At 46.8% G+C, this 57,671-nt stretch carries 52 protein-coding genes (1 of these 52 running past the window's edge); 19 read left to right on the top strand and 33 right to left on the bottom strand.

Going from position 1 to position 57,671, the window contains the following annotated elements; genetic code table 11:
* Positions 1 to 263, top strand: the end of a protein-coding gene (gene minD / locus A3GA_RS0107460) for a septum site-determining protein MinD (RefSeq protein ID WP_018026774.1). Its footprint begins 553 nt before the window's first position; the window shows 263 of its 816 coding nt (coding positions 554-816); its start codon lies off the left edge, out of view; the stop codon is at positions 261 to 263.
* Between the two features lie 3 nt (positions 264 to 266).
* The gene (gene minE / locus A3GA_RS0107455) at positions 267 to 551 is read left to right on the top strand and encodes a cell division topological specificity factor MinE (RefSeq protein ID WP_018026773.1); all 285 of its coding nucleotides are present in this window, start codon (positions 267 to 269) and stop codon (positions 549 to 551) included.
* A gap of 67 nt (positions 552 to 618) precedes the next feature.
* Here minE and A3GA_RS0107450 read toward each other — a convergent pair whose 3' ends face one another.
* Together A3GA_RS0107450 and ettA are read right to left on the bottom strand one after the other, a co-directional pair.
* The gene (locus A3GA_RS0107450) at positions 619 to 828 is read right to left on the bottom strand and encodes a glycine zipper 2TM domain-containing protein (protein ID WP_018026772.1); all 210 of its coding nucleotides are present in this window, start codon (positions 826 to 828) and stop codon (positions 619 to 621) included.
* A 243-nt stretch (positions 829 to 1,071) separates the two neighbouring features.
* Positions 1,072 to 2,745, bottom strand: coding sequence for an energy-dependent translational throttle protein EttA (ettA, locus tag A3GA_RS0107440; RefSeq protein WP_026156873.1), 1,674 nt, complete (start codon positions 2,743 to 2,745; stop codon positions 1,072 to 1,074).
* Between the two features lie 188 nt (positions 2,746 to 2,933).
* Here ettA and A3GA_RS0107435 point away from each other — a divergent pair, with 188 nt between their 5' ends.
* Positions 2,934 to 3,494: a hypothetical protein gene (locus tag A3GA_RS0107435; RefSeq protein ID WP_018026769.1), complete on the top strand. Its 561-nt coding sequence runs from the start codon at positions 2,934 to 2,936 to the stop codon at positions 3,492 to 3,494.
* Between the two features lie 51 nt (positions 3,495 to 3,545).
* Here A3GA_RS0107435 and A3GA_RS0107430 read toward each other — a convergent pair whose 3' ends face one another.
* Both A3GA_RS0107430 and A3GA_RS12270 read right to left on the bottom strand, forming a co-directional pair.
* Positions 3,546 to 4,469 (bottom strand): glycosyltransferase family 2 protein, encoded by a 924-nt coding sequence (locus A3GA_RS0107430; RefSeq protein ID WP_018026768.1) that lies wholly within the window; start codon positions 4,467 to 4,469, stop codon positions 3,546 to 3,548.
* 272 nt (positions 4,470 to 4,741) lie between these two features.
* Positions 4,742 to 4,882, bottom strand: coding sequence for a hypothetical protein (locus A3GA_RS12270; RefSeq protein WP_018026767.1), 141 nt, complete (start codon positions 4,880 to 4,882; stop codon positions 4,742 to 4,744).
* Positions 4,883 to 5,172: 290 nt separating this feature from the next.
* On the opposite strand from A3GA_RS12270, the gene uvrA reads away from it, so the two are divergent.
* Complete coding sequence (uvrA, locus tag A3GA_RS0107420) at positions 5,173 to 10,908, top strand: excinuclease ABC subunit UvrA (protein WP_018026766.1); 5,736 nt, start codon at positions 5,173 to 5,175, stop codon at positions 10,906 to 10,908.
* An 18-nt stretch (positions 10,909 to 10,926) separates the two neighbouring features.
* Positions 10,927 to 11,625, top strand: a complete 699-nt coding sequence (locus tag A3GA_RS0107415) for an SIR2 family NAD-dependent protein deacylase (RefSeq protein WP_018026765.1) — start codon at positions 10,927 to 10,929, stop codon at positions 11,623 to 11,625.
* Here A3GA_RS0107415 and A3GA_RS0107410 read toward each other — a convergent pair.
* Complete coding sequence (locus A3GA_RS0107410) at positions 11,616 to 12,461, bottom strand: tRNA threonylcarbamoyladenosine dehydratase (protein WP_026156872.1); 846 nt, start codon at positions 12,459 to 12,461, stop codon at positions 11,616 to 11,618. The two genes, A3GA_RS0107415 and A3GA_RS0107410, sit on opposite strands and share 10 nt — an antisense overlap.
* An 81-nt stretch (positions 12,462 to 12,542) precedes the next feature.
* Here A3GA_RS0107410 and A3GA_RS0107405 point away from each other — a divergent pair, with 81 nt between their 5' ends.
* From A3GA_RS0107405 to purU, 5 genes are all read left to right on the top strand, one after another.
* Entirely contained in the window at positions 12,543 to 13,205 is a 663-nt protein-coding gene (locus A3GA_RS0107405; RefSeq protein ID WP_018026763.1) for a gamma-glutamylcyclotransferase, read from the top strand.
* A gap of 145 nt (positions 13,206 to 13,350) precedes the next feature.
* On the top strand, positions 13,351 to 13,983 hold the full coding sequence (pdxH, locus tag A3GA_RS0107400) for a pyridoxamine 5'-phosphate oxidase (protein ID WP_018026762.1): 633 nt from the start codon (positions 13,351 to 13,353) through the stop codon (positions 13,981 to 13,983).
* Between the two features lie 33 nt (positions 13,984 to 14,016).
* The gene (locus A3GA_RS0107395; protein WP_018026761.1) at positions 14,017 to 14,538 is read left to right on the top strand and encodes a flavin reductase family protein; all 522 of its coding nucleotides are present in this window, start codon (positions 14,017 to 14,019) and stop codon (positions 14,536 to 14,538) included.
* A complete protein-coding gene (locus A3GA_RS0107390; protein WP_018026760.1) occupies positions 14,535 to 15,647 on the top strand; it encodes an NAD(P)/FAD-dependent oxidoreductase in 1,113 nt (370 codons plus the stop codon). Before A3GA_RS0107395 ends, A3GA_RS0107390 begins: the two co-directional genes overlap by 4 nt.
* A gap of 35 nt (positions 15,648 to 15,682) precedes the next feature.
* Entirely contained in the window at positions 15,683 to 16,540 is an 858-nt protein-coding gene (gene purU / locus A3GA_RS0107385) for a formyltetrahydrofolate deformylase (protein ID WP_018026759.1), read from the top strand.
* A gap of 2 nt (positions 16,541 to 16,542) precedes the next feature.
* Here purU and A3GA_RS0107380 read toward each other — a convergent pair whose 3' ends face one another.
* On the bottom strand, positions 16,543 to 17,439 hold the full coding sequence (locus A3GA_RS0107380; protein WP_026156871.1) for a LysR family transcriptional regulator: 897 nt from the start codon (positions 17,437 to 17,439) through the stop codon (positions 16,543 to 16,545).
* 116 nt (positions 17,440 to 17,555) lie between these two features.
* Here A3GA_RS0107380 and A3GA_RS0107375 point away from each other — a divergent pair, with 116 nt between their 5' ends.
* A complete protein-coding gene (locus A3GA_RS0107375; protein WP_018026757.1) occupies positions 17,556 to 19,049 on the top strand; it encodes a CoA-acylating methylmalonate-semialdehyde dehydrogenase in 1,494 nt (497 codons plus the stop codon).
* 73 nt (positions 19,050 to 19,122) lie between these two features.
* Here the strand turns inward: A3GA_RS0107375 and A3GA_RS0107370 are convergent, their stop codons facing one another.
* The 6 genes from A3GA_RS0107370 to A3GA_RS0107345 form a co-directional block, all read right to left on the bottom strand.
* Entirely contained in the window at positions 19,123 to 20,172 is a 1,050-nt protein-coding gene (locus tag A3GA_RS0107370; protein WP_018026756.1) for a cytochrome-c peroxidase, read from the bottom strand.
* Positions 20,173 to 20,340: 168 nt separating this feature from the next.
* Entirely contained in the window at positions 20,341 to 20,922 is a 582-nt protein-coding gene (phaR, locus tag A3GA_RS0107365) for a polyhydroxyalkanoate synthesis repressor PhaR (RefSeq protein WP_018026755.1), read from the bottom strand.
* Positions 20,923 to 20,952: 30 nt separating this feature from the next.
* A complete protein-coding gene (gene phbB, locus A3GA_RS0107360; RefSeq protein WP_018026754.1) occupies positions 20,953 to 21,696 on the bottom strand; it encodes an acetoacetyl-CoA reductase in 744 nt (247 codons plus the stop codon).
* 164 nt (positions 21,697 to 21,860) lie between these two features.
* Complete coding sequence (locus A3GA_RS0107355) at positions 21,861 to 23,510, bottom strand: PHA/PHB synthase family protein (protein WP_018026753.1); 1,650 nt, start codon at positions 23,508 to 23,510, stop codon at positions 21,861 to 21,863.
* 211 nt (positions 23,511 to 23,721) lie between these two features.
* Positions 23,722 to 24,573, bottom strand: coding sequence for a purine nucleoside phosphorylase YfiH/LACC1 family protein (locus tag A3GA_RS0107350; RefSeq protein ID WP_018026752.1), 852 nt, complete (start codon positions 24,571 to 24,573; stop codon positions 23,722 to 23,724).
* 20 nt (positions 24,574 to 24,593) lie between these two features.
* A complete protein-coding gene (locus tag A3GA_RS0107345; protein ID WP_018026751.1) occupies positions 24,594 to 25,571 on the bottom strand; it encodes an RluA family pseudouridine synthase in 978 nt (325 codons plus the stop codon).
* Between the two features lie 169 nt (positions 25,572 to 25,740).
* Between A3GA_RS0107345 and A3GA_RS0107340 the strand changes: the two genes are divergently transcribed.
* Positions 25,741 to 26,565, top strand: a complete 825-nt coding sequence (locus A3GA_RS0107340; protein WP_018026750.1) for an outer membrane protein assembly factor BamD — start codon at positions 25,741 to 25,743, stop codon at positions 26,563 to 26,565.
* A 47-nt stretch (positions 26,566 to 26,612) separates the two neighbouring features.
* On the opposite strand, the gene A3GA_RS0107335 is transcribed toward A3GA_RS0107340, so the two are convergent.
* Positions 26,613 to 28,682 carry a DNA repair helicase YoaA gene (locus tag A3GA_RS0107335; protein ID WP_018026749.1) on the bottom strand — a complete coding sequence of 690 codons (2,070 nt, stop codon included), beginning with the start codon at positions 28,680 to 28,682 and terminating at the stop codon, positions 26,613 to 26,615.
* Between the two features lie 140 nt (positions 28,683 to 28,822).
* Here A3GA_RS0107335 and A3GA_RS0107330 point away from each other — a divergent pair, with 140 nt between their 5' ends.
* A complete protein-coding gene (locus tag A3GA_RS0107330) occupies positions 28,823 to 31,225 on the top strand; it encodes a Tex family protein (protein ID WP_040614168.1) in 2,403 nt (800 codons plus the stop codon).
* Between the two features lie 67 nt (positions 31,226 to 31,292).
* Here the strand turns inward: A3GA_RS0107330 and A3GA_RS0107325 are convergent, their stop codons facing one another.
* Together A3GA_RS0107325 and A3GA_RS0107320 are read right to left on the bottom strand one after the other, a co-directional pair.
* Positions 31,293 to 31,550, bottom strand: coding sequence for a hypothetical protein (locus A3GA_RS0107325; protein ID WP_018026747.1), 258 nt, complete (start codon positions 31,548 to 31,550; stop codon positions 31,293 to 31,295).
* A 16-nt stretch (positions 31,551 to 31,566) separates the two neighbouring features.
* The gene (locus A3GA_RS0107320) at positions 31,567 to 32,259 is read right to left on the bottom strand and encodes a M48 family metallopeptidase (protein ID WP_018026746.1); all 693 of its coding nucleotides are present in this window, start codon (positions 32,257 to 32,259) and stop codon (positions 31,567 to 31,569) included.
* Between the two features lie 186 nt (positions 32,260 to 32,445).
* Between A3GA_RS0107320 and A3GA_RS0107315 the strand changes: the two genes are divergently transcribed.
* Entirely contained in the window at positions 32,446 to 32,724 is a 279-nt protein-coding gene (locus A3GA_RS0107315) for a DUF4282 domain-containing protein (protein WP_018026745.1), read from the top strand.
* A 79-nt stretch (positions 32,725 to 32,803) separates the two neighbouring features.
* On the opposite strand, the gene A3GA_RS0107310 is transcribed toward A3GA_RS0107315, so the two are convergent.
* The 9 genes from A3GA_RS0107310 to A3GA_RS0107270 all read right to left on the bottom strand — a co-directional run bounded on the left by A3GA_RS0107310 (position 32,804) and on the right by A3GA_RS0107270 (position 43,932).
* Positions 32,804 to 34,009 carry a benzoate/H(+) symporter BenE family transporter gene (locus tag A3GA_RS0107310; protein ID WP_018026744.1) on the bottom strand — a complete coding sequence of 402 codons (1,206 nt, stop codon included), beginning with the start codon at positions 34,007 to 34,009 and terminating at the stop codon, positions 32,804 to 32,806.
* Between the two features lie 118 nt (positions 34,010 to 34,127).
* Positions 34,128 to 34,328 carry a CsbD family protein gene (locus A3GA_RS0107305; protein WP_018026743.1) on the bottom strand — a complete coding sequence of 67 codons (201 nt, stop codon included), beginning with the start codon at positions 34,326 to 34,328 and terminating at the stop codon, positions 34,128 to 34,130.
* 244 nt (positions 34,329 to 34,572) lie between these two features.
* Positions 34,573 to 34,887 carry an AzlD family protein gene (locus tag A3GA_RS0107300; RefSeq protein WP_018026742.1) on the bottom strand — a complete coding sequence of 105 codons (315 nt, stop codon included), beginning with the start codon at positions 34,885 to 34,887 and terminating at the stop codon, positions 34,573 to 34,575.
* Positions 34,884 to 35,588: an AzlC family ABC transporter permease gene (locus A3GA_RS0107295; RefSeq protein ID WP_018026741.1), complete on the bottom strand. Its 705-nt coding sequence runs from the start codon at positions 35,586 to 35,588 to the stop codon at positions 34,884 to 34,886. Before A3GA_RS0107295 ends, A3GA_RS0107300 begins: the two co-directional genes overlap by 4 nt.
* Positions 35,589 to 35,605: 17 nt before the next feature.
* Positions 35,606 to 37,000, bottom strand: coding sequence for a tryptophan--tRNA ligase (locus tag A3GA_RS0107290; protein WP_018026740.1), 1,395 nt, complete (start codon positions 36,998 to 37,000; stop codon positions 35,606 to 35,608).
* A gap of 30 nt (positions 37,001 to 37,030) precedes the next feature.
* Positions 37,031 to 38,122 (bottom strand): cell division protein ZapE, encoded by a 1,092-nt coding sequence (gene zapE / locus A3GA_RS0107285; RefSeq protein ID WP_018026739.1) that lies wholly within the window; start codon positions 38,120 to 38,122, stop codon positions 37,031 to 37,033.
* Between the two features lie 117 nt (positions 38,123 to 38,239).
* Positions 38,240 to 39,670, bottom strand: a complete 1,431-nt coding sequence (gene lpdA, locus A3GA_RS0107280; protein WP_018026738.1) for a dihydrolipoyl dehydrogenase — start codon at positions 39,668 to 39,670, stop codon at positions 38,240 to 38,242.
* An 80-nt stretch (positions 39,671 to 39,750) separates the two neighbouring features.
* Positions 39,751 to 40,944, bottom strand: a complete 1,194-nt coding sequence (odhB, locus tag A3GA_RS0107275; RefSeq protein ID WP_018026737.1) for a 2-oxoglutarate dehydrogenase complex dihydrolipoyllysine-residue succinyltransferase — start codon at positions 40,942 to 40,944, stop codon at positions 39,751 to 39,753.
* Between the two features lie 117 nt (positions 40,945 to 41,061).
* Complete coding sequence (locus A3GA_RS0107270) at positions 41,062 to 43,932, bottom strand: 2-oxoglutarate dehydrogenase E1 component (protein WP_018026736.1); 2,871 nt, start codon at positions 43,930 to 43,932, stop codon at positions 41,062 to 41,064.
* A gap of 466 nt (positions 43,933 to 44,398) precedes the next feature.
* Between A3GA_RS0107270 and A3GA_RS0107265 the strand changes: the two genes are divergently transcribed.
* Both A3GA_RS0107265 and A3GA_RS0107260 read left to right on the top strand, forming a co-directional pair.
* Positions 44,399 to 46,741, top strand: coding sequence for an NADP-dependent malic enzyme (locus tag A3GA_RS0107265; protein WP_018026735.1), 2,343 nt, complete (start codon positions 44,399 to 44,401; stop codon positions 46,739 to 46,741).
* A 103-nt stretch (positions 46,742 to 46,844) separates the two neighbouring features.
* Positions 46,845 to 47,234: a DoxX family protein gene (locus tag A3GA_RS0107260; RefSeq protein WP_018026734.1), complete on the top strand. Its 390-nt coding sequence runs from the start codon at positions 46,845 to 46,847 to the stop codon at positions 47,232 to 47,234.
* Here the strand turns inward: A3GA_RS0107260 and A3GA_RS11485 are convergent.
* Positions 47,231 to 47,608 carry a barstar family protein gene (locus tag A3GA_RS11485; protein WP_018026733.1) on the bottom strand — a complete coding sequence of 126 codons (378 nt, stop codon included), beginning with the start codon at positions 47,606 to 47,608 and terminating at the stop codon, positions 47,231 to 47,233. The two genes, A3GA_RS0107260 and A3GA_RS11485, sit on opposite strands and share 4 nt — an antisense overlap.
* Positions 47,599 to 48,165: a ribonuclease domain-containing protein gene (locus tag A3GA_RS11480; protein ID WP_018026732.1), complete on the bottom strand. Its 567-nt coding sequence runs from the start codon at positions 48,163 to 48,165 to the stop codon at positions 47,599 to 47,601. The genes A3GA_RS11485 and A3GA_RS11480 overlap by 10 nt, the downstream gene beginning before the upstream one ends.
* 131 nt (positions 48,166 to 48,296) lie before the next feature.
* Between A3GA_RS11480 and A3GA_RS0107245 the strand changes: the two genes are divergently transcribed.
* Positions 48,297 to 48,773: a hypothetical protein gene (locus A3GA_RS0107245; RefSeq protein ID WP_018026731.1), complete on the top strand. Its 477-nt coding sequence runs from the start codon at positions 48,297 to 48,299 to the stop codon at positions 48,771 to 48,773.
* Between the two features lie 63 nt (positions 48,774 to 48,836).
* On the opposite strand, the gene A3GA_RS0107240 is transcribed toward A3GA_RS0107245, so the two are convergent.
* From A3GA_RS0107240 to A3GA_RS0107215, 6 genes are all read right to left on the bottom strand, one after another.
* On the bottom strand, positions 48,837 to 49,346 hold the full coding sequence (locus A3GA_RS0107240) for a hypothetical protein (RefSeq protein ID WP_018026730.1): 510 nt from the start codon (positions 49,344 to 49,346) through the stop codon (positions 48,837 to 48,839).
* Positions 49,347 to 49,545: 199 nt separating this feature from the next.
* Entirely contained in the window at positions 49,546 to 50,085 is a 540-nt protein-coding gene (locus tag A3GA_RS0107235) for a hypothetical protein (RefSeq protein WP_018026729.1), read from the bottom strand.
* A 173-nt stretch (positions 50,086 to 50,258) separates the two neighbouring features.
* Positions 50,259 to 50,900 carry a prealbumin-like fold domain-containing protein gene (locus A3GA_RS0107230; protein WP_018026728.1) on the bottom strand — a complete coding sequence of 214 codons (642 nt, stop codon included), beginning with the start codon at positions 50,898 to 50,900 and terminating at the stop codon, positions 50,259 to 50,261.
* A gap of 19 nt (positions 50,901 to 50,919) precedes the next feature.
* Positions 50,920 to 52,230, bottom strand: a complete 1,311-nt coding sequence (locus tag A3GA_RS0107225; protein WP_048766950.1) for a replication-associated recombination protein A — start codon at positions 52,228 to 52,230, stop codon at positions 50,920 to 50,922.
* 73 nt (positions 52,231 to 52,303) lie between these two features.
* Positions 52,304 to 53,032, bottom strand: coding sequence for an outer membrane lipoprotein periplasmic chaperone LolA (lolA, locus tag A3GA_RS0107220; protein ID WP_018026726.1), 729 nt, complete (start codon positions 53,030 to 53,032; stop codon positions 52,304 to 52,306).
* An 87-nt stretch (positions 53,033 to 53,119) separates the two neighbouring features.
* Complete coding sequence (locus A3GA_RS0107215; protein ID WP_018026725.1) at positions 53,120 to 55,612, bottom strand: DNA translocase FtsK; 2,493 nt, start codon at positions 55,610 to 55,612, stop codon at positions 53,120 to 53,122.
* 63 nt (positions 55,613 to 55,675) lie between these two features.
* On the opposite strand from A3GA_RS0107215, the gene trxB reads away from it, so the two are divergent.
* Complete coding sequence (gene trxB, locus A3GA_RS0107210) at positions 55,676 to 56,644, top strand: thioredoxin-disulfide reductase (protein ID WP_026156867.1); 969 nt, start codon at positions 55,676 to 55,678, stop codon at positions 56,642 to 56,644.
* Entirely contained in the window at positions 56,628 to 57,362 is a 735-nt protein-coding gene (locus A3GA_RS0107205; protein ID WP_018026723.1) for a Smr/MutS family protein, read from the top strand. Before trxB ends, A3GA_RS0107205 begins: the two co-directional genes overlap by 17 nt.
* 122 nt (positions 57,363 to 57,484) lie before the next feature.
* Here the strand turns inward: A3GA_RS0107205 and A3GA_RS12300 are convergent.
* Positions 57,485 to 57,671, bottom strand: a 187-nt coding sequence (locus A3GA_RS12300; protein ID WP_040614164.1) for a hypothetical protein, incomplete at its 5' end; no start/stop codon positions are given.

The raw sequence follows: 57,671 nt of genomic DNA, 5'->3' as shown, positions 1-57,671 counted from the left end.
CTAAGCGCGTTGAAGAGGGTGATATGCTTTCAATTCAAGACATTGAGGATATCTTACGCATCGGCTTAATCGGTGTGATTCCTGAGTCTGACGATGTTATACAAGCATCCAATACGGGCTCACCAGTGATTCACCTGAAAGACAGCAAGGTTGCTCAAGCCTATGAGGATGTGGTTGATCGCTATTTAGGCGCTGATAAACCGATGCGCTTCACTACCCCCGAAAAGACGGGTTTACTCAAACGTATTTTCGGAGGGAAGTAGTTCATGTCTTTACTTAAATTACTATTAGGTGAAAGAAAAAAGTCCGACTCAGCCAAAATTGCTAAGGAGCGTATCAGCTTTGTTTTAGTACGCGATGCCAATGACGGTCCTGACTTCTTGCCTGAGCTACAAAAAGAGCTGATTGAGGTGATTTCCAAATACGTTAAAGTCAATCCTGACGATATTAAGGTATCGCTCGACAAGCAAGACAGCTTAGAGGTACTTGAAGTCAAGATTGAAATGAGCCAAGAAGAGATTAATGCTGCCAAAGAAGCAAAAAAGGCCTAAATTAATCTCACGCGCCCAATAAAAAACCGAAGAGTGTATCTTCGGTTTTTTTGCCTGAAAGTATTAATTACTTACCGACCTGGTTACCAATGACGCCGCCCACTGCTGCACCACCCACAGTACCTAAGGCACTACCACCCGTCATCAAGGCACCCGCACCACCACCGATAGCTGCACCGGCGATCGTACTCTTATCACGCGTAGACAGGTTTTGGCACGCAGTTAAACTACCCACTAGGGCCACCAACACAAAATACTTGCCGATTGTAGTTTTCATAATTCACCTCATTTTGCTTTAAAAACTCAGTCAATGGCAGGTTTAACTGAGGAACTTAAAACTGGTATGCGTTGTAAACTAATAAAATCCACCACGCACTCAGCACTACTAACATAACCTATATCAATCGCAAATGCTATTGGAATACTTATTTAAATGTATCCATTTGAAAAGCATTATAAATTAGATATTACCTTAACTAGTCTTTTTAAGTTCCTGTTACTAAATAATAAATTTAAAATTTTATTTTAAGGATTTATAGCGAATGCGTTTAGGCTGAGCAGCTTCCTCGCCAAGACGACGCTTCTTATCCTCTTCGTATTCCTGATAGTTACCCTCAAAGAAATAAACCTGCGAATCACCTTCAAAAGCAAGAATATGGGTTGCAATACGGTCTAAGAACCAGCGGTCATGACTAATCACCATCACCGTACCGGCAAACTCCAATAAGGCATCCTCAAGTGCACGTAATGTCTCTACATCTAAATCGTTAGACGGTTCATCAAGCAACAAGACATTACCACCACTAATTAAGGTTTTAGCTAAATGCAATCGACCGCGTTCACCGCCTGACAACTCACCAGTGATTTTGCTTTGATCGGAGCCTTTAAAGTTAAAACGACCCAAATAAGCACGCGCAGGCATTTCAAAACGGCCTACGGTGAGTACATCTTGACCATCAGCAATCACATCAAAAACCGTTTTTTTATCGTCTAAACTAGCCCGTGATTGATCCACATAGGCTAGATTTACCGTTTGCCCTAGCTTCACCTCACCGCTATCGGGCTGTTCTTGACCCGCAATCATACGAAATAAGGTCGATTTACCGGCGCCGTTCGGACCGATAATACCGACAATGGCACCAGCCGGCACCCGGAAGCTTAAATCATCAATTAAGACCCGATCACCAAAGGACTTCGTAACATTCACAAATTCGATCACTTCCTGACCTAAACGCTCAGCCACAGGGATAAAGATTTCCTGGGTTTCATTGCGGCGTTGATACTCATGCGATGAAAGCTCCTCAAAACGTGCTAGACGGGCTTTAGACTTGGCCTGACGCGCTTTAGGATTTTGTCGCACCCACTCCAACTCACGACTGATGGTGCGTTGACGAGCACTCTCTGCAGCCTCTTCCTGCTTTAAGCGATTTTCCTTTTGCTCTAACCAAGAAGAATAATTGCCCTTCCAAGGAATACCGTGGCCGCGGTCTAATTCTAGAATCCATTCGGCAGCATTATCTAAAAAGTAACGGTCGTGAGTCACAGCAACCACGGTACCGCGGAACTTTTGCAAGAAAATCTCTAACCACTCCACACTTTCGGCATCCAAATGGTTGGTCGGTTCATCAAGCAACAGCATATCCGGCTTAGATAAAAGTAAACGACACAAGGCGACACGACGCTTCTCACCCCCGGATAAATGCTCAACCTTGGCGTCCCACGGCGGTAAACGTAAAGCATCAGCAGCAATTTCCAACTGATGTTCAATATCATCACTACCACCAGTGGCGGCAGCAGCAATAATCGCTTCCAACTCTGCCTGCTCGGCAGCTAAGGCGTCAAAATCAGCATCTGGTTCAGCATATTCGGCATATACTTCATCTAAGCGCTTACGCGCCGCAAAGACCTCACCCAAGCCCTCTTCAACCGCTTGCCGCACCGTATGCTCCGGATTAAGCTGTGGCTCTTGCGGTAAATAGCCAATGCTGATGCCGGGCATCGGAATGGCCTCACCCTCGATTTCTTTATCCACCCCAGCCATAATTTTTAATAAAGTCGATTTACCCGAGCCATTAAGACCGAGCACACCGATTTTGGCACCGGGGAAAAAGGATAGGGAAATATCTCTAAGAATTTGACGCTTGGGTGGGACAATTTTGCCCACACGGTTCATTGTATAAACGAATTGAGCCATAAATAATCAGTAGTAAAATAAGATGTAAGAAACAGGCTAATTGTAATCAAAAGCGGGATAAACTGTTGTAACCACCGCCATTTATCAACTTATTGTTTAGAAAATAGCTATGACTGATGCCTAAGCACCATGACATAGATTAAGATCGATTGTTTTGATTCAGTGTATATAAATCAAGCAAATTTATCATGAAAAAAGTATTTACAGACGAAGAACTCGAAATTTTAGCCAAAACGGCCGATGCCTTAAGCGCCTGGACCGGTAAATGTGTGCTTTGTGAAAAAAACATCACCGATGAGGGCGTTGAAGTGGCCATTTTTGCACAGGTCCTTGACGCCAATGCTAGCCCACAACAAGCCGCTGATGCAGATGAGGTCGAAGAGCCTCATGCGGTCAAGGATGAAGACGAAGGTCAATTTCTACTGCTAGGCGGTGCCGATTCAACGATTATCGGTAGTGCTGGTGGCTTAGAGGATATCAGCAGCCAGGTCTACGAGTGCCGTCTATTATTTAGCATTATGTTTAATGCGGATGAGGGACAATTTGCCGAGCGCTTTATTTTGATTAATGATGAGTTCGAGCTGGTTACCACGGCCGATGAAATCGAGGAGCTAGTGCCTTTTAGCCTACGTGAAGTGGATGATATTGACGACTGGCTCGATACCGAGGATTGGGACAGCGATGATAATGATGAGGATTGGGTTGAGCAGCAGCGCCTACCCTCTTCTCATAAAGATAGTGAGCACTAAGCTATAGTAAAAGGCCTCCGAGTAGCTCAAAGGAAGCGGAGGCATTTGCTTTTAAGGTAGCGCTTTATCTCTTAAAAAAAGGGCCAAACCAAGCGGATAGCCTAAGGCCACCAATACGCAAGCGGCTGGGTTGCGCAATCGTGTTGCCTCCGGTCGTGCAATCCCCTTGGCCTTAAGGTGCAATCGAAAACGGGTATAGCGCACAGCCGCTTTAAAAAACTCGAGTGGATTTTTAAAAAACCAAGCAATGCTTTTTTCAACCGTATCATGGGCTAGCAGCAACAAACCCAAGGCATGCTGAGAAGCGTTGCTGGCGCCTTGTCGGCTGAGCGAATCGCCAGAGTCATAATACACTCGATAAACATCGTTAACAAAACGTGTTAAATAACCAGCACGCGCTATTTCACGCCAAACAATACTCTCAGGCACAAAGCCATCATACGCCTCAGGAAAGGGAAAGCAGCGCAAAATCTCAGTATTGAGACAGCCGAACTTCTCACCCCGAGGATGGTGCTTAAAGTACATATCGATAGAGCTCATATCGACCTCATCACGAAAGAACTTATCACCAACAATTGAACCATCCGGTCGCTGACAAAGCCCGGTCACGGCAATAAAGCCTGCACGCTTAATGGCCGGAATACGATGCCACGTCTCCCACATCGACGATAAGGCATTTGGCAAGAGCGTATCGTCCGAATCTAGGGCAACAATTAACTCGCCTTGTGCAATCGAGACCCCGTGATTAAATGCAGTTTTTTTATGTTGATTTGGTTGCCAGGCGTAGCGAATGGGAATAATACCTTCATTTGCCCAGGCTAAGACTAAGTCGGCGGTATTGTCGGTTGAACCATCATCGATCACTAGCCACTCAAAATCCCCAAAATCTTGGGCTTTGAGTGATTCATACACGCGTGGCAAGGTGTCAGCCCGATTATAGGTCGGCGTGAGCACGGTAAAACCGTATTGATTCATAATAAGATGATCTTAGAAAAAGCTAAACTAAAAGGTAGTGTAACCCTAATTCACATCGCAAGATAGCACGATTGTTTACAAAACATTTCATGCCTGCTAGCGATACGATGCTTTAGCATCAACGATCCTATGTGAGTAAAAACTAAAAAGCCACCGTGAAAGAACGGTGGCCATGCCTGCTTGAATACCGCTTAGGCTTGATTTCTAAGCTACTTAGAAACTAATGCCTAAAAGCTAAACTGATAAGCTAGGTATACCCAAGCTAAAAAGTACTACTTAAGCTTATTCGCTTGGCTGACTTTTTCTAACATCTTCCAAACGCCTTTTGGCGAAGTTGAATATAAACGCTTCAACTCTTTGCTGATGCAACGACGCTCTAACGTGTTACGGCGCGTACGTTTAATTTCTGCCATGACTGCCTCTGATTAAAAACTAATTAAAATATGAAACTGCTAAAAACTTTGGTAATCGATAATCTTAGCATATTTTCTGCTGATACGCTAGCTAAGCCTATGTTTTTATGCAGCTAACTTTAAAATGTCGTCTTTAGGCTATATTACGGGCGATAATAGAAGCCATCGTTTACACAGTAAAGTCGCTTGAAAAGCGGTAATTTGCCGCCATCTGTTTAAGTCGTATACCCACAGCATTCTATCTTCGCCATAGGCCATCAGCCCTACGGGCATAGTGAGTTAATTAGCATATGTCATCACACATTCGTATTTTCGGTGCTCAACAAAATAATCTTAAGAACCTTGATCTCAGTATAAAGACCGGCGAGATTACCGTGCTGACGGGGGTATCGGGTTCTGGCAAAAGTTCCTTAGCCTTTGATACGCTCTATGCCGAGGGGCAACGCAAATACGTAGAGACTTTCTCACCCTATGCGCGTCAGTTCTTAGACCGGATGGACAAGCCTCAGGTAAAGCGTATTGAGGGCATCTTGCCAGCCATTGCCATTGATCAGACCAATCCAGTACGCACCTCCCGCAGTTCGGTTGGGACCATGACAGAGCTTAATGATCATATTAAATTACTGTATGCGCATGCAGCGAAATTATTTTGTCGCCAATGTGCCGCCCCCGTGCAGCAAGACACCATTCAATCAATCCAGGCACAACTAGCTGAACTCAGCCAAGCACATGGCGATCCTAGACTGTATGTGACCTTCCCTATTGTAGTGCCAAGCAATTTCAGCGCAGAGGAGGTCAAGCGCTTTTTAGAGCAGCAAGGTTATACACGCATTCACAGCGAGGAGGAAGTGACTCGTGAAGTGAGCGATAAGAAAAGTAAAAAAACTAAGCTGCAAGTAATGAAAAAACAATATGTGATACAGGATCGATTCCGCTTTTCCAAAGCGGAAAGTGAGCGTGTGAGTGAGGCTTTGGAGCATGCCTTAACGCATGGCCAAGGCTTTTGCCGTGTGTTTGCAGAAACGGATAGTGGCGATCAACTCGTGTGGCCTTTTAGTCAGCATTTACATTGCGCCCACTGTGATATTTCCTACCATAAGCCGCTCGCAAGTACCTTCTCTTTTAACTCGCCTATCGGTGCCTGTGAGCATTGTCGCGGCTTTGGTCGCAGCATGGGCATTGATTACGGGCTCGTAATACCCGATGAAAGTCTGAGCTTGGCCGAGGGTGCGGTTCGACCTTGGCAGACACCTAGTTTTAAAGAGCAGCAAGATGATCTGATGAAATACGCCAAGCACGTGGGCATTCGTACCGACGTCCCTTGGCGTGAGTTAAATGCCGCTGAAAAGCAATGGGTCATCGAAGGCGACCCCGAATGGAGCGGCAAGCGTAACGCATGGGATCATCAATGGTACGGCATACAGCGCTTTTTTGACTGGTTAGAGACGAAGTCCTATCGCATGCATGTGCGTATACTGTTATCCAAATTCAGAAGCTACACCCCCTGCCCGGTTTGTCACGGCTCGCGCCTAAAAGCAGAGGCCAATTTATGGCGTTTAGGCGACGGCCAACAAGATGATTATGCCGAAGGCCGTTATAAGCGTTTTATGCCAGTCGGCGCCAGCTGGTCTGACGAAACCCTAGCACAGCTACCTGGTCTAGCAATTCATGATCTCATGCAATTGCCCATCGGTCATTTAAGAGATTATTTTCATAGCTCGTATTTTGATAAAGAAGTCAATAAAGCGAGTGATTTGGTGCTGCAAGAAATACGGCATCGACTGCAATATCTGTGTGATGTTGGCCTGGATTATTTATCCTTAGATCGCCAAAGTCGGACCCTTTCTGGGGGTGAGGTGCAGCGTATTAATCTGACGACTGCGCTTGGCACCTCCTTGGTCAATACCCTCTTTGTCTTAGATGAGCCTTCGATCGGTCTACACCCCCACGATATGAGTCGAATTGTGGAAGTCATGCAGCGCCTGCGCGATGTTGGTAATACCTTAGTCGTGGTTGAGCATGATCCCCAAGTCATGGTGGCGGCCGATCGTATCCTGGAAATTGGTCCGGGGCCAGGTGAGCGCGGTGGTGAAATCGTATTTGACGGCACGCCGGCGCAATTACGTCAGGCCGACACCATTACCGGTAAGTATTTAGGTGATGTACTGCGAGTGGAATCGCCCTTAGCCATGAAGGTCAGTGCCAATACACCACGACTGCTGCTTGAGGGCGTTAAGGCCAATAATTTGGATAATATCGATGTATCCTTTCCTTTAGGGCGTTTAGTCTGTGTCACCGGCGTATCCGGTTCCGGCAAATCGACCCTGATTCAGGATGTACTCTACCCCGCCCTATTAAAGCATTTTGCTCAACCCACAGAAGCGCCGGGCGAATACCGTCATCTCTTAGGTGCGGAACAAATCGCCTCGGTGGTGATGGTCGATCAAAGCCCCATCGGTAAAACGGCCCGTTCCAACCCAGCCAGCTATGTTGGCGCCTTTGATGCCATTCGTAAGCTCTTTGCCAATGCCCCGCTGAGTCTTGAGCGGGGTTATAAAGCCGGTACCTTCAGCTTCAATAGTGGTGACGGTCGTTGCCCTACCTGTAAAGGCACCGGTTTTGAACATATTGAAATGCAATTCCTGTCGGATGTTTATTTACGCTGTCCGGATTGCCATGGCAAGCGCTTTAGAGATGAGATCTGTGAGGTGCGGGTTGAGCATTTAGGTCAATCCGCCTCCATTGATGAGGTCTTGGCAATGACGGTGCACCAAGCCTTAAACTTTTTTAAAGGCTTAAGAGATGTACAAAATGCCTTACAACCTTTAATTGATGTGGGTTTAGAGTATGTCAAACTGGGGCAACCAGTACCGACTTTATCAGGGGGTGAAGCGCAACGCCTAAAATTAGCCGGACACTTGGCGGAGGCAGCGCGCAGCCGTAGTCGCAGTCGCGCTAAGCAACTCGCGCTAAAAGGCTCGCTTTTCCTCTTTGATGAGCCCACCACTGGCTTGCACTTTGATGATGTGGCACGTTTAATGCATGCCTTTAGAAAGCTGTTGGCAGCTGGGCATTCATTAATTATTATCGAACATAATTTGGACTTAATACGCGCTGCTGACTGGGTCATTGACTTAGGTCCGGGCGCGGGCGAACAGGGTGGTCGCATCGTGGCCCAAGGCACACCGGAGACCCTCAAAACCATGCCTGAATCCTATACCGGTCAGGCCCTGGCGGCCTATGAGGCGGAAATTGTTCACAGCGCTGACACCACTAAGCACTCACTAACAACGCTAAGCAACAAGCCAAAGCATGAACTCACAGACGCCGCAGTGACTACCTCCAAACCTGGTATGCGCCGTGCTTATCAAGAAAATAGTCAAGTACACCAACGCGTAAAAAACCAGCATGCCATTGAGATTCTGAATGCCCGCGAGCACAATCTTAAAGGGATTGATGTGACTATCCCACGCGATAAATTTACCGTGATCACTGGGGTATCTGGCTCCGGTAAATCTACCTTGGCTTTTGATATTCTGTTCCAAGAGGGTCAACGCCGCTATCTGGAATCACTAAATGCCTATGCCCGCTCAATTGTACAGCCGGCAGGTCAACCTGAGGTCGATGCCATCTACGGCATTGCGCCCACGGTAGCCATTGAACAAAGAACCAGTCGCGGTGGTTATAAATCCACCGTCGGCACCATGACAGAAATTCATCATTTCTTAAGGCTTTTGTACGTCAAACTAGGTACACAATATTGCCCTTGTTGTCAGGTGCCGGTGGAACCTCAAAGCCCAGAACAAATCATGGCCCATATCATGAGCCATCATCGGGCTCAACGTATCGGCATCATGGCGCCACTGATTACCGCACGCAAGGGTTATTACACGGATTTGGCTAAATGGGCGGACAATAAAGGCTACACCCATCTGCGCGTGGATAATGAATTTATTCCTGTCAATCCTTGGCCACGGCTGGATCGCAATAAAGAACATACGATTGAACTCCCGGTATTGGATATTACAGTGGATCCGGCAAACGAAGTGGAGCTACGTGAGGCCATCAATACGGCACTACACCATGGTCAAGGTCAATTAAGTATTTTATTTGAGCTTGACTCGGCGCAACCCTTAACGCCAGAACATCTTAGTCAAAAGCATTTTTCCATTAAACGTGCCTGCCCGTCTTGCGCCCGCAGCTTCCCGGAACCGGATCCGCGACTTTTCTCCTATAATTCCAAACATGGTTGGTGCGAGACATGCTACGGTACTGGTTTAAAATTAAAAGGCTTTAATGAGGAGTTAAGCGGTGAAGAAACGGCTTGGCTCAATCGTGAAGCAGAAGCTGAGGATAGCGTTTGCCCAAGTTGTCATGGGGCACGTCTCAATGAGGTGGCGCGTAATATTCTTTGGCAAAAGCTACCCATTCATAAACTCAGTGAGCTTTCGGTAGAGGCGCTAGAGGAATTCTTTTTAGCGCTCAAACTGACTGCGCGCGAAGAGCAAATTTCCCGTGACGTGCTGCAGGAAATTCGCAGTCGTCTGCGATTCATGCGCAATGTGGGATTAAATTACCTCAGCCTTGATCGCGCTGCACCCACCTTATCCGGCGGTGAAGCACAGCGTATTCGCCTAGCAGCACAACTAGGATCGAATCTACAGGGGGTCTGCTATGTTCTGGATGAACCAACTATCGGTCTGCACCCACGCGACAATCAGATTCTTTTAAATGCGCTCACTCATCTAGAAGGTAATGGCAATACCCTGGTGGTGGTCGAGCATGATGAAGATACCATTAAACGGGCACAGCATATTATTGATATGGGCCCAGGTGCCGGTACCCGTGGCGGTCGTGTGATTGCTCAAGGTAGTTATGAGGACATTTTAAACGCAGCCCATTCACTCACAGGTGAATTCTTACGCCATCCGATGCAACACCCCATGCAACCACGACGTGAGGTGCCAGAGGATCATCCCATGGTGCAGATCAAAAATGCCACCCTGCATAATTTACAGGGCGTTGATGCGGCAATTCCCATCGGTCGTCTCAGTGTGATAACGGGGGTATCCGGTTCCGGTAAATCAACCCTAGCACGCAATGTGTTACTACAGAATCTACGTACAAAGCTTGCTCAAAAAGAGCCAACCACGAGCTACCATGGCTGCGATGAAATTATCGGCTGGGAAAAGCTAGAACGCATTCTTGAAGTGGATCAAACCCCCATTGGCAAAACACCTCGTTCTACCCCAGCAACCTATATTGGCATTTGGGATGATGTGCGACGCTTATTTGCCGAAACACGTCTAGCAAAATTACACGGTTGGAATGCCTCACGTTTTTCCTTCAATACCGGGGAGGGTCGCTGCCCAGCCTGTGAAGGACAAGGTATGCGCACCATTGAAATGAGCTTTTTGCCAGATGTTAAACTAACATGTGAGCTCTGCGGTGGTGAGCGCTTTAATCCTGAAACCTTGGCCGTTAAAGTGCGAGATAAAAATATCGGGGATATTTTAAAGTTAGAAGTCGATGAGGTGATTGATTTCTTTACGGCACACCCTAAAATCCATCGCGGTTTAAAGCTACTGCAGGATGTGGGTTTAGGCTATTTGACCCTCGGTCAGCCCTCGCCTACCCTCTCTGGCGGTGAAGCGCAACGGCTCAAACTAGTGAGCGAATTACTAAAGGCCAGACTCGATGAGGGGATTCATAAGAGTGGTCGCGCCTCCTCGGCACCACATACGCTTTATGTGCTGGATGAACCCAGTGTCGGTTTATCCATGGCAGATGTTAAAAAATTAATCCAAGTCATTCATCGATTGGTGGATGCAGGCAATACAGTCGTCATCATTGAGCATAATTTAGATATTATGGCCGAAGCCGATTGGATTTTAGATTTAGGACCAGAGGGTGGTACCGAAGGTGGTCGCTTAGTGGCGGCCGGCACCCCAGAAACGCTGATTAAATTACATCAACGCTCACACACCGGTCAAGCACTTAAAGATTTCATGCAAAGAAATGATTAAATTTTAGGGGATGGATGAATGTCAAAAAAGAAATTAGTTGTTTTATCAGGTGCTGGGATTTCTGCTGAAAGTGGTTTAAAAACCTTTAGAGATTCCGACGGTCTCTGGGAAGAACATCGGGTTGAGGATGTGGCTACCATTGATGCCTTCAATCGCGATCCTGAGCTGGTGATGCGTTTTTATAATTTACGCCGTGCGCAGCTCAACACCGTAGAACCAAATGCAGCTCACAAAATCCTCGCCGACTTGGAGGATATTTTTGATGTGCAGGTGATCACGCAAAATGTTGATGACCTACATGAGCGTGCCGGCTCTAGCAAGGTGCTGCATTTACACGGTGAGCTGCGTAAAGTGCGGCCAGTCGATTCAGAAGAATCAGGTATTATCGAGTGGCTGGACGATTTACACCTCGGTGATGTGGACGAGCGTGGCGTGCAATTACGCCCGCATATTGTATGGTTTGGGGAAATGGTACCCGCCATGCAAGAAGCGGCGGAAATTGCCTCAAGCGCCGATCTACTACTGGTCATCGGTACCTCCATGAAAGTCTATCCAGCCGCTGGTTTAATCGACTTTATCCCTCCGCATTGTGAACTCTATGTGATTGATAAGGGCTTAGAAAATCAGTTTTGCCACCCGGATAACTTCTACCAATGCGGCGCCTCTGAAGGCATGCGCCAGTTAGCAGCACGGCTACGAAAACAGCATCAAGCATAAAAATGCCTTAATAGCTGATTGGCCGCCGCTAAACCCATGGCGGCCGTGACTGTCACGCATGAACCATAGCCTGCACAAGCCAAGCCCTGAGGCGCCTGAGCATGTCGTGCCCCCGCTGCGCTACCCTCGGTAGTTTGCCATGGCATCAGGGCCGGTTCATCGATCCATAAGCATGGTACCCCCATGGCGGGTAGCTTTTTAAGTGCTCGCCCGTGGCTATCACTGCCCCTGGCAAAACCATGATGCTTACGCAATTGCTGACGAACTTTAGCTAATAAGGCATCATTGCGGGCTCGACTCAGATCGGAGAAATTTAAGGCTAAACTATTTTGCTTGCCGCCGGCCCCACCACACATCATATGATAAATACCTAACTCCCTACACACCAAGGTCATGGCAATTTTGGCCTGTACCTGGTCGGCACAATCCAACACCGCATCCACCCTCGCCTCAGCAATCAGCTGATGGGCATTAGCCGGCTCAATAAACTCATCAATCAACAGCAATTGCAGCTCGGGATTAATCTCATCAAGCCGCTCAGCCATGGCCTCAATTTTATTTTTACCTAAGGTACTGCTAAGTGCATGAATTTGGCGATTAATATTAGACTCGGCCACCACATCCAAATCCACCAACACTAAACGACCCACCGCACTACGAGCTAAAGCCTCGGCAGCCCAAGAACCAACGCCCCCGAGACCGACCACCATCACCGATTTGGCGCCTATAATATCTAATGCTGACTCACCATATAAACGCTTTAAACCGCCAAAACGACGCGCTAGATCATAATCATATAGGGACAAAATCGCTCTCCTAATCACCCTGTGAAACATCAGTCCATCACGCTGATAAACAAGGCTAATGTTATACTAAAATCTAAACTAAGCATTTTAACTTTTCTATTAAGTTTATTCGTGAATAGCAACTACATTGATTTAAGTCCGAGTATTTTAGCCAAGGCTGAACTACACATCAAAAACTTTCGCCTATGGAGCGAAGAGGAACGAGAAGCCTCTCTACATGAAACCCTTGCCCAACTAGATGAGCTCAAGGATATTTGGATCTTCGGTTATGCCTCTCTCGTATGGCGACCGGAGTTTGAGTATCTTGAAAGCCGTCGCGGCACCCTGCTTGGCTATCATCGCTCGCTCTGCTTATGGTCCAGTGTCAATCGTGGCACCCCGGAGCGCCCCGGTTTAGTTTTCGGTCTGGCTGAGTCGGGCGTGTGTGAAGGCACGGTATACAAACTATCGAATGATAATCTCATGGATAAAATGCGCCGCCTCTGGCAGCGTGAGATGCCTAACAGCTCCTATCTGCCCATGTGGTTAAATTGTGAAACGGCTAAAGGCACGGTAAAAGCACTCGCTTTTGTGATGGATCCTGACGATCACTCCTATGTCGGTAATCTCAGCGTTGATGAAACCATTGATGTGGTCTTAGGAGCGCATGGTCATTACGGCCCTTGTACCGAGTATGTCTTAGAAACTGCCACTGCACTCAAAAAGGCCGGTATCCAAGATGATGCACTCTATCACCTGAGTGAGCTGATTCGTGAGCGACTGCAACACAGCTAGCAGCTCAAGCTAGCCTCAGCTTTTTACCAATCACACCATGCTTCCATCGCTATTCTTGCCTATTTGCTGAAGATAAAAGCACTTAGGTGTAAAATGCCTTTTAGCTTTTATTTAGTTTACCGGCTTATTTTTTGGATAATACATCATGGGCTCAACAGCAGATATGCGCCACCGCTACGAAAAGTTCGAATTATTAGAACAGGATGCGGGATCCGACCCCTTTGCACTCTTTGACCGTTGGTTTCAGTTAGCTAGCCAAGACGGTTTGATTGAGGCGAACGCCATGACCTTAGCCACGGTAAATGCAGCGGGTGAACCGGAAGCACGGATGGTGCTCCTAAAAAGCTATAGTGAGGAGGGCTTTATCTTCTTTACTAATTATGATTCGGCCAAAGGTCAAGCCATTGCCCATAACCCACAGGTCAGCTTATTATTCTTCTGGATTAATCAGGAGCGACAGGTCCGTATTAATGGACAGGCGCATAAACTCTCTGTTGCCGATTCCACCGAGTATTTTAATAGCCGCCCTTATGGTTCTCGTATCGGTGCTTGGGCTTCCCAGCAAAGCCAAGTGGTTGAGCGCAAGACCTTGGAGCAACGCTTTGAGGAGTATGCCGCACGCTATCCGGACGCCGTACCTAAACCGCCGCATTGGGGTGGCTATTTAGTGGTACCCTCAAGCTTCGAATTCTGGCAAGGGCGCCCCTCACGCATGCACGATCGCCTATGCTATCGTAAAGCCAAGGACCAATGGCTTATGACGCGGCTAGCTCCCTAGCCTACTTATGCCTTGTTAAGCAACAAATTTACTATGTCTACTAAACGTACTGCTGATTTTACTGATAAAGATTTTCGACTCGCTCTCGGTCGTTTTGCGACTGGGGTGGCGATTGTCACCACCACCAACCCTGATACCGGTAAGCCGGTGGGTTTAACCGTCAGTTCCTTTAACTCTGTCTCACTCGAGCCACCGCTGGTGCTTTGGTGCTTACGCTTAGCTTCTTATAATTTGCCGGTTTTTAAAAATGCAAGGCATTACAACATTCATATACTGGCAAATGACCAAATTGACTTAGCCATGCAATTTTCCACCGCCAAGGTGCCAGACCGCTTTGCTGATATTGACTGGGAAATGAGTGAAACCAATACCCCGCTCTTGTCTGCTAAGTACTGCGCTGCAATTTTCGAATGCGCCAGTGAGCAGCAACACCCTGCCGGTGACCATCTTATTATGGTCGGCTATGTCGAACGCTGTGAGCACACCAATAAGCTACCCTTGGTCTTTCATGCCGGTACCTTTGATTTGACGCCAACCAGTCGATTTGCTAAATGAGTAGCTCGGTAGATATTGAATGTATTGTGGTAGGCGCCGGTGTGGTCGGCTTAGCCATTGCCCGTGCACTGGCCCAACAAGGCAAAGAGGTATTGATCGTTGAGGCCGCCGCCCAATTCGGTAGTGGTATCAGCTCAAGAAATTCAGAAGTCATTCACGCTGGTCTCTACTACCCACCTAATAGCCTAAAAGCCAAGCTTTGCATTAAAGGCAAAGCGCTTTTGTACGACTTTTGTGAGCGCAGACAGATACCCCACCAACGCCTAGGCAAGTTATTAGTGGCAACGGAAGCCGCTGAAATTGCACAATTAATGGCGATCAAAAACAATGCCAAGGCTTCCGGCGTACATGATTTAGTCCTCCTACAAGCTTCAGACATTGCCACCCTAGAGCCGGAATTACATGCCGAATTGGCTTTATTCTCGCCTTCCACTGGCATCGTTGATAGTCATGCCTTGATGCTCGCCTTATTAGCTGAGGCTGAGCATGCAGGGGCTCAATTAGTACTTAATACCCCCCTCAAGCAGCTGAGCATCCAAGGGGCAAATCATTTTATCTGCGCTTTTGATGATACTAGCCAAACTCAACTTAGTTGTGCTAACTTAATCAACGCCTCCGGTCTTTATGCGACTGAATTAGCAAAGCAGTTCCGTGGTCTTGAGCAGCAATTTATCCCCACCGCTTATTATTACTGCAAGGGGCGCTATTTCTCTTATACGAGCAAAGCACCCTTTAAGCATTTAATTTATCCTATGCCCGATAAAGACGGTCTGGGGATTCATTTAACCCTAGACTTAGGCGGACAAATTAAATTCGGTCCCGATGTGTGTTGGCAAGCGCAGGAAAACTACCTGGTAGAAGCCGAACAGGCAAGGGTATTTTATGAGGCAGTCAGACGCTATTGGCCTAGTCTTCAGGAGGGTTGTCTACAGCCCGCCTATGCCGGTATTAGACCCAAATTAAGTGCAGCAGGTCATACGGCGGCCGATTTTATTATCAGTACGGAAGCAGTACATGGTATCAGCGGTTTAGTGAATTTATTTGGCATTGAGTCGCCCGGCTTAACTGCTGCGCTCGCCATTGCTGATGAAGTCGCAAATCATTTATAACCTACTATTTTACAAAAATAATTTTCAGTTTAAAAATGAGTAACCATCACGAATTTATTTTAACGATTTCTTGTCCCGACCAAGTCGGTATTGTCTATAACATCTCTGGTACTTTATTGGAGCTGGAGGGTAATATTCTGACCTCACAACAATATGGGGACGAGGACACCAAGCAGTTCTTTTTAAGAATTCGTTTTAGCGTACCCGCTAGCATCACGCAGGAGCAAATTGAAGCTGCCTTGGCACCTGCTAAAGCCCGTTTTAATATGGATTTAAACTTATATGCCACCACTAAAAAGTCACGCGTATTAATTTTAGTGAGTAAACAAGGGCATTGCCTCAACGATTTATTATTCCGCACCCAAAGCGGTTTATTAAATATGGAGATTGTGGGCATTGTTTCTAATCACCGTGACTACGAAAAACTAGCTGAGAGCTATGATATTCCTTATCACTACCTACCTGTAAGTAATGACAACCGTGCTGAGCAAGAGGCGGAGATTTTCCGCTTAGTCACTGAGTTAGAGGTGGATTTAGTGGTCTTAGCACGCTATATGCAAATCCTCTCCGAGGAGCTCTCTAACAAGCTTGAAGCCAAGGCGATTAATATTCACCATAGCTTCTTACCTAGCTTTAAAGGCGCTAAGCCCTACCATCAGGCGCATCAACGTGGGGTTAAGATTATCGGTGCCACGGCCCACTATGTGACCTCGGACTTGGATGAGGGACCCATTATTGAGCAGGATGTGCAGCGTGTTGACCACCGACTCAGTGCCGAAAGTCTGGCGCAGGTAGGGAGTGATATTGAATCACTGGTGCTGTCACGTGCGGTAAAAAGCTTTATTGAGCATCGCATTTTATTAAACGGTCATCGCACGGTCGTTTTTAAATAAAATCACTCCCCCATCATCAAGCTTTGACGCTGTTCGAGCTTGTTTTTTAAGAAATTAGAAAACAGCTCGATGCGCTTAAGCAAACGCAGATCCTCATGATAGAGCATCCAAAAACTGCGTTTAATTACAATCTCATCGGGCAGTACGACTTGCAAGGCCGGGTTTTGATGAGCCATAAAGCAAGGCAAGACGGCTAAGGCCATACTACCCAAACACGCTTGCAACTGAGCCACTAGGCTATTGGATTTAAAGATCACATTAGCCGCAGGTACCAAATCGCTTAAATACTTCAACTCATCACTGATAATAAATTCATCCACATAATCAATAAAACGATGTGAGGCCAAATCCTGCATGCTACGGATCGGTGCATGACGTTTTAAATACTGGGGTGTAGCATAGAGACGCAACTTATAATCACTTAAACGACGATATACATAATTACCGCGTATCGGTCGATCAATGGTGATAAAAATATCCGCTTCGCGTCTGGACTGATCGACAAAACGCTGAAAAGGCATAATATCCAGACTGGTCTTAGGGTATTGATGCTGAAACTCCACCGCCAACGGCGTCAACATATAAATACCAAAGCCCTCGGTGGCAGCCACACGAATATTACCCGTCAAGTCCTCTTCCAACACACTCACGCTTTGCTGGGCATGCAACAGCTCACTCTCCATCTTCTCGGCATGTTGCAATAAATGATGACCCGCTTCTGTCAACAGATAACCGTAGCGCCGCGACTTATCAAATAGCACGGTCCCCATCGCTTGCTCCAATTGGCGAATGCGGCGGGCGACGGTTGTGTGTTCAACCCCTAGACGACGACCTGCCTCAGATATTTTTGAGGTTCTGGCAACCGCCAAAAAATAACGTAACCCATCCCAATCCATCACGCCTCCTTTATATATGTAAATATGCACAATGATTGTGCATTTATTATATTGATATTTGCCGCTAGACACTTCAAAATGGGTCTAGATAAAAACTGACATAAGATTAGGAGACTTAAATGACGAATATTCCTACGATTCCATTATTAGTGAATGGTGAAAAAGTTCAATCCACCTCTGGCAAATACTTGGATGTACTCAATCCAGCCGATCAGTCAGTGGTAGCAAAAGTGCCTTTATGTACTTTGGATGAGGTTGATGCCGCCATTGCCAATGCCAAAGAGGCCTACAAAACATGGCGCAATACCGGTATTAATCGCCGTATGCGTGTGATGCTTAAGCTTCAAGAGTTAGTACGTGATAACACGGAAAAATTAGCCGCCTTAATTACCAAAGAACACGGCAAAACCCTGCCAGATGCAATCGGTGAAGTGGGTCGAGGTTTAGAAGCCATTGAGCATGCTTGCTCGGTGGCCAGTATGCAAATGGGTGAATATTCAGAAAACGCCGCCACCGGTGTGGATGTGTATACCTTAATCCAGCCGTTAGGGGTGGTCGCCGGTATTACCGCCTTTAACTTCCCAGTGATGCTACCTTGCTTTATGTTCCCGTATGCCGTGGCCGCCGGCAATACCTTTATTTTAAAACCATCTGAGCAGGATCCTAGCGCTTCTTTATTCCTCGCCGAATTGGCGTTAGAAGCTGGCTTACCGCCGGGCGTACTCAACGTGGTGCATGGTGGTCCTGAGGTGGCGCAGCGTTTATGTGAGCACCCTGATATTAAAGCGGTATCATTTATTGGCTCCACCCATGTGGGTACGGAGGTCTATCGTCGTGCCTCTGATAATGGCAAGCGTTGTCAATCCATGATGGGCGCGAAAAACCATTGCGTGGTCATGCCTGATTCCGACAAAGAGGTAGCAATTAACCAATTAATTGGCGCAGCCTTCGGCGCTGCCGGTCAACGTTGTATGGCCACCTCCGTAGCGGTGATGGTGGGTGAGACGCGCGAATGGGTAGATGAATTAGTAGAAAAAACAAAGTCCTTAAAAGTGAATGTCGGTACCGACAACAGCGCCGACTTAGGTCCACTCGTATCGCCGTCTGCGAAGCAGCGTGTTGAAGGCTTAATTCAATCCGGTGTGGATGAGGGCGCAAACTTAGTGTTGGATGGTCGTAATTACGTCGTTCCCGGCTATGAAAAGGGTAATTTTGTTGGCCCTACTATCTTTACCGATGTCAAAAAGGGTATGCGTATTTATGACGAGGAAATCTTTGGTCCTGTGCTAGTGATTGTCAATGTCGACACCCTAGATGAGGCTATCGCTTTCATCAACGACAACCCTAACGGTAACGGTGTTGCTATTTTCACGCAAGATGGTGGTGTGGCCAGACACTTCCAAAACAATATCGATGTGGGCCAAGTGGGTATTAACGTACCTATTCCAGTGCCAGTGGCTTGGTTCAGCTTTACCGGTTCACGTGGTTCCAAATTGGGTGATTTAGGTCCTAACGGTAAGCAAGCATTCTCTTTCTGGACCCAAACAAAAACAGTGACTGCGCGTTGGTCTCAGCATAACCGCAGTGTCAACACAACCATCTCAATGAAGTAAGGTGTTAAAACAAAATAGGCCGTGAGTCATAAAACCACGGCCTATTTTCTATGTGCAAGAAACGCTTTAAAGCTTAGCTATTTTTCTCAGCTTCTTGTGGCGCCCAAGGCTGACCAATCGGTGTTTCATCACTATTAGGATGTAACACAGGGATGGTGAATTCAGGCTGATCACCGGTTAAGGTTTTTAAGAAAGCAACGATATCGGCATTTTCCTCATCCGTAAATTTCTTACCTAACTGTAAGCGACCCATGATATCAACTGCTTCTGTCAAGGTTCTAGCAGCACCATCGTGGAAGTACGGATAGGTTAATTCAACGTTACGTAAGGTAGGTACCTTAAAGTTCATGCGGTCAACATCCTGTCCAGTAACACCAGCACGACCGGCAGCTTCGTTATCAGTCACGTAGGGCTCAACTAGACCCATGCGCTGGAAGGAGTTACCACCTAAGTTAGGACCGTTATGACAGGCCACACAACCGCTGTTTTTAAATAGTAGATAGCCATTTAGCTCCTGATCGCTAATGGCATCATCCTTGCCACTCAACCACTGGTCAAAACGCGAATTAGGTGTTACTAGGGTTTCTTCAAAAGCTGCTAAAGCAGACGTCACCTCTTCGATCGTGATCTCATCAACACCATACACGGCTTTAAACTCTTCTACATAGCCAGGAATGGTTTTTAAAACACTGACTGCTAAGTCGTGAGTAGAGCCCATTTCTAAAGGATTCTCAATCGGACCACCGGCCTGCTCACGCAAGTCCTTAGCACGACCATCCCAGAACTGAACAAAGTTTAAACTAGAGTTTAAAACGGTAGGTGAGTTAATAGGACCCTGTGCCCAATAGTCGCCCACTGAGCTAACTAAATGGTCCGCACCACCTAACATCAAGTTATGACAGGAGTTACAGGAGATAAAACCAGAACGAGATAGACGATTATCAAACCAAAGCTTTTTACCCAATTCCACTTCAGCCTGATTTTCCACTGTATGAGCTTCGATCACTTGAATCAACTCATTATTCGGCTTATAGCGTTCACCCTCCGCTTGTTGCGACATCGCAGGTGCAGCCACAAAACCAAAAGCACCACAGGCCAATAAAGCCATTGTTAATTTTTTCATAAGATTCCCCCTTGAATCGTTAAAAACTGGGTGATATCACCCGTAGTTCAATTATAAAGTTAAGGGGCTTAATTGGGATTGATCATAATCAAGGGTCCCAACGATAAGGCTAAAAACTGGGAATTATCCGCCTTGACTAATCAAGGCTTTGGTTATATAGCAAGCTAACTACTTGGACTTTTTCGTGCTCTTTTTGCTCGCAGCGGCTTGATTAAAAGCAGCAGGACTAAACACCTTTAGCAACTGCTGGGTTTGATTTTGCATCTGCTCTTGCATATTGAGATAAAGATCCTTAGTCTGTTCCACATAACTACTCATCATACGGCTCATCAAAGGATTTTGCATGGACATCAGATCAGCCCATGCCTCAGGCTTAAATTGAGTCGGGTAGAGCTCCTCATATTGCTGACTCAATTGCTGCTGAATTTCAGTAAATGCCTGCATATTTTGCTCTAGGTAGGTACCCATCACACCCTGCATGGCATGCCCGTAAAAACGGATAATCTGTCTGAGAGTGTTGGTGCTAAACATCGGCACACCAGCACTCTCAAGATCCAGAATAATTTGTAGCAAGATGCTCCGTGTAATGTCTTCATTGGTTTTTGCATCAATCACGGTAAAGCGCTCTGAGGCAACCACCAAATCCCTCACATCGGCTAAGGTGATGTAACTACTCGCCTGCGTATCATAAAGACGACGATTAGGATACTTTTTAATAACACGAGAACTATCTTGCTTAATTTCTGACATATTAATACTACTAGCTAAAATTCCTACTGATTAGCTCATGTGAAGACCGCCGTTAAGCGAGAAGTCGGCACCGGTAGAGAAGCCAGCATCATCCGAAGCTAACCAACCGACGATCGATGCAATCTCTTCAGGCTCACCTAAGCGACGCACAGGGATGGTACCCACGATCTGCTCTAAAATCTCAGGACGAATCGCACGCACCATATCCGTACCGATATAACCAGGAGAAACGGTATTAACCGTCACACCACGACTTGCCACCTCCTGCGCCAAGGCCATTGTGAAACCGTGAATACCCGCTTTAGCGGTAGAGTAGTTAGTCTGACCAAACTGACCCTTTTGACCGTTAACCGAGCTGATATTAATAATGCGACCCCAACGTTGCTCATACATGTGCTCAATCACTTGCTTAGTCACATTAAATAAGCTGTTTAGGTTAGTGTCCATCACCGCAGTCCAATCCTCAACGGACATCTTACGGAAGACGCCATCACGCGTAATACCGGCGTTATTCACAAGTACATCAATCTCACCGACTTCTTGACGAACCTTTTCAAAAGCCTTGACAGTGGAATCCCAATCAGCGACGTTACCGGCGGAGGCATGAAACTCATAACCATCAGCTTTTTGCTCATCCAGCCACTTTTGAAAATTACGAGTAGGGCCGCAACCAGCAACTACGGTAAAGCCGTCATCGGCTAAACGACGACAAATTGCTGTACCGATACCGCCCATACCACCCGTAACATAGGCTATTCTTTTCTTTGAGCTCATAAGCCACTCTCCTTTTGATTACATGACAATGTTTGTTAACTGTAAACTGCACATCAGCATACTGTCTATAAGGGTAATCCTAAGCTCCAAGCGAGGCAGCGCCTAGGATTAGCGCTATTTATCAGATGCTGATATGCATTAATTAAAACTTAAAATTGGCATTATTAACTTATTGCTTTAACCTTAACATAACGCCCTGGTGCTGGCTCAATGACCGGATACTGGCGACTACCCATGGTCTTACGGGCACGGATCTTGCGACCGCCTTGTTGTGCCAACCACTCAGCCCACGCAGGCCACCAGCTACCAGGCTTTTCAGTAGCCTCTGCCAACCAATCACCAGCACTTTGAGCACGGTTCAGATCGTCAGGCGTATTTTCATTAACCCAGTAGTTGCGACGATTCTTGTGCGGTGGATTAATCACACCAGCAATATGACCAGAAGCACCCAAGACAAAACGCACTGGACCAGAAATCAACTTAGCCGATGCAAAACCAGAATCCCAAGGCACGATATGATCGGCGATGGAAGCGTATACAAAAGATGGTATATCAATCCGACCGAAGTTAACCTTTTCACCGCAAACCACGGCATGATCTGGCTTGGCTAAGTTATTTTCCAAATAGGTATTACGTAAGTACCAGGCATAGAAAGGACCAGGTAAATTCGTACTATCAGCATTCCAATATAAAATATTAAAAGCTGCTGGCGCCTCACCCTTAAAGTAGCGACTCACCACATAGTTCCAAACCAGTTCATTTGGTCTGAGCCACGAGAAGGTGCTATTTAGCATATCAGCCGAAGCTAAGCCACCCTTGCCCATTTTAAGCTCATTTCTAAGCACCATGGATTCATCAATAAAGACATCCAACACACCGGTCTCGGAGAAATCCAGGAAGGTGGTTAAGAGGGTTAAGGACTTAACAATATCAACACCACGCGCTTTTAACACAGAGATTGCGGTGGCCGTCATCGTGCCGCCCACACAAAACGCTGTCACGTTTAGTTGGGGTTGAGCGCTAATGGCCTGCACCACCTCCATGGCCTTTAAAATGCCGTGTTCAATATAGTCATCCCACGTCGCCTCGCTGATGCCATCATCATCGCTTGATAAAGGATTGCGCCAAGAAATTAAATAGGTATTATGGCCCTGCTCTACCAAGTACTGCACTAGCGACTCATCCTTTTGCAAGTCCATCACGTAGAACTTATTAATGCATGGTGGCACTATCAGCATTGGTGTCTCAAACACCTGATCAAGCTTCGGCTGATATTGGATCAACTGGAAAAATTTATTTTCAAAAACCACCGATCCCTCAGTCACCGCTAAGTCCACGCCCACTTCAAAGGCCGTCTCATCGGTCTGCGTCATGCGACCCTTGCGTAAGTCATCCATCCAGTTCTGCATCCCCTTTTGTAGAGACTCACCGGAAGTGTCTTGGAACGCCTTTAAGGCCTCGGCATTAAAACTAAAGAAGTTAGAAGGAGCAATCGCCGCTAACCACTGATCTACCGAAAACTGTAAACGCTCTTGCATACGCTTAGGTAGATCAAACTTAGCCGTCATTTTTTCTACTGTTTCAGATGATAAAACATATAAATGCGCTAATAAATGAAGCTGCGGATTTTCGGCCCAAGCCGCATCACGGAAACGACGGTCACGTAATTCCGGAAGATTACCCTCTTGGCTAAGCTGCATCAGATGTTGAAACTTTTTGACAAAATCACTTTTAAATACTTCCCAATCGGCTGAACTGGTCAAATTATTCCATGAGGCCAGCCATGGGTTATTGGCTAAATTAAACTGCTCCATTAATCATCTCCATCTAAGAATGCGATAGGCTTTGGTGTCTAGCATAGAACTTGAATCTCTATCTATAGTGTAGCAAAGAAATATTCCAATTATCTGAACAAACACCTAATTCTTTATTGTAAATAAGAATTATGACAAGCAAATTTAAATTCATCTGGCGGTGCTGAGTTGCGCCCCTCTTAGCAAGCACACAGCTGCTTACTGGAATTAATTAAGGCTTAGTTAAATAAGCCACGGTCACCTGCCGCCCCGTCTGCGCATTACGACGATAGGAATAAAAGCAACTGGCAAGACTATAAGTACAAAGTCCTGAAAAGTAGATCCCGCAATCTGCAGCCACCCATCCTCGAGGCTTAAGACTGTGCAGTTTATGATTGGCAATAGCTACTAAATCACCATAGTATTTATCGGCCTGCGTTTTTGACGCTGTAAAAAAATCCGCATACGCTGGGTTAGACTCTACAAAGCCTGCGCACACCTCCGCCCCCACCTCAAAAGCAGCCGCACCGATAGAGGGACCTATCCACACATGAGTAATCGGCGCAGCTACCTTCTGCCTCATTGCCTCAATAGTATTTTCAAGCACCCCAAGCAATAAACTACGCCACCCCGCATGCACCACTCCAAGCACTTGTGCCTCTGCACCCAACAGCACAAGCGGCATACAATCCGCCGTTTGTACCACTAACACACGCTCAGGCTGAGTAGTAATGCTGGCATCCGCTCGAGTGATCTCATCACCTGGCTGCCATTGGTCTGCATCAAAAACCGCTGCACCATGTACCTGTGCAATCCAAATCGGTGCCGCCGGCAATTCCTCTTGTAAACGAGCGCGATTGGCCAGCACTAAATCGCGCTCGGCGCCCGTGGATAAGCCCAAATTAAATCCTGCTGCACTAAAGGCATCACAATCAGCTGAGCCGCAGCTCACTACCTCGCGTCCACTGCTAGCGGTGCTGCTAAAATACGCCAGACCATCAATAGCAGGACCACTAATGACGGGCAGACCATGCAACTCACGATACGCTGCATGGGGTTTAGGATAAGAAAAAGGAACCTCCATCACGCCTCCTGTGGCTACGATTAACTTTCAATCCAATCAACAGCATCTATTATCTGCTGCATCGCTGCGGGTATTGGCGCCGTAAAATGCAACGGCACGCCATCCACTGGATGCATAAAACTCAACTGCTGAGCATGTAGCATCTGCCGCTCTGCCCCCAGCCAAGCTGGACCACCATACAAACCATCACCCAGTAGCGGATACCCTAGACTACTTAAATGTACTCGAATCTGATGAGTACGGCCCGTCTCCAAACGACATTCAACCCGACTGATCGCATGACCCTGCCATGTACCCAAGGCCTGTCGTTGAAAATGCGTGCGCGCTTCCTTGGGTGCAATAGGTGAGTCGGTGGACATTCTTACCGCCACGCGGCGATCTCTACCAATCGCTGCGTCAACCGTACCCGCCTCGGCAATATGCCCTTTTAGTAAAGCCACGTATTGACGTCCTACCGAACGTGCTTGTAATTGCCGCACCAAATCGGTTTGAGCAATTTCCGTACGGGCTACCATTAAGATGCCGGAGGTATCCTTGTCCAGTCGATGTACAATGCCCGCGCGCGGTATCTGCGCCAACTCTGGAAAATGGTATAACAAGCCGTTTAGTAAGGTACCTGACCAATTGCCAGCACCCGGGTGCGTCACCATACCAGCAGCCTTATTCACAATAATATAATGCTCAGTAGCCGCAATAATATCAAGCGGCAAATTCTCCGGGCTAAATGCCATTTGCTCCGGTGTCACCTGTTCCCTCACGGTAATGCGATCAGCCGCTCGAATGGTTTGGCGCACTTTAGCTGCTTGTCCGTTGACCTTGACCCAACCATCGCTGATCCACTGTTGTAAGCGACTGCGTGAATGCGCCGGCAATAAGGTGACTAGTACCTTATCCAAACGTTCGCTGCTAAAGTTTAAGGGCATTTCAAATTCCAAAGCCTCAGGTTCTACTGCATCGTCGTCGAAATGCTCGGCGGTTTCAAGGGATTGGTCGGTCATAGCAGGCTCTGTGTAATGAGTTTTTAATTGATCTGGCAAAATACGCTGTTGATTTTTCGAATATTGTAATCAACAGCAACGATAGGATCCTAAAAGGCTGTTATCATAGTTTCTATTAAACAGAATAAAGCATCATATCACGCAAGTATTCTTATTTTAAATTGTAAATATGCAAACTAACACCTTTAAATCCATAGTACTCGTTCTTGGCGTCAGTTTATTAACCGCCTGCTCAAGCACCCGTGACAAGATTAACGATGAGACCATCGGTTGGTCTGCGCCTCAACTATATGATGCGGCTCGCGAAAACGTTCGTAGTAGTTCATGGAATACCGCCAGTGCCTATTTACATACCATTGGCACACGCTTCCCCTACTCCAGCTACGCACAGCAAGCCATGATTGACGAGGCTTATGTGCTCTGGCGTGATGACGAACCGGAGCAAGCCAAGGCAGTGATTGATCGCTTCCATCGCTTATATCCAAATCACCCGCATACCGACTATATGCTCTACCTTAAGGGCTTAATTACTTTCACCCCGCCGAGCGCTTTCTTAAGCAGCTATACGGGTCAGGACCCGAGCGAGCGTGATCCTAAGGGTTTGCGTGAGTCTTATGCCGCCTTTAGTGAGCTAGTCGAGCGCTTCCCACAGAGTCGCTATGCCGAGGACTCACGACTACGTCTAAACTGGTTAATTAGCACCATCGCTGAAAACGAGGTCAATGTCGCCCAATACTACTATGAGCGCCATGGCTATGTGGCTGCCATTAACCGTGCACAGGCGGTATTAAGAGATTTCTCTGGAGTAACGGCAACGGAGCGTGCGCTGTATATTATGATGAAGTCCTATGAGGCTTTAGGCCTACATGATCAAGCCGCTGACGCTCAGCGTGTATTTACACAGAACTTCCCAAACTCCGACTATCCGGAGCATGGTCTTGACAAGGATTCCAGTTGGTTAGATGTTTTCAAACCAGCAACGTGGTTTAATTAGTTTAGACTTAAAGGGGTTTAGTTCGAAAACTAAACCCCTTTTACTTTTTATTTACCTTGCTCGGCCAAATAGCGCAAAAATTGTAAGGCATCCTCTGGATTTCGGCTTCGATAAAAGTCCGGTAAACCCTGCCAAAGCCTTTTACCATAGCCTTTTTCCACCAAGCGTACATCACCAATGAGCAATACCCCTGCATCATTTTCACTGCGCACCAAACGTCCCGCCCCCTGCTTGAGAGCAATTGCAGCATGCGGGATCTGGATCTCAAAAAAGGCACTGCCGCCACGATTTTCACAATCCCTAATGCGCGCATCCAGCACCGGGTCATCTGGTGACATAAATGGGATTTTATCTATTGCCACCAAGGTCAATAAATCGCCGGGAAAGTCCACGCCCTCCCAAAAACTGGAGCTACCCACCAAAATAGCATTGCCCTCTTGACGGAATTTTTCCATCAAATAAGCGCGAGAATTATCCCCCTGCTTTAATAAAGCACGATCAATATTTACCTCATCCAGCCGCGCTAATAACATCTCTGAAAACTCATCAACCGCTTTCAGGGAAGTGCATAACAACAAAACACCGCCATGCGTTGCTTCAATCAAAGGCATCAGCACGTCCAGAAAGCGTTCTCTAAATGAAAAATCATCCGGCAACGGCAGTTTAGGAATCAGCATAATGGTTTTATCCTGATATTGAAAGGGTGATTCCCATACCCGTTCAATGGCACCATAGAGCCCAAGATTATTAACAAAATGATCAAAATTACCATTCACTGACAAAGTCGCTGAGGTAAAGACCCAGGCCTGATCTGCCTGCTTAAAGCGACCGAAATGTCGCACACTCAAGGGAGCCCGATGAAGCTGAAAATAGTTTTGAGTTAAATTGAGCCAACACACATAGCTTGTTTCAAGCTCAGCCACTGCTTGGTGCTCTTCATCCATCTGCTCAGCCACCAAGGAACTGAGACTATCACTAGCGCTACTTGCAGCGACCTGCGTGGCACCCTCTGCATCAGCCGCTGGCTGATGGCTACGTGCCCAACGCATCAAACTATCGTATAGTGCCGCGCCCTCACGGGTTGCTGCTTTAATATCGGGATGGGATTCCTGATAGTTTAATAAAGTTCGCACCAATTGCTGAATTGCCTGCGCCAACTCATCAAAACGCCCCATCACTCGCTCATAATTTTCCAGATTATGCACCAAAGCCTGCGCATTTGGCATTTCCTCAAGCGGCATCAATTGTAGTCTAAACTCCATCAGCGCCTTGGCTATCTCCTGCACGATAGGCTCAATGTCCTTGGCAATGCCTTTTAACTGGGCGCGCACGATGCTAAGACTGCGTTTTTGCCAATCAGCAATTTTTTGACCGCTAATTTGCTCACCTAAAAAGCGCGTCGCATAATCCGGCAGTTGATGCGCCTCATCAAAGACGACGGCCTCTGCGCTAGGCAATAAATCAAAAATACCCTCCTGCCTAAGGGACAAATCCGCCATAAACAAAGCGTGATTAATCACCACCACATCCGCCTCTTGAGCACGCGCCCGCGCCTTATTCGTAAAGCACTCCTCTGCAAACTGACAGTCTTGACCTAAGCAATTCTCAGCAGTGGAAGTCACCCGTTGCCAAATGCTCGCTGTCTCAGGTACGGCAGCACAATCCGCCTTATCACCCGTTGCGGAAGTATCAGCAAAGCGGCGTATCGCTTGCAGCATGGGCACTTCTAGCTTAGAGTGCAAACCCGCATCTGACTCCTCAAGCTGCTTTAAATAATGGTGACAAACGTAATTAGAACGTCCCTTAAGCACAGCGACCAAGGCTGGAATACCCATGGCCTGGCAAACCTGTGGCACATCCTTAGTGAAGATCTGGTCCTGTAAATTGCGTGTACCCGTCGATATAATCACCTTGCCAGTCGCTAATAATGCTGGTACTAAATAGGCCCAGGTCTTACCTGTACCGGTACCTGCCTCAGCCACCAGCGTGCCCTTTGTCATGAAAGTATTTTCTATCGCTTGCGCCAACTCAGTCTGTGCCTGACGCTTAGTATAGCGACTAACAGATTCGGCAAAAGGACCATCATCTGAAAAAAATCGACTGACATCAAAACTCAAGAGCGGCTCCTACAAAAAAGACGTCACTTATTATGCTTATTTTCACATAAGCAATTGTAGCAATCCTAGTCAATGAATATATTTAGCCGCCTAATTGTGGCAAAATGACAAGCTTTCAAACCAAAAAACTTGAGAGTGAGATGACCGAATCTGTAAGTCTACAACCTGAACATTCATCATTAGCTATTCCACAGGAAGTCGATAGTGCGCGTATTATTCAACAACTTGCTGAGGAACTAACGGTAAAAGCCAGTCAAATTGCTGCAGCCGTCAATTTATTAGATGAAGGCGCCACGGTGCCCTTTATTGCACGCTATCGTAAGGAAGCGACTGGTGGTTTGGACGATACAGTGTTGCGTCAACTAGAAGTACGATTGCTATATGTACGGGAGTTGGAAGAGCGCCGACTCGCCATTCTGGAATCGATTCATGCTCAAGAAAAGCTGACACCCGAATTAATGCAGCAGCTAATGGCGGCAGACACTAAGCAACGCTTAGAGGATTTGTATGCTCCCTATAAGCCTAAGCGTCGCACCCGTGCTCAAATCGCCATAGAAGCTGGTTTAGAGCCCTTGGCAAATGCTATCCTAGATGACCGTACTGCGGATCCTGAAACCTTAGCCGCAGATTATCTAAATGCAGAGCATAAAATCACCGATACTAAAGCGGCATTGGATGGTGCGCGCGATATCCTGGCCGAACGCTTTGCCGAAGATGCGGATTTATTAGCACAGCTGCGAGAGTTCCTGTCTCAACAAGGTCTTTTATACTCCACCGTGGTCGCCGGCAAAGAAGATGAAGGCGATAAATTCCGCGATTGGTATGACTTTAGTGAGTCTTTGGCGAGTCTACCCTCGCACCGTATTCTAGCCATGCTACGTGGACGTCAACAGGGCTGCTTGGATTTACGTATTGGCTTATCCGAAGCGCAGGAGGAGCTGGTACCGCATCCTTGTATTGAGCGCATTGAGCGCTACTTTGATTTGGGTGCAGAATTTGGCGCAGATGCCTCAGCCCGCGGCAAATGGCTAGCCGATGTGTGCCGTTGGACGTGGCGTGTAAAATTACTCACCGCCTTTGAAACTGAGTTTATTAGTCAGTTACGCCAACGCGCTGAAGAAGAGGCAATTAAAGTCTTTGCCGACAATCTAAAGGACTTATTATTGGCAGCGCCAGCAGGTCCTAAAGCCGTACTAGGCTTGGACCCTGGGATTCGCACGGGGGTCAAGGTAGCTGCCATCGATGCCACGGCCAAGGTGCTTGAGACCACGACCATTTACCCCTTTGAACCCCGCCTTGACCGTAAAGGCAGTATTCATACCCTAGCAGCGTTAGTGGCCAAGCATAATATTGAGTTAATTGCCATCGGCAACGGTACCGCTTCGCGTGAGACCGAGCGTTTAATTAGCGAACTGATTAAGGAGTTTAAACTCGATAAGGTTAAAAAGATCGTGGTTTCCGAAGCTGGTGCCTCAGTTTATTCTGCTTCAGAACTAGCGGCCACTGAATTCCCCGATCTGGATGTGAGTTTACGTGGTGCAGTTTCCATTGCCCGTCGTCTGCAAGACCCATTAGCCGAATTAGTTAAAATTGAGCCCAAAGCCATTGGCGTCGGTCAATATCAACACGATGTTAATCAAGGCGAGCTAGCCCGCTCCTTGGATGCGGTGGTTGAAGATTGCGTCAATGCCGTAGGGGTTGATGTCAACACCGCATCGGCAGCACTGCTTGCGCGCGTTTCTGGTTTAAATAGCACCCTGGCTAAAAACATTGTCGCCTGGCGTGACCAAAACGGCGCCTTTGACAATCGCCAAAAGCTACTGGAAGTGTCTCGCTTCGGCCCTAAAACCTTTGAACAGGCAGCCGGCTTCTTACGCATTCAAAACGGCGACAATCCACTGGATGCCTCGGCGGTACACCCCGAAGCCTATCCAGTAGTTGAGCGAATTTTAGAAAAAATTCAAGTTGATATCAAAGATATTATGGGCAAAACCGATGCTCTCAAAGGACTCTCGCCAAGTAGCTTTACTGACGAACAATTTGGCTTACCAACGGTTAAAGATATTTTTAATGAGTTAGAAAAACCCGGTCGCGACCCACGCCCTGAATTCAAAACAGCCACCTTCCAAGAAGGGATTGAATCCATACGCGACCTGATTCCCGGCATGATTCTAGAAGGTGTGGTTAGTAATGTAGCCGCTTTTGGTGCTTTTGTGGATATTGGTGTAGGCCAGGATGGCTTAGTGCATATTTCCTGCTTATCCATTAAGTACGTCACTGATCCACGTGAGGTGGTGCGTGTCGGTCAAACGGTGAAAGTCAAAGTACTGGAAGTAGAGGTAGATAGAAATCGTATCAATCTCAGCATGCGTTTAGATGATGACATTGGCAGCAGCAATCGCACAGCACGTAGCGATAGTCGTAACAATGAACGGCGTGATAATCGCAGCAAACATCAGCGTACCGGCACACACGCCTCAAATCGACGTGATGATGCGCCGATGGGTGCAATGGCAGCGGCCTTTGCCAAGCTTAAAAAATAATCGAATAAACGCCCATCTCACTAGCAATCATCAGGGGTTTGCCATTGCGCAAGCCCCTGATACCCCCCTATAAACGACCGCTAAACACACTCAACACATAGCCGATTAATGCAAGGATTAATCCCAGCAAAAAAATATAGATAATGGCATTGCGAGCGTTTTTCTTGCCCTGCGCTATTTGTTCGGGACTCAATTGCGCCAATAATGCTTGGTTTTTGGCATTAGGCTTAGCATTTAAGGTGCTGAGACATAAAATCGCAAAAAACACCGTCACCCCACCGATGATATATAAACCCTTAGCAATCATGGATAAAACCACTGCCATCAAAACTCCTTACTCTCTAAACTAAAGGCTGGTTGAGACGCTGTTTACGCTCTCGCCAATCCGCTAAACACTTATCCATCAAGGCTTGAAAGCGCTGGTTATGACTTTGCTCAAACAAATGCACTAATTCATGCACCAACACATACTCCAAACTTTCAAGCGGTCTTTTAGCTAGTTCCGTATTTAAACAAATACGTTGTCCATCACTGCGGCAACTGCCCCACCGGCTTTTCATAGTGCGCAAATCAATGATAGGCGCACTAATCCCCATGCGTCTCTCCCACTTGGGCACATAATCCTTTAAAGCGGCCCGTATCTGCGCTTTATAGAAATTCTGCATTACCAAGGCCCTACCTTTGCTACTCGTGCCGTCTCGCACAAACATATTTAAGCCCTCCGCATCGTGATAAATCTCATGCTTAGCATAACCCTCAAACACATACAAGGGGTAGAGCTTGCCCCATAAATAATGTCGTTCACCGGTTTCATATTGCAGCGCTGGCACGGCTTGATAATGAGCAAATTTTTGCCGCTGCTTCTTAATCCAAGACAAACGCTGATTAATAAACGCCAGCGCCAACTCCTCTCTCATCCTCTGTGGCACCGACACCACTACCTCTCCTGCGGGCGGTAACACACGAATATACAGATTTTTAATCGCTTTAAAATGCAGCTTAATAGGAATGGAATCGATACGAATAATTTTCATAAAAAGACGTTAATCTTATCTATGAGAAGGTCTAGTGATAACTTGGTATCGCTATTATAGCCTAGGCTAAGCTGTGCTTTCTCAGCACCTGTACAAAGGGTTGTTGATTTACACTTTACGCTGTTAAACTAAAAATCCACACTCCTTTGGACAACTTATCATCATTTTTTTTTAGGAGGAATAGCTATGAATTTCCGTGATTTTTTATATTTAGACAAGTTTATTTTCCCAAAAATCGTCACCTTCGTTTATTGGTTTATCTTGGTGGCCGTTGTGATTGCTTCTTTGTCCGCTATCATCAACGGTCAAATTTTATCCGGTCTTGCGGTTTTAATTGGTGGTGTGATTGCCGGACGTATTTATTGTGAATTGACCGTTGTACTCTTTAAAATTAACGAGCATTTAGCTATTTTAAGCAGCAAAGCCCTACAACAGGATAAAAACACACCTACCATTGAGCCATAAGTGCAGTGGCTATAAACACTGGTGCTTCAGGGGTGATGCGCAAAAAAGCCTGTCTTAGCAAGTTTTTAACTCCTCACCCCTAGGCTTTCTTTAATAAAGACCGGATCCCACCACGCAATTTTGGATTAAATAGTAAAGCAGCACACATACCGATCACAATACCCCAAAAGGCAGAAGCTAGCCCAAACCAGCTCATGCCAGAAGCCGTCGCAATAAACGTCAATAACGCCGCTTCACGATTTTCCCTATCCTCCACCGCTAACACAATATTGGCATTAATTGAGGACATAAGGGCGAGACCAGCCAGAATCGCCACCAACTCTGCCGGAAACACAGCAAATAATGTCACAATAGCACTGGTCAAAAAGGCCCCAACAATATAAAACAAGCCATTACTCATACCCGCAATATAACGCTTATCCGGGTTCGGGTGACTATCAGGTCCGGTGGCAATGGCTGCACTAATCGCCCCCAACACAATACTGGCTGAGCCAGTTAAGGCCACTAGGGTCGACACACCCCCGGTCATCACCATAATGGGTCGCGACTTAACTTGATGATAACCATCCACCTTTAGAATCGCCATCCCCGGCAGATACTGACCACTTAAACTCACTAAAACCAAGGGCACAGACAAACTCAAAATACTGTAAATACTAAATTCTGGCGCAATTAATTTAGGCATCACCCATTGCAAATTAAAGGCCTCGGTATGAACCTGACCGGTAGCCATCACAAAGACTAAACCAACGACAAAAACCGCCACAATGCTATACCTTGAAAAATAACGTTTACCGAGAAGATAAACCGACAACATCAAGATCAATAACACGGGGGATACGCTAATGGTTTTAAAGGCTGCTGCACCGAACTGAAATAACAAACCAGCCAACATACCACCTGCTACACCCTGAGGAATCCACGCCATCAGCCTATCAAAATGTCCGGATAGACCGATGATCACAATCATCATACCGGCCAGCATGTGCGCACCGACCATTTCTGCTACCGTCAAGGTGGGAAATAAGGATAGCAAAAGCACGGTGCCAGGCACTGACCAGCCGGTCATAATAGGCATTTTGGATAAATAGCTGAGTACCAGCCCACTAATCCCCACGCCAAAGGAAATCCCCCAAATCCAACTCATCATATCCTCAGTGGATACACCTGCCAAGGTAGCCACTTGAAACACAATAATCAGTGGTCCACAGTAGGCGATAATCACTGCCAACAGACCAGCAATAACGGCTGAAAGGGAGATATCTTTAAGCATGGCTTGTCTCATTATTTTTTTAAAATTTCTTAAAGTATATAACAGATTAGCCAGGCCTATACACGCAAAAGCAGCTTGACCCTAAGCGCCAAGCTGCTTTAATGAGTAATCAATAATTAGATAGTGCGACTTATTTGTGCTCGTCTAACCACGCATTAATTTCTTTTTCGGCTTCTTCCTTGGTGCGTCCATAACGCTCTTGTAACTTACCTGCTAGGTACTGAGAATTACCTTTGATCTCGGCAATATCATCATCCGTTAAATCGCCCCACTTCGCCTTAACCTTACCCTTAAGCTGTTCCCACTTACCTTCTAAAATATCTTTATTCATCATATTGCTCCTTTTGCTTATGTGAGTTTTCACTATAGACCATTAGTGCCAGCTGATGCGTGAGCAATTATCAAAAAGCTTAAGACAATGTTAGTGCACCTTGGACCACCCAAATTCTCACTCACTCCGTTACAACCCTCTGCCCTAGTGCTGTTGGTAGATTATGCTAGCCATTAACGTAAGACAGTGATGACTGAGTTGTTGCTACCATGCAAGCAAATTATTACAAAGCCTTTGGACAATATTAAGTGAGTAAATAACGACTCAAGGCCGCCATCATAAAACCCGCGGTGATGGCGATTAGAGGGCGTCTAAGCAACAAAATCAACACCAGTGTCGTCAGCATTGCCAACTGGGCACCTACATCACCCTCCACAGCCACTGGCGCTAATACAGCCACCAGCACTGAACCGGACATCGCACCAATAAAACGTCTGACCGCATCACTAATCGGCACAAACTGCATAATAAATACGCCGCCTAAACGAGTCATCAGCGTGACCACTGCCATGACTAACACAATCAGCAGAGGATATTCGGTACTAATACCCCAATTCATGTTGCTGCCCTCTCTTTCCAAAAGAGTCCCACTAAACCACCGGCTAAGGCACCAACGACCACATGCATATTTTCTGGTAAATACCAATAGGCTAAGACAGCCACTAGCGCTGATACCAACCAGATAATCACAATACGCAAATCCTTAGGCCCGCTAAGCACCATGGTTAAAAGAAAGCAATACATCACCATATCCAAGCCTAGGGCGCGCGGATTCTGAATTAAGTAGCCGAAATACAAGCCCAGCCAAGTACCCACTACCCACATCAACCAAAGCGCCAAACCGCCGCCGACAATATCAGCCAAGCCGGACTTGCCATGATTATATTTAATCATGGCCTTAGCCCAATTCGCATCGGAAATAACGAGTAAATACTGATAGCGCTGCCGCAGGGGGATATCCTTGAACCAGGGATAAACTGAAGCGCCCATCAAAATATGCCGTGCATTAATAAAGAACACCGTGGCAATCAGAGGCACTAAGGGCACATGCTCACCCCAAAGTTCAAGGGTCGCAAATTGTGAAGCGCCCGCAAACACCGCAGCACTCATCAACACCGTGCTGAGACCATCCAGACCTGTCTGTACTGCGGCCAAACCAAATGCTAAGCCAAAAATGGCCACAAACGCAGCCACCGGCAACATTTCCTTAAATGCCAACCAAGTGGCTTGATACGTAAGTGCTGGATGCGAGCTCGCCATACTACCTCGTTGAAAAATTACTCTTGCTTAAACAAGGCTAATTCACTTAAGAACTTCGCTTTCCAAGCCTCTGCACCAAGCCCCTTAGCATCAACCGCAAAGGCCACTAACTGATCATTTAGTGATAACTGATACAGTCCATCCACTAATTCAAACTGAATGGATTCAGGCGTATTTTGTAAGGTGCGGATTTCTTGACCGGCCACTTGGGGATTAGGCAATGAGACTGAGCGTAATAACTCCTCACCCTCTGCACTGAGCATGCGGAACATAAACTGCCCAGTATCATCTTTAAAGCTGATAAAGCGAGGCATCTTAGACGATTTTTTACTGCTTGCGGCCTTTTCCTGTGCTGTATCAGCCGTTTTTACGGCATGAAAGCGGCGCAAACCCACTGCCTGTCGAATCTCTGCCATCAAGGGCTGCGCAATTTTTCTCGCTTTAGCCGCACCGTCTAATAAAATCTCCTCGATGCGTTCAGGTTTAGCCATCAACTCCACATACCGCTCACGCATTGGCGCAATCATGCCTTCTAACTCATCAGCCAGCATTTTTTTTGCATCGCCCCAGGCTAAGCCATCACGTAATTCTGCCGCAAAAGCTTGTGCCTTAGAAGGCTCAACAAAGGCTTTATAAATCATAAAGAGATTAGAGCTGTCCGGATCCTTGGGCTCACCCGGCAACTTGCTGTCGGTTTTGATTTGCGCAATCGCTTGGCGCAACTGTTTAGCATCGCCTGCAAAGAGCGGAATGATATTGTTATAGCTCTTGGACATCTTACGTCCATCAAGCCCCGGCAAGGTTGCCACACCTTCAGCCACCTGCGCTTCAGGTAAGACAAAAAAATCACGACCGTTACCATAGTGATAGTTAAAGCGTTGCGCAATATCACGTGCCATTTCCAAATGCTGCACCTGATCGGCACCCACCGGTACCTTATGCGCATTAAACATCAAAATATCTGCCGCCATCAAAATGGGATAGGAATATAAACCCATAGTAACACCATCATCCGGCTCAACCCCGGCGGCGTTATTCGCATCCACACAGGCTTTATAAGCATGGGCACGATTCATCAGCCCCTTAGGCGTAGAGCAGGTTAGGACCCATGATAGCTCCGGTATCTCGGGAATATCCGACTGCCGGTAAAACGTGACTCGCTCCGTATCTAAACCGGCGGCTAGCCAAGTGGCAGCAATTTCTAAACGCGAGCGCTCAACACGCGCAGCATCATCCGCTTTAATTAAAGCATGGTAATCTGCCAAAAAGAAAAACGCATCCACGTCTGGCTGATTGCTCATTTCAATTGCCGGACGAATCGCACCGGCGTAATTACCTAGGTGAGGCGTGCCCGTGGTGGTCACACCAGTTAAGACACGTTGAATTTTGCTTTGCCCTTGCTTAGCATTCATTGGCAACATACTCCATCAATTAATTTACATTTAAAGGTTTACGTAGTCTCGACGCGCTTGCTGCATATACTCTTTAGACTGCATTTCCGTAATGCGCGACTCAGTACGGAAAAACTCATTCGATAATACACCCTCGGTATACAGTTCGGCAGGCTGCACTTCCGCACTCATTACCAACTTCACTTTATAGTCATACAGCACATCAATCAACCAAGTAAAACGACGCGCCGGTGAGGCTTGGGCAGCGCTCATTTTAGGCACATCGGAAAGAAAAATCGTCTCAAAACGCTTAGCCAATTCGAGGTAGTCATTTTGTGAACGATTATCCATACACAAGGTTTTAAAGTCAAACCACGCCACCGAACCCGCTACTCCCAAGGCTTGTAACGGTCGATTTTCTACCGTCAATAGTTCAACTTTCAATTCAGCACCACTAAGTTGCTTATATAAACTCTCCATTGCCTGACGATTTTCAGGGTTGAGGGGTTGATAATACAGCGGTACCTGCTCCAAGGTACGACGACGATAATCAATGCCAGCATCGACATTGAGCACATCCATTTTTCGCTTAATTAAATCTATCGCAGGTAGCAATCGCTCACGATGCAGACCGTCCGGATATAACTCGGAGGGCTCATAGTTGGAGGTCATCACAAAGGTGCAGCCGTACTCAAAGAGCTTTTCCAGCAAGCGGTGCAATATCATCGCATCCGCAATATCCGACACGTGAAACTCATCAAAGCAAATCAGGCGGTACTTTTCAGCGGTTTGCTTGGCCACCACATCTAAGGGATCCTCAGTACCACGAATGCTTTGCATTTGCTGATGGATACTACGCATAAACTCATGAAAATGAATGCGTACTTTGCGTTTATAAGGTAGGTAATTATAAAAAGAATCCATCAAGAAGCTTTTGCCTCGACCTACACCACCCCACATATAAACGCCCTTAGGTACGGCCGGGCGATTAAGCATACGCTTAAAAAAACCGCTACGCTGATCCTTAAAGTCGATCAACTCCTCGAACAAATCCTGCAGCCGCATAATGGCTTTTTCCTGCGCCGCATCGGCCACATAATTCTTGTCAGCCAAGGCCTTACGATAATGATGAATGACGTTCATAATGTGATTTAAAAAATAAAAAGTGCCCTAATCAAGCTCACTTAATATAGGGCACTTATGACACATTGTCTATAAGAGACATCAGCGCTTAAGCCGCTCTCCCTCGGACACGATGAATTAGAAGTTTAAGCTACGCTTATCAACCGCTAAGGCCGCTTCTTTTAATGATTCAGACAAGGTCGGGTGAGCGTGACAAATCCGTCCGATATCCTCGGCAGCGCCTTTAAACTCCATAATCGCTACTGCCTCAGCAATCAGCTCGGAAGCCATCGGGCCAATAATATGCACCCCTAAGACCTCGTCCGTTTCGGCGCAAGCCAAGACTTTAACAAAACCATTGGTGTCACCTAAAGCACGGGCACGGCCATTAGCCATAAAGGGGAATTGACCCGCTTTGTACTTTTTACCCTCTTCCTTAAGCTGTTGCTCAGTTTTTCCAATCCAAGAGATTTCTGGCGAGGTGTAAATCACATTAGGAATCAGATCATAATTAACCGAACCATGCTGACCCGCAATACGCTCAGCTACGGCCACGCCCTCTTCCTCCGCTTTATGCGCAAGCATCGGACCACGCACCACATCACCCACAGCCCAGACATTTTCAAGCTCGGTATGGCAATGCTCATCAACCTCAATAAACCCACGTTCATTGGTCATTAGGCCAATGGACTCAAGATTTAAGCCGGCGGTAGTAGGCACACGTCCAATCGACACAATCAGCTTATCGACTTCCAAGGTCTGCTCTTCACCCTTGGCATTGTCATACTTAATCGTGACCTTTTTAGCAGAGGTTTTGATATCGCCAACCTTGACCCCAACCTCAATTTTGAGACCCTGCTTAGCGTATAGCTTAGCCGCTTCCTTAGCAACACCCTCATCCGCTACTGATAAAAACTTCGGCATGGCTTCAAGTACGGTAACTTCAGCACCTAATCGACGCCAAACACTGCCCAACTCCAGGCCAATCACACCAGCACCGATCACGCCTAGACGCTTAGGTACGGCAGGAATCGCTAAAGCGCCGGTATTAGATAAAATCAGCTCTTCATCAAACTCAAGACCTGGTAAAGCACGAGGTTCAGAGCCTGTAGCAATAATCACATGCTCAGCACTAACACTGCCTTTATCCTTACCATCGATTAGAATGTTGTAGCGACCATTATCCGCTTTGCCGTCAAAAGACGCTTTACCAGAGTAAAACTGAACCTTATTCTTTCTGAATAAAAACAGGATTCCATCGTTATTTTGCTGTACGACTTCATTTTTACGACCTAAGAACTGATCGATTTTAAGCTTAACCGAGCTAAGCTCAATTCCATGCTCTTTAAAGCCATGCTTGGCATGCTCATAGTACTCTGAAGACTGTAATAAAGCCTTAGAAGGAATACAACCCACGTTAGTGCATGTGCCGCCAGGGGTGGGCTTGCCATCAGCATCAACCCATGCATCAATACATGCCACCGATTTACCTAGCTGTGCCGCACGAATGGCTGCAATATAACCACCAGGACCTGCACCAATAACTACTACATCAAACTCTTTACTCATAACTCTTCCAATTCGATTTAACTGATAACGCCCCGAACATATCCTTTTATGCGGGGCGTTAATGATTCAATGACGCTAGCTTAGAGGTCTAACAATAAACGAGCAGGCTCTTCTAGTGCTTCTTTCATTGCCACCAAGCCAAGCACTGCATCGCGACCGTCAATTAGACGATGGTCATAAGAAAGTGCCAAGTAGTTCATTGGACGAATAACGATTTCACCGTTTTCAACCACTGGACGCTCTTTGGTTGCATGTACACCTAAAATTGCGGACTGCGGTGGGTTAATAATCGGCGTAGACATCATAGAACCAAAGACGCCGCCATTAGAGATTGAGAAAGTACCACCGGTCAATTCCTCAATGCTGAGGCGACCCTCGCGCGCCTTGGCACCGAACTCGGCAATGGTTTTTTCGATTTCAGCCAATGACAACTGGTCGGCATTACGCAAAATAGGTACTACGAGACCGCGCGGTGAGCTAACAGCGATACCAATATCAAAGTAACCGTGGTAAACAATATCGTTACCGTCGATAGAGGCATTAAGTAGTGGGTACTTTTTAAGTGCTGCCACAGCTGCTTTAATGAAGAAAGACATAAAGCCAAGTCTCACGCCGTGCTCTTTTTCAAATTGCTCCTTGAATTTCGCACGAAGATCCATCACGGGCTTCATATTGACTTCGTTGAACGTGGTTAAAATCGCATTTTCCTGCTGTGACTGTAGTAAACGCTCAGCAACGCGGGCACGTAAACGAGTCATTGGTACACGCTGCTCAGGACGACCATCAAGGGCCTGACCAATTTGTACAGGAGCAGCTGTTGCGGCCGTTGCTTGCGCAGCCTGTGCATCTGCTTTGGTCACCCGACCATCTTTACCAGTACCGCTAACAGCGGAAGCGTCTAAGCCCTTTTCAGATAAAATTTTAGCAGCAGCAGGCGATGCTACATCACCCTTGGTAGCAGCAGCGGCAGGTGCGGCGGCGGCAGCAGGTGCTGATTCAGCGGCAGCGGCAGGCTCTGCGGCAGTTGCTTTGGCAGCGGTATCAATTTTGGCAAGTAATTGCTCGGATTCGACGTTTTCACCACCTTGGACAATGATTTCAACCAAAACACCGTCAGCCGGACATGGCACTTCCATAATTACCTTGTCGGTTTCAATCTCAATTAAGGTCTCGTCCTGAGACACGGCCTCACCAACCTGCTTGTTCCACTCTAATAAGGTACCCTCGGATACGGACTCTGAAAACTGAGGTACTTTCACTTCAACGATTGACATAATTTTGTTCCTTTAAACTTGTTCGTAATGAATAAATGAGTATTACGCTTTAAAAAATCTTTAAATCCCTCACAGGCCCTTGCGCTTAATACGCCTTAAGGGGCCTGCGTCCAGGTACTACTTAGTTAAGGTAAAACCACGAAGGCGCGGACTGAATGCCTGCTCCAATAATGATTTTAATTGCTCATTGTGTAAGGCTAAATAACCCACTGCCGGTGAAGCAGAAGCGGCACGACCAGCATAGCCCAACTTCTGACCCGCAGACATATTTTGATAAATATGATGTTGGATATAGAACCAAGGACCTTGGTTTTGTGGTTCATCCTGAACCCAAACAATTTCTTTGGCATTAGGGTATTGCTGTAATTCAGCCTCAAATTCCTTGTGCGCGAATGGATACAATTGCTCAACCCGAACAATGGCCACATCATTCGCCTCACGCTCAGTGCGCTGATTCACTAAATCGTAGTAAACACGCCCTGAGCAAACTAAGACACGATTGACCTTGTCTTTAATAATGTCAGGATTGCTCTCACCAATAATGAGCTTAAACTCACCTTCAGCAAAATCGCTGAGCGGTGATGTAGCATCCTTATTGCGTAGTAAAGACTTAGGCGTAAAAATCACTAAAGGCTTACGGAACTTGCGGATCATCTGACGACGCAGCAAGTGGAAAATCTGCGCGGCATTGGTCGGCTGTGCACATTGAATATTATGATCGGCACATAGCTGCAAGAAGCGCTCAATACGTGCTGAGGAGTGCTCCGGTCCTTGACCTTCATAGCCATGTGGCAGCATCATTGTTAAGCCACAATGACGACCCCATTTGGCCTCACCAGAGGTAATAAACTGGTCAATCACGACTTGCGCACCGTTGACGAAGTCACCGAACTGCGCCTCCCAAATGGTTAAGTTATTTGGCTCAGAACATGCATAACCATACTCAAAACCTAGTACCGCTTCCTCGGATAAAACAGAGTCAATCACGGTAAATTTAGGCTGATCCTCAGCTAAGTTCTGTAAGGGGATATAGGTACCCTCATCCCAACGCTCACGACTCTGATCATGGAATACCGCATGTCGGTGCACGAACGTACCGCGACCTGAATCCTGACCGGTAATACGGATTGGATAACCGTTAGATAAAAGGCTGGCAAAAGCTAAGTGCTCACCCATACCCCAGTCTAAATTCATCTCACCATTGGCCATGGCACGACGATCGTTAAGCAAGCGCTTAACTAACTGGTGTGGCGTAAAGGTCTCAGGAATGGTTGTAATCGCTTGACCTAAGCGCTGCAATTCAGAAATCGGGAGGGCTGTCTCTGCATGGTCGGTCCATTTTGCAGTTAGGAAAGGCGTCCAGTCAATCGCATACTTACGCTGGTAGTCAGTTAAGACCGGCTCAACGGTGCGATTACCCTCTTCCATCACCTGACGATAGGCCTTAACCATCTCCTCAGACTCGCCCTCTTCGAGTACGCCCTGCTTTAATAGCTTATCCGCATACAGCTGACGCGTACCTGGGTGCTTAGCGATTGTTTTATACATCAAAGGCTGAGTCAAGGATGGGGTATCCTGCTCATTATGACCTAATTTACGGAAACAAATAATATCAATCACCACGTCATGACCAAACTCCTGACGATAATCCACCGCCAAACGAGTGGCAAAGGTCACCGCTTCAGGATCGTCGGCATTAACGTGGAATACCGGCGCCTCAATCATTTTGACAACGTCGGTACAATACAGTGTAGAGCGTGAGTCACGCGGATCGGAGGTGGTAAAACCGATCTGGTTATTAATCACGACGTGAATGGTACCACCCACAGAGTAACCACGGGTTTGAGACATATTCAGCGTCTCTTGCACCACCCCCTGACCGGCAAAGGCGGCATCACCGTGCACTAATACTGGCAACACTTGCTGAGTATTACCGTTGCGACGCTCTTGACGGGCACGGGCACTACCCTGAACCACCGGATTAACAATTTCTAAGTGTGACGGGTTAAAGGCTAGGGTCAAGTGAATCGGACCGCCCTTGGCGTCAATATCGCTAGAGAAACCGCTGTGATACTTAACGTCACCGTCAGTTAAAGCACCGTCCTGCTTGCCCTCAAACTCAGCAAATAAATCACCGGGCATCTTACCCATGATGTTAACTAACATATTTAAGCGACCACGGTGCGCCATCCCGACAACCACATCTTGCGTGCCGTGACTACTGGCATGGTTAACCAGTTCATCCATGGCCGAGATAAAGCTCTCGCCGCCTTCAAGAGAGAAACGCTTTTGCCCCACATAACGGGTATGCAAATAACGCTCTAGCCCCTCAGCCTCGGTTAATTGCTGCAAGATGCGCTTTTTCTCGGCATCGGTCAACAAGGCACTAGACTGCGATGACTCAACCCGCTCCTGAATCCAGCGCTTAGCCTTAGGATCGGAGATATGCATATACTCCACACCAACGCTACGACAGTAGGTATTACGCAGTGCTTCGATCAGCTCGCGTAAGGTCATGTGCTCGTTTTTAGTGAAATAGGTATTGGTCGCAGAGAAAGTCTCGTCTAAATCGGCTTCAGTTAAACCGTAAAATGCTGGATCCAACTCAGGAATCTCTGGCCGCTCAGTTCGCTTTAAGGGGTCTAACTGTGCATAGCGCAAGCCTAATGAACGGTAGGCTGCGATTAACTGCTGCACCTTAAGCTGCTTACCCGCCATCTCCATACTAAGCTGGCTGTCTGCCTTCACGGCAAGACGATTTTCCCGGGCGCGTTGAACAAAGGATGCAATCACAGAGGAATGGTTTTGATCGCGAGTCTCTGCTTTACCATCTGTCGCAGGCTGATCCTGTAACTGATCGAAATAATCTCGCCAATACTCTTCGACGCTATTTGGATTTGCCAAATAAGCCTCGTAAAGCTCCTCTACATAAGCGGCATTACTGCCGAAAAGGTAGGAAGAAATATTTTTCTCTAAAAAAGTTGACATTATGCCTCACCGTTTTAAGTGTTTCACCGAAAAGGATGCAGATTGTGAAGTAACCTTCCGCGTACGGCCTTCACCGATAGGCGGATAGCAAGGGTCCCTAAAGACTACCTGTACAAAAAGCAAAAGTAAGGGGATAGAACCCATCACCCCAATATACTTCACATCAGTATAAACTAGTCTAGCACTTCTGTCTTATAAATAGCACCCAGAACCTGTATAAAACCCGCCTCTCTCAGTGTTTTCCATAAGATCTAAAGCTTCAATGCCAGTAAAAAAAACAACTTTTTACCCAGGTAAATTTTTGATAGATAGTTGGAGTAGTTGATAAAACTTTTTTACCGATGATCATGCGCTTTAAGTTTTCCCCTATACTAGAAAAACGCCATAGCATTTAAAATACTTGGCTAAGCAAAAAAATTGCATCGTTTACTTTTTTAAATTTATCAGTTCTGTTGGAGAGCATTTTATGGTTGAGAAAAACAAACTAAGTCAAATGGCCTTGGACTATCACGAGTTTCCCCGTCCAGGTAAAATTTCCGTCACCCCAACCAAGCCACTCGCCAATCAGGATGATTTATCACTAGCCTATTCCCCTGGCGTCGCATCTGCGTGTATGGCGATTTTTAATGACGGCGAACAGGCCGCCGCCCGCTTTACCTCCCGTGCCAATCTGGTGGGCGTGGTAACTAACGGTACAGCCGTTCTCGGTTTGGGTAATATTGGCCCGCTAGCGGCAAAACCTGTGATGGAGGGTAAAGGCGGTTTATTCAAAAAATTTGCCGGGATTGATGTTTTTGATATTGAGCTTAATGAAAAAGACCCGGAGAAATTAGTCGATATTATCGCTGCACTAGAACCGACCTTGGGCGGCATCAATCTGGAAGATATTAAGGCGCCTGAGTGTTTTTATATTGAAAAAGCCTTACGTCAACGCATTAATATCCCCGTGTTCCACGACGATCAGCACGGCACTGCGATTATCTCTGCAGCTGCGATTATTAACGGCCTAAAACTTGTTAATAAAGCCATTGATCAAGTAAAACTCATTTGTTCCGGTGCTGGCGCTGCGGCTATTGCGTGTTTGGATTTATTAGTCAGCCTCGGTCTTAACAAAGAAAATATCTATGTTTGCGATTCGCGCGGCGTCATTTATGAGGGACGCGAGGAAAATCTTGAGGAAAATAAGGCTCGCTACGCACAAGTCACCGAGCTGCGCACCCTCGGCGATGCTATCGCCGGTGCGGATATCTTCCTGGGTTGCTCAACCAAGGGGGTTCTCACTCAGCATATGGTTAAATCCATGGCGGAGCAACCATTAATCCTAGCCTTAGCTAACCCCGATCCTGAAATTACGCCTGAAGAGGCCAAGGAAGCACGTCCGGACTGCATTATCGCCACTGGCCGTTCAGACTATCCGAATCAAGTGAATAATGTACTGTGCTTCCCCTTTATCTTCCGTGGCGCCCTGGACGTAGGTGCAACCTGCATCACCGAAGAGATGAAAATGGCTTGCGTACACGCCATTGCCGAATTAGCCCAAATTGAGACGAATGAAGAGGTAGCCAGTGCCTATGCGGGTGAGGACTTAAACTTCGGCCCCGAGTATATTATTCCCAAGCCCTTTGATCCACGCCTGATTATTACCATTGCGCCAGCGGTGGCACAAGCAGCCATGGATTGCGGTGTGGCGACTCGTCCGATTCAGGATATGGAAGCCTATAAAGCTCGCCTCAATGCCTTTGTTTATCAATCCAGCCAGTTAATGCGTCCGCTGTTGAAGCTGGCAAAAAATCAACAGCAGCGAGTGATTTTTGCTGACGGTGAGGATGAGCGTGTGTTACGTGCTGTGCAGACGGTGCTAGATGAAAAAATCGCCAAGCCTATTTTAATTGGTCGCCCTGAAGTGATTCAAATGCGCTCCAAAAAATTGGGGCTACGCTATTTAAGCCACCCCGATCTAGAGGTGGTTGACCCGGAGCATGATGAGCGCTTTAACGAGGTCTGGCCGCATTATCATCAATTGATGGCTCGTCGCGGAGTCACGCCGGATGTCGCCAAAGCGATGGTACGTAAGCACAATACCATCATTGGTGCACTGATGATCGAGTTAGGCTATGGTGATGCCATGATTTGCGGTGTCAATGCCTCCTTCAACAATCAGGTCGATTATATCCGTGATATCACAGGCTCCTCACTAAAAAGCGGCACCATGGCTGCGATGAATGTGATTTTCAGCTCGGACTACACACTTTTCCTCTGCGATACCCATATCAATGAGGATCCCACGGCCGAGCAAATTGCAGAAATTGCGCTGATGGCCGCAGAAAAAGTCAAACGCTTCGGTATGGTCCCTAAGATAGCCTTAGTGTCACATTCAAATTTTGGTAATCGTCGTACTGCCTCGTCTATTAAAATGGCCAAGGCCCGAGAAATTCTGGCAGAAATTGCGCCGGACTTGGAGATGGATGGTGAAATGCATGCCGATGCCGCACTCTCCGAAAAAATTCGTAAAAGCTCCTTACCAAGTAGCAGCTTAAGCGGTCAGGCCAATGTCCTCGTCATGCCAAATCTAGATGCGGGCAACATCACCTACAATCTCTTAAAAATGACCAGTGGTGGTATTGTGCTGGGTCCCGTGCTCTTAGGCACAAATAAAGCCATCCATGTTCTGACCACTAGCACCACCACACGCCGCATCATCAATATGGCAACCTTGGCGGCGGCTGATGCCCAAGGTGAGACCAGGGTGCCTGAGGGGCTAATTGAGTCTAAAATTCAAAGTGCGGTTAAAAAAACCGACAGCGAATAATACTAATTTGTTGTAATTACGAGCAAGAGGACCACCCCAGGTCCTCTTCTTGTTTAAGATCATAGTGCTTTGTTTTAGGAAGTAAAAGAGGGAATTATCAAAAATGGCTTATGATTTAGGAAAACTCATTCTACGCCTCACCTTAGGGGTGTTGCTTTTACTTTATGGTTTTCATAAGGTTAAATATGGCTTAGGGCATATCCCACATACGCTTAACACACACGGCTTACCCCCGTTTTTAGCTTATGGCGTGTACATCAGCGAAGTGATTGCGCCATTGATGCTCATCGTTGGTTTATATACACGCGTGGCAGCCGGGATCATTGCCTTTAGTATGAGTATTGCAATTATTTTTGTGCATGCATCGCGCTTGACTGCCCTCAATAGTAGCGGCGGCTCGGTGATCGGCTTAGAGTATATGTTTTTGGCAGCGGCCATCTGCATTATGCTCATTGGCGCTGGTCGTTTTAGCCTCAACACCCCCTATAACTAAGGCTCAAAACGGATATTTTCTGCGGCTTGGGGTAGATCCCTTAACAAATCACTCAAGCCGCTTAACTTCGCAGGACTCCTTGCTACATCCTGCGCCATCGCAGTCCAGCGAAAAACAATGTTCTCGCTAATCTCCCCCGTCAACACATCATATAATGCGTCCAGATTCATGGCACAATGCGCAGGTAGCTGCACGACCGCAGCTAAACGTCGGTAGAAGTCCTCAAGCGATTGAATCCCATCAAGCTGAATAATATGGGGCGTCTTAATGCATTTATCAGAAGTAGCAGGCATCAGCCTATTTTTGCGCTGCCACTTTTTTAATTGGCGTGCATTATAGCGGCGTTGCTGCTTTTTGGATAGACTTAATGACATGCTGGCACCCGTTCAAAGCTTTCATAATGATCAATGGTGACAAACATATGATCCGCATCTTCATAGACTAGACGCTTCATATTACGCTTTGTACCCAAATAATCCAAATCCGCCTCATAGTACCTAGCAGCGGGTAAGCGCTTCTCATAGTTACCAAAATGATCACCACCCAGGGCTCTGCCACGTAACTGGGCAATATCATTAAAGGCTCTACCCGGCTCCCAGCCTAAGCGACGCGCCTCTTTTTTGCTCAAGAACTTGGGCGGCAACTTCGCTTCGTCTCGCAGAGATCGTACGATAGCACTTAACTCAATCACATTAATCTGCCCCTGCAGCTTCTCTAGATTAAAAATGGCTAAAATCACTTCACAACGTTGATTTGCCTCTTCTAAAGAGATTAATGGCTCGCCCTGATTAGGATCACTTTGCACCCGCGCTAAGGCATGGGCATGGTTCAGCACTGACATCATCAACAAGATAAAAAAACTTACGACGATTTTTTTAACTAAAGAAATGCTCGACACGTGATTTATTCTTAAGGTAGTGGAATTAATCATGATCAACCTTGTCCTAGTAAAGGAATGATATTTATTCACTCCTATTCCTTTTGCTAGACGCCTATTTTATAATCAATTTAGCTTTATAGACGTATTTTCAACCATTATAAGTATAGTTCACAGGATAGTTCATGAAGTCCATTATTAATTTTCTAATCCTTTTGTTGGTCATTGCCGCCATTGGATTCCTAGTTTGGTTCGCCGTCGATAAATCACTCTTTGGTGATGCTGAACAGCAAATTCCTCCACAGGAGGAACTCGTGCTTCCAGCCGCTCCTCCCCCAGTGACTGCAACCACACCTCAAGAAATTAGCCCAGAGGAGGCTTTCGGGGCAACCGCTAGCAGTGATGACACAAAGGCGAGTAAGACCAGTTGCAGCAAAGCAGCTGAGACTATCGGTGTGATTTATGATATGCATATAGAGGGTAAATCGACCGAAGCCATCACGCAGTACCTAGCCGGTTTAGATGAATTTACGCAGGATGATATTGAGATGTTCTCACAAATTACGGAAAGCATCAAAAGTGCCCCTAGCGATCAGTTACTCTCTCGCCAAGCGATGATGGAGCAGTTCAAACAGCAATGCGAAGCTGCCGATAGCAACTAATACATCCCCACAATGACAAAAGCCCGGTTTGAAACCGGGCTTTTGCACTTAATTGCGAGCTAATTACTTAGCAGCTTGATTAGTTTGTGGCCACACTGAATCAACTACCGCAGAAGCAACGCCTTCATTGCTAACACGGAATAAGAATAGGTTAGCTGATTGACGGATACCGCTGAAAGAAACGGCCTCTGTCTGGTTGCTAGCACGGTTGATGGCAGCAATTGCATAACCACGGTTATCAGGTACTGCATCTAAAGCTGCTTTAGCCTTGTCGTTAACATTAAGCGCGATGTAGATATTATTATTTTGGTCAGCAACGATGTCATGCGAAGTAACCTCTGCCGCTGTGAATACAGGAGTAGCTGACACATAAATCGTTTGCTGCTCGCTAATTTGTACAGGACGGAAACCTTGAACTGGCGTCACAGAAGCTTGGTAAACCTGTAATGCTGACTCAGCTTGTACTGTTTGTGCTGCATCAGCTTGCGCTGTGGTCGTACCAGTAGTTTGGCAGCCAGCTAAGGCGAAAGCCACTGGTAAAACCGCCAATGCTAACTTGCGAGATAATTTCATAATCGTAGTTCCTCTTAATTTATTAAAAAAATTTGATCCGCTGATATGCCTGCAGCGCTACCAAAACATTTTAAAGTTACATCATATAGAGTGAGAACTCAAGTGATCAATAATAAAACAATGTATAAAATATTAACAGTTTAGGATACTACATCCTAAACTGTTAATGAATTTTAGACTAATTAGGCAGTAGCGACAATTAGCGGATTAAATCAGCCGCATCACGTGCGCTCACCAGCGTAGGCATTGGCATCAATAACACGCTGTCCATCAGATTGCTATTGGCACCCTCAACAGTAGAAATCACATTGCCATTAATACTCGCTAAGATATGGCTATAGCCCTTACGAGCTTTGCTAAGTTTAGCAATTGAATCAGGCTTTAGACGTAGGGCTAAGGCCGGTTCATCCGATAGTGTTTTAGCAACAAAAGCATTTTGGATATCATCACGCTTTAGCACAATACCGCTGGTGTAGTATTGCGTATCACCCACCTTAAGTGATTGCTCCTTGGCTGATTTTTTAGCATTCTTACTACCTACGTAAATTGCTAACTCATTCGTGCCCTGGCGCTTAGCGATCACAGGTGACACTGGAGCGGCTTGGGGCGTTTTAGCCGCCACCGCTTTCTGATCGGCATCTGCCGCTTCATTGGATTTAAAAGCAAAGGTCTCGCAAGCAGATAAAGCTAGGACGACGGCAGATAAGGTGGCAAATTTTAATGCGCGTTTGTATTGCATAGATGGATCCTCTTTGAGGCTTTAAATTAATTTGAAAATGTAAAAAATTATTTAAATTTCAATGATTTAGATGGTGAATCTAAAACTTTACTTGAACTTAGTTGGATTATACAAGAAAGGCAACAAAAGCAAAATGAATTTTGTGTATCATGGTTTTACTAAGCATTTTTCAATTAATGATAATACGCTTGGCAGCGATCCTTATCATGTAAATCAATGGTCTCAATCGAGTCTCTCAAACTAATTTTTTTAGCGACTAAACCGCCGTATTGCACCGGTCCCGTAAAGGGTTTGGTATCTAACCAGTACATCCTGGCAGACAAATAGTAGTCGCCCCGCGGCACATCGGTAAACACAAACTGCCCGTATTGATTCGTCTTAACCGTGCGAATACGTGAACGATAAGCCTCACTCACTGGGCCGCTCAGCACATTACCACGACGGCAAACCTCCTCAAACCACTGGGTGCTGCTCGCAGAAACTGGATTTAAAATCACATCAATCAAAGCCCCTGTACGCTCACCGTAGTTTTTATAATCACTGATAAAAGCACGTCCCACCAACTGTGTATAATTACTACCCTGACGGATATCAGCCGGATTAAAAGCTAGCCGCGGTACTTGCTTACGTACACCGTGATCGATGCTGCCAAGCTGCTTAGTACTTGAACAGGCTGTCAATAAACACAGTGCAGCCAATGATAAAAACTTAGGATTGCGAAGATTAATCATAAACTTAATGCGCCAAATCAGCGCAGTAAAAATCGTTTCTAGCGAAATATTGATTTTACAAAAGATTGCCCAAACTGTGCGCAAGAACAGTTGCTTAAGCGCTTTATTTCTTTGATTTAGCAGCTTTGTATTGACGATCTAAATCACGCAAAAAAGCCATTTTTTCACCAATACGTATTTCCAAACCACGCTCAACCGGTTGATACCAAGACGGTTTGGCCATGCCATCCGGCAGGTACTGCTCAGCCGCTGCATAGCCATGCGGCTCATCATGCGCATAACGATAAGCCTTGCCATGGCCCAACTCCTTCATCAGCTTAGTTGGTGCATTACGTAGATGGACTGGTACCGGGCGACTTTTATCCTTTTGCACAAAGGCTTTGGCGCGATTATAGGCCATATAGGCGGCATTACTCTTAGCCGCAACAGCCAGATAAATCACCGCCTCCGCTAGCGCCAACTCACCTTCTGGGCTACCCAAACGCTCATAGGTCGTGGCCGCATCATTACAAATTTGTAAGGCACGCGGATCCGCTAAACCAATATCCTCCCACGCCATACGAATAATGCGTCGTGACAAATATCGTGCATCGGCACCCCCATCCAGCATGCGACAGAGCCAATAAAGAGCGGCATCCGGATCGGAACCACGCACTGATTTATGTAGTGCACTTATTTGGTCGTAAAAGGCATCCCCACCCTTATCGAAACGACGCAAATTATTAGGTAAGGACTGCTCTAAATAGGATTCATTAATTTCTGTGATGTGAGCGCTTTCCGCCGATTCTAATACCACCTCAAGCACATTAATGAGACGGCGTGCATCACCGTCGGCCCATGCCACCAATTGCTCGGCAGCCACTTCATCGATCTGGATAAGCTTAGCCTCGACACCACGCTCATCTGCTGTGCTTTGAAGACGCTGGTTATACAGCTTCAACGCACGTACCAGTAACTCCTGTAGGTCGGCTTCGCTGATGGACTCTAATACATAAACGCGCGCTCTAGACAATAAGGCCGAATTCACCTCAAAGGAGGGATTTTCAGTAGTGGCACCGATAAAAGTAAAAAGACCACTTTCCACATAAGGTAAAAAGGCATCCTGCTGCGCCTTATTAAATCGGTGCACCTCATCCACAAAGAGGATGGTTTTGCGACCTTGACTCTGGGCTATTTTTGCTTGATCGACCGCATCCCGTATATCCTTCACCCCGCCCAATACGGCAGAAATGGCAATAAACTGCGCATCAAAGCCATTAGCCATTAAACGAGCTAAGGTGGTTTTACCCACGCCTGGTGGCCCCCAAAATATCATGGAGTGCGGGCGGCCCGCTTCAAAGGCAACACGCAAAGGCTTACCCTCACCCAATAAATGCTGCTGCCCGACGACTTCATTTAAAGTGGTCGGGCGCATTTGTTCGGCTAAAGGTGCATGCAAATTAGAATATGCTTGACTTAATAAATCAGACAATGCCTTCTCGTATCAATCACATATTAACCACGTCCACACCGGCGGGCGCTTTAAATGTAAACTCACTCGCCGGGATGCGAGCGTTGGCTTTGAAATTTCTAAGTTTGATCGTCGTTGTTTGACCAAAGGAATCACGAATACGTAATTCGGCCGGTAAGTTATTGGCAAAAGCAATATCCATAAAAGCCATGCCCTGATCGGCTACCTTAGGCGTTGCTCTCAACCAGACCATACCATCACGTTCTGGCAACACCTCAACGCTAAAATTATCGTCTAAGTTACTATTACCAAAAAGAATTGAGGCTGGTGAGGCACCCACCGAATCTTTGATATTGCGTACGGTGACTTGCGCCAAATCCGGGTCATATTGATACACCCGCTGACCATCGGAAATCACCTTTTGTTCATAAGGCTTGCTCACATGCCATACAAACTTACCGGGACGCTCAAAACTAAAGGTGCCAGACTGTGTTTTTTGAGCATTAGTACCACCGCCTTGTTGAGCAAATTGCCCCGTGGCGGATTTGATATTTTTCACAAAATCCCTTAGTTGCTGCTTAGCATCCGTTTGGGTGGTGTTTTTGACGTCGGGGATTTTAGTAAATTGGATCTCACCTAAATCCACCGCCTGCCCGGCCCCTTCCTGAAAAGTGTCTGGGTTCACAGTGAACTGGGCCATTGCCGTACCACTACCCAAGGCTAAGAACAGGGTCAGTGATAGGCTTAATTTCTGTAATTTATTCATTTAAAAACCCTTTAGGAAAGCATGAACAAAGCTTGTTTTTAACAGGAAATGCGGCAGCGCAATGGAAGTATTAGTAACTAAGCGTAATTAAGCCTCAGCATCCTCATCGGCACCCGTATTAGCCGGTACTAAAATCTCACGGCTATTATTGGCACCCATCGCTGACACAATACCCGCTTGCTCCATTTGTTCCAATAAACGGGCAGCACGGTTATAACCAATACGTAACTGACGTTGCACCGAGGAAATCGAAGCGCGGCGCGTACGTAAGACAATATCGACCGCCTGATCGTAGAGCGGATCCGATTCACTATCGGCAAAACCCGTCACACTACCTAGACCGTCACCAGTCTCACCAGCCACGCCACCCTCTAACACGCCATCTACATAATCCGGCTCACCTTGCTCCTTGAGGTACTCAACCACGCGATGTACCTCATCATCCGACACAAAGGCACCGTGTACTCGTTGTGGTAGGCCAGAGCCGGGGGGCATATAAAGCATATCACCCATCCCCAACAGCGATTCAGCACCCATCTGATCCAAAATGGTCCGTGAATCAACCTTAGATGACACCTGGAATGCAATACGCGTCGGGATATTGGCCTTAATCAGACCGGTAATCACATCCACACTAGGACGCTGAGTCGCCAGAATCAAGTGAATACCGGCAGCGCGCGCCTTTTGGGCTAAACGAGCTATCAACTCCTCAATCTTTTTACCCTGCACCATCATTAAATCAGCTAACTCATCAATGATCACCACGATCATGGGTAGCGTCTTTAAAGGCTCAGGTGAATCTGGTGTCAAGCTGAATGGATTATCAATGGTTTCACCGCGCGCCTCGGCTTCCTTAATCTTGCTGTTATAGCCAGCGATATTACGGACACCCATTTTACTCATCAGCTTATAGCGCTTTTCCATCTCGCCCACACACCAATTAAGTGCATTACTTGCTTGGCGCATATCCGTCACAACAGGTGCTAATAAATGCCCAATACCCTCATAAACACTCATTTCGAGCATTTTTGGGTCAATTAGAATCAAGCGCACCTCCGAGGGATCGGCTTTATACAATAAGGACAAGATCATTGCGTTAATACCAACGGATTTACCGGAGCCAGTGGTACCCGCAACCAGCAAATGCGGCATTTTAGCTAAATCTGCAACAATGGGATTACCCGCAATGTCCTTGCCCAGGGCCACGGTCAGCAGTGATTTACTTTTTTCATAGGCCTGCGAACCGATAATCTCTGCTAGTCGTACAATTTGGCGACGCGGATTAGGTAACTCAATCCCCATCAGGTTTTTACCCGGGATAGTCTCAACCACACGCAAACGCACCATACTCAAAGCACGTGCTAAGTCCTTACTCAAATTGACAATTTGTACGCCCTTGACCCCGGAAGCGGGCTCAATTTCATAGCGAGTAATCACCGGACCTGCCTGAGCAGCAACCACTTCGACCTGTACATTAAAGTCACTCAACTTCTTCTCAATCAAGCGTGAGTTATACTCGATCGTATCCTCTCCAACTGGCTCCACAAAATCTGCGGCTGGATCGAGCAGCTCTAAGCCGGGTAAATCACCACTAGCTGCATAACTTGGAGTGGTCTTGCTAGGGGCTTTAACAGCAGCCTTAGTTGGCGCTACGGTAGTATCTCTACTAGCGCTAGCGTCACTTGCAGTAGGCTCTGGCTCCGATACAGCGGCTGCATGATTATCAAACAGCTTGGCCTGCTTTGCTTCAATCGCCTTAGAGGAGATCGGAAAGGCTTTGATCGGCGGTTCAATTTTCAATGGGCGATCGGCTGGTGGCAACTGCTCCTTGTGTGCCGTGATTTGCTCATCCATCTCCTCTTGGGCCGCTTCACCAATACGACGGTCTATGCGTTCGGCACGAAGTCGATCAAACTTAGTTAATAGACCGGCAATCGTACTACCCAATCGCTCTGCTAGATTAAGCCAAGAAAAATTAAAAAACCAACTAAAACCAAAAAAGAACATCGCCGCCATCGCAAATAGCGCCGGCGCACTGCCAATATTACGAATTAACAGCCCCGAGAATAGGGCCCCTAATACACCACCAGCATGCCCTGGTAGCTGCTCACCAACACTTTGCAACTGAGTGCTTTCTAAACCGATAGAGCCTAATATCAGCATAATAAAACCAATCGGTACATGCCATTTTAAGCTTGGCAAAACCTGCTCTGGATCTAGATTAGCGTAACGGCTCATCAAGGTTTTGTAGCCCACAAATAAGCGCTGGAGGCACAGCACGACTAGCCACCAGGCAGAAAAGCCTAATAAGTACAATAAAATACTTGAAAAATAAGCACCAAAAGCACCGAAAGCATTTTGAATCTCATCACTGCCAGAGGTACTGACCCAGCCCGGGTCGGTGGCATGCCAAGTAAATAACATCACTGCCAAGGATACCGCAGCAATCAAATACAGTACCCAACGCGCCTCACGCAACATCATCATAAAACGTGAGTTCATCAATACTTGCTCAGGCGATCGCAGGCGGATATTACGCTTACCGCGACCAATGTAAGGGGTTTTAGAAGTTTTAGCCATAGCCATATATTATAATTGGACTTACAATGATTTTTGTAAAAATTAAGTTTAGTGATATTAATGATGAAAAATGATAATCATGCCAAGGTAATTATCCTAGGTTCTGGTCCGGCAGGCTACACAGCCGCCGTTTATGCCGCCCGAGCCAATCTGCAACCCCTGTTAATTACAGGCCATGCTCAAGGCGGTCAATTAATGACTACCACCGATGTGGACAACTGGCCAGCCGATTGGGATGGCGTAACTGGCCCTGAGTTAATGAGCCGCTTTCTTAAGCACGCCGAGCGCTTTAACACCCAGATCGTATTTGATCAGATTGATCGGGTTGAGCTAGCCAATCGTCCATTTAAACTGTACTCCAACATGGGCAACGAGTATAGCTGTGACAGTCTAATTGTTGCCACCGGTGCATCTGCTAAATACCTTGGTCTCGAGAGCGAGCAAGCCTATATGGGTCAAGGTGTATCCGCATGCGCTACCTGCGATGGTTTCTTCTATCGCGATCAGGATGTGATTGTGGTAGGCGGTGGTAATACAGCCGTTGAAGAAGCACTTTATCTAGCCAATATCTGCGCTAATGTGACGCTCGTGCATCGTCGTGACCAGTTCCGTGCCGAAGCTATTTTGGTAGATAAGTTAATGGATAAAGTGGAAAACGGCAATATTAAATTAGCCCTGTTCCATACCCTTGACGAGGTTCTGGGTAATAAAAACGACGGCGTGACAGGTGTCCGCTTAAAAAATACCCAAAGCGGCGAGACTCAGGAACTGTCCGTGAGCGGTGTTTTTATTTCGATTGGCCATCATCCTAATACCGATATTTTTGAAGGACAATTAGCGATGGACGGTGGTTTTATTATTAATAAAACAAATCCACAGCTACTTACCATGACCTCAGTACCAGGTGTTTTTGCTGCTGGGGATGTGGCGGATAATATCTACAGACAAGCTATCACAAGTGCCGCTACTGGCTGCATGGCAGCCCTGGATGCACAGCGTTGGTTGGATACACAAGGTGAAAACAAATCTTAAAGGCTCATTACAGGACTTAAAAAAGCTTAGTAAGCAACTGAGCAAGGAGCGCATCGCCCAACAAAAAGCCGTCGCAGCCGCCGAAAAAAAGCAGCAGCGATTGACAATGGCGGTGACGGATGAGGATCGCAAGCTTTTTCTTGCTTCCATTCGCGGCACCAAGCGACTGGAAGCAAGCAATCGCATTGAGGCGAGACCACCCATCAGCAGCACACGAGAACGAGCGCTTTTTAATCAAAAACGTGCGCAAGCCGAAGGCAAGGAAATCATCGCACCCGAGCGTAGATCAACAGCGGCAACGTCACATTTGCCTGCGCATGCACAAGCTGCAGCAAAAGGTGAGGTGGCACGCTTTGTCAAACAGGTGGCGCAACAGGATGAAGGGATTTTTTTACGTCATACCGATGGCGCCGATGTGATTAAAAAGCTGCAACGTGGTCAATGGCCGGTGGAAGCCACGCTTGACCTGCACGGTGCCAATCTCGATGAAGCGGCCGAACGCTTTGACCGCTTTATGCAGACCTGTATAGAGCATAGCGTGCGCTGTGTTTGTGTCATTCATGGCCAAGGCTACGGCTCCAAAAATAATCAACCGGTACTTAAGGATGCGGTTCGGCGTTGGCTGCGCGACTTAACCGCAGTCACTGCCTACATCCCTGCTCCCGAACACATTGGCGGTGCAGGTGCGGTGTTAGTGCTACTAAAGAACCGACCATAGCTTTGTCATACAATTAGTAGCCATCAGAGCGGCTAGAAAATAAGCAATCGAGTAGGGTGAGGTTTGCACCTCATCCCTCTCACAGAACCGTACGTACGGACCTCGTATACGGCTCATGCACATTACCATTTAGCATATGCGCTAAACACGTAGCCAGTCTCAACTTTCCCCATATCATACAACGTTAAACTATCTAACCACTTATTCGGCATAGCATAGTGAGCTAATGGACTGGCTGAGTTTCTCCAGTGCCACATCGCTATCGACTCAAACGGTGGTTTATAGCCTAATTGTTTAAGTCGTCTATGT

This window comes from Oligella urethralis DSM 7531 (assembly GCF_000372065.1).
Classification (GTDB): Bacteria; Pseudomonadota; Gammaproteobacteria; order Burkholderiales; family Burkholderiaceae_B; genus Oligella; species Oligella urethralis.
This window is presented reverse-complemented; position numbering and strand designations above follow the sequence as displayed.

Excerpts from the sequence above, each read along its gene's own strand:
- minE (WP_018026773.1), top strand. The coding sequence starts at position 267 with ATGTCTTTACTTAAATTACTATTAGGTGAAAGAAAAAAGTCCGACTCA.
- A3GA_RS0107450 (WP_018026772.1), bottom strand. The coding sequence starts at position 828 with ATGAAAACTACAATCGGCAAGTATTTTGTGTTGGTGGCCCTAGTGGGT.
- ettA (WP_026156873.1), bottom strand. The coding sequence starts at position 2,745 with ATGGCTCAATTCGTTTATACAATGAACCGTGTGGGCAAAATTGTCCCA.
- A3GA_RS0107435 (WP_018026769.1), top strand. The coding sequence starts at position 2,934 with ATGAAAAAAGTATTTACAGACGAAGAACTCGAAATTTTAGCCAAAACG.
- A3GA_RS0107430 (WP_018026768.1), bottom strand. The coding sequence starts at position 4,469 with ATGAATCAATACGGTTTTACCGTGCTCACGCCGACCTATAATCGGGCT.
- A3GA_RS12270 (WP_018026767.1), bottom strand. The coding sequence starts at position 4,882 with ATGGCAGAAATTAAACGTACGCGCCGTAACACGTTAGAGCGTCGTTGC.
- uvrA (WP_018026766.1), top strand. The coding sequence starts at position 5,173 with ATGTCATCACACATTCGTATTTTCGGTGCTCAACAAAATAATCTTAAG.
- A3GA_RS0107415 (WP_018026765.1), top strand. The coding sequence starts at position 10,927 with ATGTCAAAAAAGAAATTAGTTGTTTTATCAGGTGCTGGGATTTCTGCT.
- A3GA_RS0107410 (WP_026156872.1), bottom strand. The coding sequence starts at position 12,461 with ATGTTTCACAGGGTGATTAGGAGAGCGATTTTGTCCCTATATGATTAT.
- pdxH (WP_018026762.1), top strand. The coding sequence starts at position 13,351 with ATGGGCTCAACAGCAGATATGCGCCACCGCTACGAAAAGTTCGAATTA.
- A3GA_RS0107395 (WP_018026761.1), top strand. The coding sequence starts at position 14,017 with ATGTCTACTAAACGTACTGCTGATTTTACTGATAAAGATTTTCGACTC.
- A3GA_RS0107390 (WP_018026760.1), top strand. The coding sequence starts at position 14,535 with ATGAGTAGCTCGGTAGATATTGAATGTATTGTGGTAGGCGCCGGTGTG.
- purU (WP_018026759.1), top strand. The coding sequence starts at position 15,683 with ATGAGTAACCATCACGAATTTATTTTAACGATTTCTTGTCCCGACCAA.
- A3GA_RS0107375 (WP_018026757.1), top strand. The coding sequence starts at position 17,556 with ATGACGAATATTCCTACGATTCCATTATTAGTGAATGGTGAAAAAGTT.
- A3GA_RS0107370 (WP_018026756.1), bottom strand. The coding sequence starts at position 20,172 with ATGAAAAAATTAACAATGGCTTTATTGGCCTGTGGTGCTTTTGGTTTT.
- phaR (WP_018026755.1), bottom strand. The coding sequence starts at position 20,922 with ATGTCAGAAATTAAGCAAGATAGTTCTCGTGTTATTAAAAAGTATCCT.
- phbB (WP_018026754.1), bottom strand. The coding sequence starts at position 21,696 with ATGAGCTCAAAGAAAAGAATAGCCTATGTTACGGGTGGTATGGGCGGT.
- A3GA_RS0107355 (WP_018026753.1), bottom strand. The coding sequence starts at position 23,510 with ATGGAGCAGTTTAATTTAGCCAATAACCCATGGCTGGCCTCATGGAAT.
- A3GA_RS0107350 (WP_018026752.1), bottom strand. The coding sequence starts at position 24,573 with ATGGAGGTTCCTTTTTCTTATCCTAAACCCCATGCAGCGTATCGTGAG.
- A3GA_RS0107345 (WP_018026751.1), bottom strand. The coding sequence starts at position 25,571 with ATGACCGACCAATCCCTTGAAACCGCCGAGCATTTCGACGACGATGCA.
- A3GA_RS0107340 (WP_018026750.1), top strand. The coding sequence starts at position 25,741 with ATGCAAACTAACACCTTTAAATCCATAGTACTCGTTCTTGGCGTCAGT.
- A3GA_RS0107330 (WP_040614168.1), top strand. The coding sequence starts at position 28,823 with ATGACCGAATCTGTAAGTCTACAACCTGAACATTCATCATTAGCTATT.
- A3GA_RS0107325 (WP_018026747.1), bottom strand. The coding sequence starts at position 31,550 with ATGGCAGTGGTTTTATCCATGATTGCTAAGGGTTTATATATCATCGGT.
- A3GA_RS0107320 (WP_018026746.1), bottom strand. The coding sequence starts at position 32,259 with ATGAAAATTATTCGTATCGATTCCATTCCTATTAAGCTGCATTTTAAA.
- A3GA_RS0107315 (WP_018026745.1), top strand. The coding sequence starts at position 32,446 with ATGAATTTCCGTGATTTTTTATATTTAGACAAGTTTATTTTCCCAAAA.
- A3GA_RS0107310 (WP_018026744.1), bottom strand. The coding sequence starts at position 34,009 with ATGAGACAAGCCATGCTTAAAGATATCTCCCTTTCAGCCGTTATTGCT.
- A3GA_RS0107305 (WP_018026743.1), bottom strand. The coding sequence starts at position 34,328 with ATGAATAAAGATATTTTAGAAGGTAAGTGGGAACAGCTTAAGGGTAAG.
- A3GA_RS0107300 (WP_018026742.1), bottom strand. The coding sequence starts at position 34,887 with ATGAATTGGGGTATTAGTACCGAATATCCTCTGCTGATTGTGTTAGTC.
- A3GA_RS0107295 (WP_018026741.1), bottom strand. The coding sequence starts at position 35,588 with ATGGCGAGCTCGCATCCAGCACTTACGTATCAAGCCACTTGGTTGGCA.
- A3GA_RS0107290 (WP_018026740.1), bottom strand. The coding sequence starts at position 37,000 with ATGAATGCTAAGCAAGGGCAAAGCAAAATTCAACGTGTCTTAACTGGT.
- zapE (WP_018026739.1), bottom strand. The coding sequence starts at position 38,122 with ATGAACGTCATTCATCATTATCGTAAGGCCTTGGCTGACAAGAATTAT.
- lpdA (WP_018026738.1), bottom strand. The coding sequence starts at position 39,670 with ATGAGTAAAGAGTTTGATGTAGTAGTTATTGGTGCAGGTCCTGGTGGT.
- odhB (WP_018026737.1), bottom strand. The coding sequence starts at position 40,944 with ATGTCAATCGTTGAAGTGAAAGTACCTCAGTTTTCAGAGTCCGTATCC.
- A3GA_RS0107270 (WP_018026736.1), bottom strand. The coding sequence starts at position 43,932 with ATGTCAACTTTTTTAGAGAAAAATATTTCTTCCTACCTTTTCGGCAGT.
- A3GA_RS0107265 (WP_018026735.1), top strand. The coding sequence starts at position 44,399 with ATGGTTGAGAAAAACAAACTAAGTCAAATGGCCTTGGACTATCACGAG.
- A3GA_RS0107260 (WP_018026734.1), top strand. The coding sequence starts at position 46,845 with ATGGCTTATGATTTAGGAAAACTCATTCTACGCCTCACCTTAGGGGTG.
- A3GA_RS11485 (WP_018026733.1), bottom strand. The coding sequence starts at position 47,608 with ATGTCATTAAGTCTATCCAAAAAGCAGCAACGCCGCTATAATGCACGC.
- A3GA_RS11480 (WP_018026732.1), bottom strand. The coding sequence starts at position 48,165 with ATGATTAATTCCACTACCTTAAGAATAAATCACGTGTCGAGCATTTCT.
- A3GA_RS0107245 (WP_018026731.1), top strand. The coding sequence starts at position 48,297 with ATGAAGTCCATTATTAATTTTCTAATCCTTTTGTTGGTCATTGCCGCC.
- A3GA_RS0107240 (WP_018026730.1), bottom strand. The coding sequence starts at position 49,346 with ATGAAATTATCTCGCAAGTTAGCATTGGCGGTTTTACCAGTGGCTTTC.
- A3GA_RS0107235 (WP_018026729.1), bottom strand. The coding sequence starts at position 50,085 with ATGCAATACAAACGCGCATTAAAATTTGCCACCTTATCTGCCGTCGTC.
- A3GA_RS0107225 (WP_048766950.1), bottom strand. The coding sequence starts at position 52,230 with ATGCGCCCGACCACTTTAAATGAAGTCGTCGGGCAGCAGCATTTATTG.
- lolA (WP_018026726.1), bottom strand. The coding sequence starts at position 53,032 with ATGAATAAATTACAGAAATTAAGCCTATCACTGACCCTGTTCTTAGCC.
- A3GA_RS0107215 (WP_018026725.1), bottom strand. The coding sequence starts at position 55,612 with ATGGCTAAAACTTCTAAAACCCCTTACATTGGTCGCGGTAAGCGTAAT.
- trxB (WP_026156867.1), top strand. The coding sequence starts at position 55,676 with ATGAAAAATGATAATCATGCCAAGGTAATTATCCTAGGTTCTGGTCCG.